At 71.4% G+C, this 54,982-nt stretch carries 58 protein-coding genes and 1 pseudogene (2 of these 59 running past the window's edge); 23 read left to right on the forward strand and 36 right to left on the reverse strand.

Going from position 1 to position 54,982, the window contains the following annotated elements; all coding sequences use genetic code 11:
* Nucleotides 1-347 carry the beginning of a GMC oxidoreductase gene (locus ACZ7PG_RS25730; protein ID WP_470241629.1) on the reverse strand. The gene continues 1,264 nt to the left of window position 1, outside the view, so the window shows 347 of its 1,611 coding nt (coding positions 1-347); its start codon is at nt 345-347; the stop codon falls past the left edge of the window.
* Nucleotides 348-484: 137 nt separating this feature from the next.
* Between ACZ7PG_RS25730 and ACZ7PG_RS25735 the strand changes: the two genes are divergently transcribed.
* Nucleotides 485-1,153, forward strand: a complete 669-nt coding sequence (locus ACZ7PG_RS25735) for a hypothetical protein (RefSeq protein ID WP_470241630.1) — start codon at nt 485-487, stop codon at nt 1,151-1,153.
* On the opposite strand, the gene ACZ7PG_RS25740 is transcribed toward ACZ7PG_RS25735, so the two are convergent.
* The gene (locus tag ACZ7PG_RS25740; protein ID WP_470241631.1) at nt 1,150-1,623 is read right to left on the reverse strand and encodes a hotdog fold domain-containing protein; all 474 of its coding nucleotides are present in this window, start codon (nt 1,621-1,623) and stop codon (nt 1,150-1,152) included. The genes ACZ7PG_RS25735 and ACZ7PG_RS25740 overlap by 4 nt on opposite strands.
* Before the next feature lie 82 nt (nt 1,624-1,705).
* On the opposite strand from ACZ7PG_RS25740, the gene ACZ7PG_RS25745 reads away from it, so the two are divergent.
* Together ACZ7PG_RS25745 and ACZ7PG_RS25750 are read left to right on the forward strand one after the other, a co-directional pair.
* Complete coding sequence (locus ACZ7PG_RS25745) at nt 1,706-2,296, forward strand: acid phosphatase (protein WP_470241632.1); 591 nt, start codon at nt 1,706-1,708, stop codon at nt 2,294-2,296.
* Nucleotide 2,297: 1 nt separating this feature from the next.
* Entirely contained in the window at nt 2,298-2,780 is a 483-nt protein-coding gene (locus ACZ7PG_RS25750; RefSeq protein ID WP_470241633.1) for a GNAT family N-acetyltransferase, read from the forward strand.
* A 1-nt stretch (nt 2,781) separates the two neighbouring features.
* Here the strand turns inward: ACZ7PG_RS25750 and ACZ7PG_RS25755 are convergent, their stop codons facing one another.
* Complete coding sequence (locus tag ACZ7PG_RS25755) at nt 2,782-3,252, reverse strand: hypothetical protein (RefSeq protein WP_470241634.1); 471 nt, start codon at nt 3,250-3,252, stop codon at nt 2,782-2,784.
* A 325-nt stretch (nt 3,253-3,577) separates the two neighbouring features.
* On the opposite strand from ACZ7PG_RS25755, the gene ACZ7PG_RS25760 reads away from it, so the two are divergent.
* Together ACZ7PG_RS25760 and ACZ7PG_RS25765 are read left to right on the forward strand one after the other, a co-directional pair.
* Nucleotides 3,578-4,504, forward strand: coding sequence for a diacylglycerol/lipid kinase family protein (locus ACZ7PG_RS25760; protein ID WP_470241635.1), 927 nt, complete (start codon nt 3,578-3,580; stop codon nt 4,502-4,504).
* 274 nt (nt 4,505-4,778) lie between these two features.
* A complete protein-coding gene (locus tag ACZ7PG_RS25765; RefSeq protein ID WP_043777259.1) occupies nt 4,779-5,033 on the forward strand; it encodes a WhiB family transcriptional regulator in 255 nt (84 codons plus the stop codon).
* A 308-nt stretch (nt 5,034-5,341) separates the two neighbouring features.
* Here the strand turns inward: ACZ7PG_RS25765 and ACZ7PG_RS25770 are convergent, their stop codons facing one another.
* On the reverse strand, nt 5,342-6,862 hold the full coding sequence (locus ACZ7PG_RS25770) for a sensor histidine kinase (RefSeq protein WP_470241636.1): 1,521 nt from the start codon (nt 6,860-6,862) through the stop codon (nt 5,342-5,344).
* Nucleotides 6,863-6,865: 3 nt separating this feature from the next.
* Nucleotides 6,866-7,078 (reverse strand): biotin/lipoyl-binding carrier protein, encoded by a 213-nt coding sequence (locus ACZ7PG_RS25775; RefSeq protein ID WP_323323221.1) that lies wholly within the window; start codon nt 7,076-7,078, stop codon nt 6,866-6,868.
* 101 nt (nt 7,079-7,179) lie between these two features.
* On the opposite strand from ACZ7PG_RS25775, the gene ACZ7PG_RS25780 reads away from it, so the two are divergent.
* Nucleotides 7,180-7,254 carry a 50S ribosomal protein bL37 gene (locus ACZ7PG_RS25780; RefSeq protein WP_098515123.1) on the forward strand — a complete coding sequence of 25 codons (75 nt, stop codon included), beginning with the start codon at nt 7,180-7,182 and terminating at the stop codon, nt 7,252-7,254.
* 65 nt (nt 7,255-7,319) lie between these two features.
* Here the strand turns inward: ACZ7PG_RS25780 and rsrA are convergent, their stop codons facing one another.
* Complete coding sequence (gene rsrA, locus ACZ7PG_RS25785) at nt 7,320-7,640, reverse strand: mycothiol system anti-sigma-R factor (RefSeq protein WP_470241637.1); 321 nt, start codon at nt 7,638-7,640, stop codon at nt 7,320-7,322.
* Nucleotides 7,637-8,260, reverse strand: coding sequence for a sigma-70 family RNA polymerase sigma factor (locus tag ACZ7PG_RS25790; RefSeq protein ID WP_155541117.1), 624 nt, complete (start codon nt 8,258-8,260; stop codon nt 7,637-7,639). Before ACZ7PG_RS25790 ends, rsrA begins: the two co-directional genes overlap by 4 nt.
* Nucleotides 8,261-8,453: 193 nt before the next feature.
* Between ACZ7PG_RS25790 and ybaK the strand changes: the two genes are divergently transcribed.
* On the forward strand, nt 8,454-8,930 hold the full coding sequence (ybaK, locus tag ACZ7PG_RS25795; RefSeq protein WP_470241638.1) for a Cys-tRNA(Pro) deacylase: 477 nt from the start codon (nt 8,454-8,456) through the stop codon (nt 8,928-8,930).
* A 72-nt stretch (nt 8,931-9,002) separates the two neighbouring features.
* On the opposite strand, the gene ACZ7PG_RS25800 is transcribed toward ybaK, so the two are convergent.
* From ACZ7PG_RS25800 to ACZ7PG_RS25810, 3 genes are read right to left on the reverse strand one after another with little or no spacing between them, the layout of a single operon-like run.
* Nucleotides 9,003-9,326: a Pycsar system effector family protein gene (locus ACZ7PG_RS25800; RefSeq protein ID WP_470242409.1), complete on the reverse strand. Its 324-nt coding sequence runs from the start codon at nt 9,324-9,326 to the stop codon at nt 9,003-9,005.
* A gap of 22 nt (nt 9,327-9,348) precedes the next feature.
* Nucleotides 9,349-9,957, reverse strand: coding sequence for an alpha/beta hydrolase family protein (locus ACZ7PG_RS25805; protein ID WP_470241639.1), 609 nt, complete (start codon nt 9,955-9,957; stop codon nt 9,349-9,351).
* On the reverse strand, nt 9,954-10,712 hold the full coding sequence (locus ACZ7PG_RS25810; RefSeq protein ID WP_470241640.1) for an SOS response-associated peptidase: 759 nt from the start codon (nt 10,710-10,712) through the stop codon (nt 9,954-9,956). Before ACZ7PG_RS25810 ends, ACZ7PG_RS25805 begins: the two co-directional genes overlap by 4 nt.
* Nucleotides 10,713-10,820: 108 nt before the next feature.
* On the opposite strand from ACZ7PG_RS25810, the gene rsgA reads away from it, so the two are divergent.
* From rsgA to ACZ7PG_RS25840, 6 genes and pseudogenes are all read left to right on the forward strand, one after another.
* A complete protein-coding gene (rsgA, locus tag ACZ7PG_RS25815) occupies nt 10,821-11,843 on the forward strand; it encodes a ribosome small subunit-dependent GTPase A (RefSeq protein WP_470241641.1) in 1,023 nt (340 codons plus the stop codon).
* Between the two features lie 101 nt (nt 11,844-11,944).
* Nucleotides 11,945-12,829, forward strand: a complete 885-nt coding sequence (locus ACZ7PG_RS25820; RefSeq protein ID WP_470241642.1) for an SCO4651 family lipoprotein — start codon at nt 11,945-11,947, stop codon at nt 12,827-12,829.
* A gap of 69 nt (nt 12,830-12,898) precedes the next feature.
* On the forward strand, nt 12,899-13,648 hold the full coding sequence (locus ACZ7PG_RS25825; protein ID WP_470241643.1) for an SCO4651 family lipoprotein: 750 nt from the start codon (nt 12,899-12,901) through the stop codon (nt 13,646-13,648).
* Between the two features lie 77 nt (nt 13,649-13,725).
* Entirely contained in the window at nt 13,726-13,896 is a 171-nt protein-coding gene (locus tag ACZ7PG_RS25830) for a transposase (RefSeq protein WP_470241644.1), read from the forward strand.
* 20 nt (nt 13,897-13,916) lie between these two features.
* Nucleotides 13,917-14,023: pseudogene (locus ACZ7PG_RS25835) on the forward strand (IS5/IS1182 family transposase); the annotation flags it as partial.
* The gene (locus ACZ7PG_RS25840) at nt 13,997-14,407 is read left to right on the forward strand and encodes a transposase (RefSeq protein ID WP_470242410.1); all 411 of its coding nucleotides are present in this window, start codon (nt 13,997-13,999) and stop codon (nt 14,405-14,407) included. The pseudogene ACZ7PG_RS25835 and the gene ACZ7PG_RS25840, both read left to right, overlap by 27 nt.
* Here the strand turns inward: ACZ7PG_RS25840 and ACZ7PG_RS25845 are convergent.
* Together ACZ7PG_RS25845 and ACZ7PG_RS25850 are read right to left on the reverse strand one after the other, a co-directional pair.
* On the reverse strand, nt 14,328-14,819 hold the full coding sequence (locus ACZ7PG_RS25845; RefSeq protein ID WP_470241645.1) for a DUF6912 family protein: 492 nt from the start codon (nt 14,817-14,819) through the stop codon (nt 14,328-14,330). The genes ACZ7PG_RS25840 and ACZ7PG_RS25845 overlap by 80 nt on opposite strands.
* On the reverse strand, nt 14,816-16,222 hold the full coding sequence (locus ACZ7PG_RS25850) for a WS/DGAT/MGAT family O-acyltransferase (RefSeq protein WP_470241646.1): 1,407 nt from the start codon (nt 16,220-16,222) through the stop codon (nt 14,816-14,818). The genes ACZ7PG_RS25845 and ACZ7PG_RS25850 overlap by 4 nt, the downstream gene beginning before the upstream one ends.
* Nucleotides 16,223-16,256: 34 nt before the next feature.
* Between ACZ7PG_RS25850 and ACZ7PG_RS25855 the strand changes: the two genes are divergently transcribed.
* Nucleotides 16,257-17,018: a TrmH family RNA methyltransferase gene (locus tag ACZ7PG_RS25855; protein ID WP_470241647.1), complete on the forward strand. Its 762-nt coding sequence runs from the start codon at nt 16,257-16,259 to the stop codon at nt 17,016-17,018.
* Nucleotides 17,019-17,021: 3 nt separating this feature from the next.
* Here ACZ7PG_RS25855 and ACZ7PG_RS25860 read toward each other — a convergent pair whose 3' ends face one another.
* Nucleotides 17,022-17,396 carry an HAD-IA family hydrolase gene (locus ACZ7PG_RS25860; RefSeq protein ID WP_470242411.1) on the reverse strand — a complete coding sequence of 125 codons (375 nt, stop codon included), beginning with the start codon at nt 17,394-17,396 and terminating at the stop codon, nt 17,022-17,024.
* 227 nt (nt 17,397-17,623) lie between these two features.
* Here ACZ7PG_RS25860 and ACZ7PG_RS25865 point away from each other — a divergent pair, with 227 nt between their 5' ends.
* Entirely contained in the window at nt 17,624-18,070 is a 447-nt protein-coding gene (locus tag ACZ7PG_RS25865; RefSeq protein ID WP_470241648.1) for an Rv3235 family protein, read from the forward strand.
* 277 nt (nt 18,071-18,347) lie between these two features.
* On the opposite strand, the gene secA is transcribed toward ACZ7PG_RS25865, so the two are convergent.
* The 7 genes from secA to ACZ7PG_RS25900 form a co-directional block, all read right to left on the reverse strand.
* Entirely contained in the window at nt 18,348-21,242 is a 2,895-nt protein-coding gene (gene secA, locus ACZ7PG_RS25870) for a preprotein translocase subunit SecA (RefSeq protein WP_470241649.1), read from the reverse strand.
* Nucleotides 21,243-21,447: 205 nt separating this feature from the next.
* On the reverse strand, nt 21,448-22,134 hold the full coding sequence (gene hpf / locus ACZ7PG_RS25875) for a ribosome hibernation-promoting factor, HPF/YfiA family (protein ID WP_470241650.1): 687 nt from the start codon (nt 22,132-22,134) through the stop codon (nt 21,448-21,450).
* Nucleotides 22,135-22,819: 685 nt separating this feature from the next.
* Nucleotides 22,820-23,512, reverse strand: a complete 693-nt coding sequence (locus ACZ7PG_RS25880; protein WP_470242412.1) for a ComF family protein — start codon at nt 23,510-23,512, stop codon at nt 22,820-22,822.
* Between the two features lie 55 nt (nt 23,513-23,567).
* The gene (locus tag ACZ7PG_RS25885; RefSeq protein ID WP_470241651.1) at nt 23,568-25,301 is read right to left on the reverse strand and encodes an LpqB family beta-propeller domain-containing protein; all 1,734 of its coding nucleotides are present in this window, start codon (nt 25,299-25,301) and stop codon (nt 23,568-23,570) included.
* Entirely contained in the window at nt 25,298-27,022 is a 1,725-nt protein-coding gene (gene mtrB / locus ACZ7PG_RS25890) for an MtrAB system histidine kinase MtrB (RefSeq protein WP_470241652.1), read from the reverse strand. Before mtrB ends, ACZ7PG_RS25885 begins: the two co-directional genes overlap by 4 nt.
* Nucleotides 27,023-27,029: 7 nt before the next feature.
* Nucleotides 27,030-27,707: an MtrAB system response regulator MtrA gene (mtrA, locus tag ACZ7PG_RS25895; RefSeq protein WP_005150760.1), complete on the reverse strand. Its 678-nt coding sequence runs from the start codon at nt 27,705-27,707 to the stop codon at nt 27,030-27,032.
* Between the two features lie 157 nt (nt 27,708-27,864).
* A complete protein-coding gene (locus ACZ7PG_RS25900; protein ID WP_470241653.1) occupies nt 27,865-28,179 on the reverse strand; it encodes a bifunctional 3-phenylpropionate/cinnamic acid dioxygenase ferredoxin subunit in 315 nt (104 codons plus the stop codon).
* Between the two features lie 164 nt (nt 28,180-28,343).
* Between ACZ7PG_RS25900 and ACZ7PG_RS25905 the strand changes: the two genes are divergently transcribed.
* Nucleotides 28,344-29,168, forward strand: a complete 825-nt coding sequence (locus tag ACZ7PG_RS25905; RefSeq protein ID WP_470241654.1) for an IclR family transcriptional regulator — start codon at nt 28,344-28,346, stop codon at nt 29,166-29,168.
* On the opposite strand, the gene ACZ7PG_RS25910 is transcribed toward ACZ7PG_RS25905, so the two are convergent.
* On the reverse strand, nt 29,165-30,133 hold the full coding sequence (locus tag ACZ7PG_RS25910; protein ID WP_470241655.1) for a helix-turn-helix transcriptional regulator: 969 nt from the start codon (nt 30,131-30,133) through the stop codon (nt 29,165-29,167). The genes ACZ7PG_RS25905 and ACZ7PG_RS25910 overlap by 4 nt on opposite strands.
* Before the next feature lie 64 nt (nt 30,134-30,197).
* Between ACZ7PG_RS25910 and ACZ7PG_RS25915 the strand changes: the two genes are divergently transcribed.
* The 3 genes from ACZ7PG_RS25915 (at nt 30,198) to solA (ending at nt 33,916) form a co-directional block, all read left to right on the forward strand.
* Entirely contained in the window at nt 30,198-30,647 is a 450-nt protein-coding gene (locus ACZ7PG_RS25915) for a hypothetical protein (protein WP_470241656.1), read from the forward strand.
* Nucleotides 30,648-30,734: 87 nt separating this feature from the next.
* The gene (locus tag ACZ7PG_RS25920) at nt 30,735-32,789 is read left to right on the forward strand and encodes an FAD-dependent oxidoreductase (protein ID WP_470241657.1); all 2,055 of its coding nucleotides are present in this window, start codon (nt 30,735-30,737) and stop codon (nt 32,787-32,789) included.
* Nucleotides 32,786-33,916: an N-methyl-L-tryptophan oxidase gene (solA, locus tag ACZ7PG_RS25925; RefSeq protein ID WP_470241658.1), complete on the forward strand. Its 1,131-nt coding sequence runs from the start codon at nt 32,786-32,788 to the stop codon at nt 33,914-33,916. Before ACZ7PG_RS25920 ends, solA begins: the two co-directional genes overlap by 4 nt.
* On the opposite strand, the gene ACZ7PG_RS25930 is transcribed toward solA, so the two are convergent.
* The 3 genes from ACZ7PG_RS25930 to ACZ7PG_RS25940 all read right to left on the reverse strand — a co-directional run bounded on the left by ACZ7PG_RS25930 (nt 33,905) and on the right by ACZ7PG_RS25940 (nt 35,950).
* The gene (locus ACZ7PG_RS25930; protein ID WP_470241659.1) at nt 33,905-34,558 is read right to left on the reverse strand and encodes a dTMP kinase; all 654 of its coding nucleotides are present in this window, start codon (nt 34,556-34,558) and stop codon (nt 33,905-33,907) included. The genes solA and ACZ7PG_RS25930 overlap by 12 nt on opposite strands.
* A 64-nt stretch (nt 34,559-34,622) precedes the next feature.
* Nucleotides 34,623-35,378 (reverse strand): hypothetical protein, encoded by a 756-nt coding sequence (locus tag ACZ7PG_RS25935; RefSeq protein WP_470241660.1) that lies wholly within the window; start codon nt 35,376-35,378, stop codon nt 34,623-34,625.
* Nucleotides 35,375-35,950 (reverse strand): papain-like cysteine protease family protein, encoded by a 576-nt coding sequence (locus ACZ7PG_RS25940; protein WP_470241661.1) that lies wholly within the window; start codon nt 35,948-35,950, stop codon nt 35,375-35,377. Before ACZ7PG_RS25940 ends, ACZ7PG_RS25935 begins: the two co-directional genes overlap by 4 nt.
* Before the next feature lie 247 nt (nt 35,951-36,197).
* On the opposite strand from ACZ7PG_RS25940, the gene ACZ7PG_RS25945 reads away from it, so the two are divergent.
* Nucleotides 36,198-37,196 carry a hypothetical protein gene (locus tag ACZ7PG_RS25945; RefSeq protein WP_103341215.1) on the forward strand — a complete coding sequence of 333 codons (999 nt, stop codon included), beginning with the start codon at nt 36,198-36,200 and terminating at the stop codon, nt 37,194-37,196.
* Here the strand turns inward: ACZ7PG_RS25945 and ACZ7PG_RS25950 are convergent, their stop codons facing one another.
* Nucleotides 37,197-37,802, reverse strand: coding sequence for a TetR/AcrR family transcriptional regulator (locus ACZ7PG_RS25950; protein WP_470241662.1), 606 nt, complete (start codon nt 37,800-37,802; stop codon nt 37,197-37,199).
* A gap of 49 nt (nt 37,803-37,851) precedes the next feature.
* Between ACZ7PG_RS25950 and ACZ7PG_RS25955 the strand changes: the two genes are divergently transcribed.
* Nucleotides 37,852-39,294, forward strand: a complete 1,443-nt coding sequence (locus ACZ7PG_RS25955) for an MFS transporter (protein WP_470241663.1) — start codon at nt 37,852-37,854, stop codon at nt 39,292-39,294.
* Between the two features lie 43 nt (nt 39,295-39,337).
* Here ACZ7PG_RS25955 and ACZ7PG_RS25960 read toward each other — a convergent pair whose 3' ends face one another.
* From ACZ7PG_RS25960 to ahcY, 3 genes are all read right to left on the reverse strand, one after another.
* The gene (locus tag ACZ7PG_RS25960) at nt 39,338-39,781 is read right to left on the reverse strand and encodes a type II toxin-antitoxin system VapC family toxin (protein WP_470241664.1); all 444 of its coding nucleotides are present in this window, start codon (nt 39,779-39,781) and stop codon (nt 39,338-39,340) included.
* Nucleotides 39,775-40,062, reverse strand: coding sequence for a FitA-like ribbon-helix-helix domain-containing protein (locus tag ACZ7PG_RS25965; protein ID WP_470241665.1), 288 nt, complete (start codon nt 40,060-40,062; stop codon nt 39,775-39,777). Before ACZ7PG_RS25965 ends, ACZ7PG_RS25960 begins: the two co-directional genes overlap by 7 nt.
* 111 nt (nt 40,063-40,173) lie before the next feature.
* A complete protein-coding gene (gene ahcY / locus ACZ7PG_RS25970) occupies nt 40,174-41,646 on the reverse strand; it encodes an adenosylhomocysteinase (protein WP_470241666.1) in 1,473 nt (490 codons plus the stop codon).
* 93 nt (nt 41,647-41,739) lie between these two features.
* Between ahcY and ACZ7PG_RS25975 the strand changes: the two genes are divergently transcribed.
* The gene (locus ACZ7PG_RS25975) at nt 41,740-43,998 is read left to right on the forward strand and encodes a hypothetical protein (protein ID WP_470242413.1); all 2,259 of its coding nucleotides are present in this window, start codon (nt 41,740-41,742) and stop codon (nt 43,996-43,998) included.
* A 48-nt stretch (nt 43,999-44,046) separates the two neighbouring features.
* Here ACZ7PG_RS25975 and ACZ7PG_RS25980 read toward each other — a convergent pair whose 3' ends face one another.
* From ACZ7PG_RS25980 to ACZ7PG_RS25990, 3 genes are all read right to left on the reverse strand, one after another.
* The gene (locus tag ACZ7PG_RS25980) at nt 44,047-44,709 is read right to left on the reverse strand and encodes an LPXTG cell wall anchor domain-containing protein (RefSeq protein WP_470241667.1); all 663 of its coding nucleotides are present in this window, start codon (nt 44,707-44,709) and stop codon (nt 44,047-44,049) included.
* A 262-nt stretch (nt 44,710-44,971) separates the two neighbouring features.
* On the reverse strand, nt 44,972-46,498 hold the full coding sequence (locus ACZ7PG_RS25985; RefSeq protein ID WP_470241668.1) for an amino acid permease: 1,527 nt from the start codon (nt 46,496-46,498) through the stop codon (nt 44,972-44,974).
* A 100-nt stretch (nt 46,499-46,598) separates the two neighbouring features.
* Nucleotides 46,599-47,516 (reverse strand): cation diffusion facilitator family transporter, encoded by a 918-nt coding sequence (locus ACZ7PG_RS25990; protein ID WP_470241669.1) that lies wholly within the window; start codon nt 47,514-47,516, stop codon nt 46,599-46,601.
* 178 nt (nt 47,517-47,694) lie between these two features.
* Here ACZ7PG_RS25990 and ACZ7PG_RS25995 point away from each other — a divergent pair, with 178 nt between their 5' ends.
* Nucleotides 47,695-50,601 (forward strand): AfsR/SARP family transcriptional regulator, encoded by a 2,907-nt coding sequence (locus ACZ7PG_RS25995; protein ID WP_470241670.1) that lies wholly within the window; start codon nt 47,695-47,697, stop codon nt 50,599-50,601.
* 644 nt (nt 50,602-51,245) lie between these two features.
* Here the strand turns inward: ACZ7PG_RS25995 and ACZ7PG_RS26000 are convergent.
* The 5 genes from ACZ7PG_RS26000 to ACZ7PG_RS26020 all read right to left on the reverse strand — a co-directional run.
* The gene (locus tag ACZ7PG_RS26000) at nt 51,246-51,800 is read right to left on the reverse strand and encodes a hypothetical protein (RefSeq protein WP_470241671.1); all 555 of its coding nucleotides are present in this window, start codon (nt 51,798-51,800) and stop codon (nt 51,246-51,248) included.
* Nucleotides 51,801-51,899: 99 nt separating this feature from the next.
* Nucleotides 51,900-53,129: a mannose-6-phosphate isomerase, class I gene (manA, locus tag ACZ7PG_RS26005; protein WP_470242414.1), complete on the reverse strand. Its 1,230-nt coding sequence runs from the start codon at nt 53,127-53,129 to the stop codon at nt 51,900-51,902.
* 54 nt (nt 53,130-53,183) lie between these two features.
* Nucleotides 53,184-54,278, reverse strand: a complete 1,095-nt coding sequence (locus tag ACZ7PG_RS26010) for a hypothetical protein (RefSeq protein WP_470241672.1) — start codon at nt 54,276-54,278, stop codon at nt 53,184-53,186.
* Nucleotides 54,262-54,483, reverse strand: a complete 222-nt coding sequence (locus ACZ7PG_RS26015) for a Trm112 family protein (RefSeq protein ID WP_470241673.1) — start codon at nt 54,481-54,483, stop codon at nt 54,262-54,264. Before ACZ7PG_RS26015 ends, ACZ7PG_RS26010 begins: the two co-directional genes overlap by 17 nt.
* 85 nt (nt 54,484-54,568) lie before the next feature.
* Nucleotides 54,569-54,982 carry the end of a phosphomannomutase/phosphoglucomutase gene (locus ACZ7PG_RS26020; RefSeq protein ID WP_470241674.1) on the reverse strand. It continues 942 nt past the right edge of the window, so 414 of the gene's 1,356 nt are visible here — the last part of the coding sequence; the start codon falls outside the window, past its right edge — the gene reads right to left on this strand; it ends in the stop codon at nt 54,569-54,571.

Here is a 54,982-nt window from a genome sequence, read left to right on the forward strand (position 1 = left end):
CGGTTGGCCAGGTCGAGCCAGAGGAACGACGCGAGCGGCGCTTCGGTGCGGTCCTTGAACCACATCGCCCGCTCGTCCGGCTCGAGCATCGAGCAGAAGACCTCGCCGTCGGCGCCGGGCGTGGTCCACAGCTTGCCCATCTCGAGCATCAGCGTGGGGATGCCGGCCTCGCCCAGCCGCAACGCCGTGACGGCGGCGCCGTAGCCGGTGCCGATGACGACCGCGGGCGAGTACTCCGGGAGCGTCGACGCGGCGGCGGGCCGCGTCGAGACCGTGGTCAGCCCGAGGGCGGCGGCGGAGTTCAGGGCGGCGAGGCCGAGGAACCGGCGGCGGGAGAAGGCAGACATGGTCCCGAGCATGCCCGAGTTCAGTAAACAGCGTTAACTAAAAGGAACACGTTTCACCCGGTCGAGGGAAATTTCCGGTCTTCCCCTGGGGGCGATCCCGGATGTCCGCGGTCCCCGGCACGAGCAAGCTCACCGGCATGAAACTTCTCGCACTGGGGGCGGCCGCGGTCGCCGTCGCCACACTGGGGGTCATGCCCGGGACGGCGTCCGCCGACGAGCTGCCGACGTTCGACTTCACGGACTGCCCGGCACCGCCCGCGAACGCCGACCCGGGCACGTGGCGCTGCGAAGCCTTTGTCTCGCAAGGGAAACTGACGATCGACGGCAAGGAGATCCCGCTCGGGGAGGTGCGGCTGACCTTCAGCGAGGGCCGGGTGAACGGCCAGTACGCGCAGGTGTTCGGCTCGCTGCGGCACGCTCCCGCGCGCATCCCCGGCCTGGCCGGCGCCACGATCCAGCTGCGCTACGGCGGCTACTCCGACTTCCACAGCGACGACGTGCGCCGCGGCGAGCTCGACGTCTACGCCGTGGTGCGACACCCGTTGCTGCGCAAGGACTGCAGCATCGGCACGGCTTCGACGCCCCTGCACACGGTCGTCCACGACGACCCCTCGGTGCCCCCGCGGATCATCTCGGAGAACCCGCGAACGGCGTTCTCCGGCGTCATCGACGCGGACCTGGCCCTCCCCGCGACCCAGGGCTGCGGCCCGCTCGGCAAGCTCGTCGACCGGCGACTGGGCCTGCCGTCGCCGTCCGGCGAGAACGCGTTCCAGCAGGCGTCCTACGTGCAGTACAAGCCGCTCTAACGCTTTTTCGGCGTCACCCAGATCGTGATCGTCCCGGTGACCACCGGTTTGCCGCGCGTGTCCGAAATGGTCACCGGGACGTCGAGCTCGAACCCCTCGTCGCCGAACTCCGGCAGCTCGGGCAGCGACGCCACCGCGCGCAGGCCCGTCTCGGCCTTCGCGACGTACTGGACGTTCATGCCCTTCGGCAGCCATCGGTGCGTCGCGGGGACCGTCGCCTCGGCGAGCATGCCCATCGCGATCTCGGCGAGGTTGCAGGCGGCGATCGCGTGGAACGTGTGGATGTGGTTGTAAACACCCCACCACTTCGGCGCGGTGACCTCGCAGTGGCCCGGCCGCAGCTCGCGCACCGAGGGCAGCACCGTGCGGAAGTACGGCACGCGCAGGCACATCGCGGCGCTGAACAGCTGTTTCCCGCCCGGCTTGGCGGCCAGCTTGTGCCACAGCGCGAACGTCGACGTGTCAGGCATGGGGTCTCCTCGAGCTAAGCTACTGCTCAGTAGCCAAGCAGACGACCGGCCGCCGCGCAAACCGCCGGATATATTCGCCCGTGTGGCGAACCGTCTCTTCCTCCTCCGGCACGGTCAGACCGAATGGTCGGTGAACGGGCGGCACACCGGCCGCACCGACATCCCGCTGACGCCGGCCGGGGAAGGCCAGGCGCTGGCCGCGGGCGGCACGCTCCGGAGCCTCCTCGGCGGGCCGTCGCTCGTGCTGTCGAGCCCGCGGGCCCGCGCGCTGCGGACCGCCGCGCTGGCCGGCCTGCGCGTCGACGAAGTCACCGAGGACCTGTCCGAATGGGACTACGGCGAGTACGAAGGCATCACCACGCCGGAGATCCGCGAAACCGTGCCGGGCTGGACCGTGTGGACCCACCCGATCCCCGGCGGCGAAAGCGCTTCGGAAGTCTCCGACCGCGCGGACCGCGTGCTGGCGCGCGCCCGCGCCGACATCGAGGCCGGCGACGTGATCCTGGTCGGGCACGGGCACTTCAGCCGCGTGCTGGTGGCCCGCTGGATCGGCCTGCCCGCGACGTCCGGTGTCCACTTCGGACTGGACGCGGCCGGCATCGCGGTGCTCGGCGACGAGCGCGGCGAACCCCAGATCGAACACCTCAACCTGCCCCCCGCCCTGGAGGACTGACGTGCCCGACGACCGCATCCGCCGGATCCGGCCCGACGACGTCGAGGCGGCCGTCGGCCTGGCGTACGCGCTGGCCGACTACGAGCGCGCCCCGGACGAGTGCCACCTGACGGCGCCGCAGCTGCACGAGGCGTTGTTCGGCGAGGCACCGAAGCTGTTCGGGCACGTGGCCGAAGTGGACGGCGAGATCGCCGGCTTCGCGGTCTGGTTCCTCAACTACTCGACGTGGCGCGGCGTGCACGGGATCTACCTGGAGGACCTGTTCGTCCTGCCGTCCCACCGCGGGTCCGGCCTGGGCAAGGCCCTCCTGGCGGCGCTGGCGGCGGAGTGCGTCGCGAACGGCTACGGCCGGCTCGAGTGGTCGGTGCTGGACTGGAACCCGGCGACGGAGTTCTACAAGGCCCTCGGCGCGGTTCCGATGGACGAGTGGACGGTCAACCGCCTCGCGGACGCACCCCTGCGAGCCCTGGCCGCCCAGGCGTAGCTCAGTCCTCTTCGTGGCCTTCGCGCTCGGCGCGGCGGCCGGCGAGGCCGCCCCGCTCGGCGGCTTCGGTTTCCGACTCGCCTTCGCGCAGGCCCAGCGCCCAGGCCCGCGACGGCGCGCGGAACAGCAGCACCAGCGTCGCGATGCCGAACAGCGCGATCGGCACGCCCCACGCCGGCTCGCCCGACGGGCCGAGCAGGTACCAGCCGAGGCCGATCACGATCAGCGCGATCACCACCCCCGGCGAGCGCGCCCACGTCTGCCCCAGCACCAGTCCGCCGGACGCGGCCAGGAACGCCAGCGCCACCACGATGAACGTGCCGGACTCGACGTAGACGTTGTTGCCCGGCTGCGCCGGCGAGCCCAGGCCGTTCACCAGCACGACCACCCCGAACACCAGCAGGGCGAGCGACGGCACCGCGGTGACCACGCCGGCCAGCCGGACCTCACGGGGAGCGGGCGAGAGCTTCACTGCGGCGGCCTTCCGGAAATCTTTTTCACGGGAGCACAGTGGACTCGACCAGGGCGAGTCACCGTGCGTGAGCTGATTCGATCGTATGCCACCCGGTCGGCCGTTTTCGCGGGACCGCCCGGGCGCTGAGAATTCAGGTGTCGTCGATGAGCGGGCGGTCGGCCCGGGTGCACTTGTCACGACGAGCGGACAACTCGTCACGCGAAGGAGGGCCGCCCGGCACAGGGTCACAGGTGCTGTTCGGAGCGTTGCCGGACCGGTGCTTCCGGTCACCTTGCGCCGTCGAGAGGTTCTCGGGGCGGTGAGCTTCACCTACCCTGCGGTAGTGCGCGCAATCCTCGTCGTGAACCCCCAGGCCACCTCGACCACCGCCGGTGGCCGGGACGTCCTGGCGCACGCACTCGCCAGCCAGGTCAAGCTCGACGTGGTCGAAACGGACTACCGCGGGCACGCCATGGCCATCGCGCGCTCGGCCGCGCGGGACGGGATCGACCTGGTCGTGGCCCACGGCGGCGACGGCACGGTCAACGAGGTCGTCAACGGCCTGCTGGCCGACGCGGACGGCGATCCGACGCAGATCGGGCCGGTTCCCGCACTGGGCGTCGTGCCCGGCGGCTCGGCCAACGTCTTCGCGCGCGCCCTCGGCATCTCGGCGGATCCCGTCGAAGCGACCCACCAGCTGCTCAACGCGCTGGAGAACGACCGCTCGCGCCGGGTCGGGCTCGGCCTGGCCGACGGGCACTGGTTCACCTTCAACTCCGGGCTCGGCTGGGACGCCGACGTCGTCGGCCGGGTCGCGAAGCGCCGCGGCAAGCAGACGACCGCGGGCCTCTACATGAGGGCCGCCGTCCGCTCCTACTTCCGGCCGCCGCTGGGCCGGCCGGCCCTGACCATCCGCGTCCCGGGTGAGGAACCCACCGAAGCGCTGACCGCTTTCGTGTCGAACACCGATCCGTGGAGCTACCTGGGCGAGCGTCCGGTCCACCTCAACCCGGGTTGCTCCTTCGAGACGGGATTGGGTTTGTTCGCGTTGAACGGTCTGGGGTTGCCCACGGTGTTCAAGCATGTACGGCGTGCTTTGGCTACGAAGAGCAACCAAAAAGGCCGACGTCTCGTGCGTCACGATGACCTGCCGATGATCCGCATCGACGCAGCTGAACCGGTAAACTTCCAGGTGGACGGCGACCTCGTCGGCCAGCGGACCAGGGTGGAATTCTTCAGCGTCCCGAATGCACTCACGGTAATCGTGTGACGACGGGACCGCTGATCGCCTGCGGCAAAGTGCAATCTGCCGTTCGTCGACGCAGAGGCTCCACTCACCGCATCAGCCTTCCCTTCGAGTGGCTGTTTCGGAGAGAAACCGCAGGTCAGAAGCGTCGCTCGGCCGGGTGAGCTGACTCACCGATCTTCAAGAAACACTTGTCGAACGCGGTGCTTCGTGAAAGCATTCACAAGCACCCAAGAACACGACCGCCATTGACGACTGTGGCGCGGCCCTCCCGCGCCATATGAAGGAGCTCACGAACATGGACTGGCGCCACGACGCGGCCTGCCGAGACGAGGACCCCGAGCTGTTCTTCCCGGTGGGAACCAGCGGTCCTGCTCTGTCGCAGGTAGCTCAGGCGAAGGCCGTGTGCCACCGCTGCCCCTCCGCTTCCGACTGCTTGGCCTGGGCTTTGGCCAGCGGCCAGGACGCCGGCGTGTGGGGCGGCATGAGCGAAGACGAGCGACGCGCGCTCAAGCGCCGCCGTACGCACATCGGCACGCGTACCAACGCCTGAAGTTCTTCTCGAAGCACCAGCTTTACCCGAACCGCAAAGGACTTTCACCCGGCGGGCATTGTCGTGCCCACGCCGTCTGGGGTGATACCTACCCGGTTCAAGTTTAACAACCGAGGCGAAACCACCCGGCAACGGGTGCGCTGAAACCTCACCAGGACTTCAAGTCCTCCCGCGAACGTTGAACGGCCCGGCACACGAGCACGACGTGCCGGGCCTTCAACGTGTAAACGATCCCTCCCGCGACCCGCACCCGATCACGTTCACCGGAACGCGGATGCCCGACGGTGATCGAGTCCAAACGCGACGGTCTACAAGCGCCTCGAAAGAGGGATGCGCAGCGCGGCTTCGGTTCCCGTCACCCGGCTGGACGACGCCTCGGCGTGCACCTTCCGCAGCGACAGCGAGCCCCGCAGCTCGGACTCCACCAGCGTCCGCACGATCTGCAGGCCCAGGCCGTCCGAACGCTCCAGCGAGAACCCCGCCGGCAGGCCGCGCCCGTTGTCGCGGATGACGACGTCCAGCCAGCGGGCCGAGCGCTCGACGATCAGCTCGACCTTGCCCGACCGGCCCGCCGGGAACGCGTGCTCGATGGCGTTCTGCACCAGTTCGGCCAGCACCATCACCAGCGGCGTCGCGATCTCCGCGACGACCACCCCGAACGAGCCCTTCCGCTTCAGCCCGACCTGCGACTCCGCCGTGGCGACCTCGCCGACCATCGGCAGCACGTTGTCGAGCAGCTTGTCGAGGTCGACGCGCTCGTCCACCGAGATGGACAGCGCCTCGTGCACCAGCGCGATCGACGTCACCCGGCGCACCGACTCCGCCAGGGCGAGCCGCGCCTCCTCCGACGATGTCCGCCGGGACTGCAGGCGCAACAGCGCCGCCACCGTCTGCAGGTTGTTCTTCACCCGGTGGTGGATCTCCCGGATGGTCGCGTCCTTCGACAGCAGCGCGCGGTCACGGCGTTTGACCTCGGTGACGTCGCGGACCAGCACGAGCGCGCCCGCCGCCTGCCCCGCCGGCCGCAGCGGCAGCGCGCGGAACAGCACCACCGCACCGCGCCGCGAATCGGCCTCCGTGCGGCTCGACGGCTTCCCGTCGAGGGCCTCGATGATGCGGTGCGACACCTCGGTCGCGTCGAACGGGTCGCGGATCAGCGACCGCGTCAGCGGCGCCAGCCGGGTGCCGACCAGGTCGGACTCGTGTCCCATCCGGTGGTAGGCCGACAGGCCGTTCGGGCTGGCGAACACGACGGTGCCGCTCGAGTCGAGCCGGATCAGCCCGTCCCCCACCCGCGGCGACGTGTGCGTGTCGGTCGCGTTGGTGCCGCTCGGCGGGAACGTGCCGTCGACGATCATCTGGCACAGGTCGCCGGCGCTGCCCAGGTACGCGATTTCGAGCGGCGAGGGCACGCGCGGCGCGGCCAGGTTCGTCTCGCGGCTCATCACGGCGACGACGTCGTCGTGGAAGCGCACCGGGATCGCCTCGCGCCGCATCGGCAGGTCGCGGTACCAGTGCGGGTCCTCCTCACGGCAGATCCGCGCCTCGCGCATGGCCTTCGCCAGCTGCGGGTGCTCCTCCACCGTGAACCGCGTGCCCACGACGTCCTCGGGGTGCGCGGTGGGAGCCGTCGTCGGCCGCGCGTGCGCGACGCACACGAAGTCGCCACCGTCCGGCTGCAGGTCCTCGGTCACCGGGACCCAGAGCAGGAAGTCGGCGAAGGACAGGTCGGCCAGCAGCTGCCACTCCGCGACGACGGTCTGCAGGTGGTCCGCGGCCTCCCCGGGGAGGCCGGTGTTGTCGGCGAGCAGTTCGGCGAGCGTCGACACGGGTTACTCGACCGTCCCGAGGACGTCACCCTGCTGGACCCGGTCGCCCTTCGCCACGGCGAGGCTGGTCAGCGTGCCCGCCTTCGCGCTCACGGCGGGCAGCTCCATCTTCATCGACTCCAGGATCAGCACGGTGTCCCCCGCGGCCAGCGCGGCGCCCGGCTCCGCGACGACCTGCAGCACGGTACCGACCATTTCGGCCCTGATCTCGGCCATCCGGCACCCCTCCTCGCGCTCGCCCGGCCACCCCATCCAACCAGAACGGGACGTCATGACACACTTGAGAGGTTGACCAGCTTTGACGACGAGGAGTGAACATGTCGAAGCGCGCCCGCAAGCGTCGCGACCGCAAGAAGAACGGCGCGAACCACGGCAAGAAGCCCAACGCCTGATTCCCGGCGTGCGGCATGACGAAGGCCCCCACACCGGGTGTGGGGGCCTTCGTCGTGCTCGGGCGCTATTCGGAACGCTGCTCGAGGGTGATCTCGGTGCGTTCGACGGTGACGCCGCCGCGCGTGGCGACGGTCTGGCGAATCGACGCCCGCAGCCGGCTCTTCAGCTCCGCCGGGGCGTGGTCGCCACCGCACTTGCGGGCCAGCAGCTGCTTGATGTGCTCGTCGATGCCGTACTCCTCGAGGCACGGCGGGCAGTCCTCGATGTGGGCGCGCAGCGCGGCGTCCCGCTCGGGACCGCACTCGCGGTCGAGCAGCAGGTAGATGTCGGCGAGCGCCTCTTCGCAGCGGACCTTGTCCGACGCGCCCTCGCACATGTCGTTCATCGCCCCGCCACCTCTTCCTTGGCACCCCGGATGAAACCGCGCTCGCGCGCAACGTCGGCGAGCAGGTCGCGCAGCTGGGCGCGGCCGCGGTGCAGGCGGGACATCACGGTGCCGATGGGCGTGTCCATGATCTCGGCGATCTCCTTGTACGCGAAGCCCTCGACGTCGGCCAGGTAGACCGCCAGCCGGAACTCCTCGGGCAGCTTCTGCAGGGCGGCCTTGACGTCGGTGTCGGGCAGGTTGTCCATCGCCTCGACCTCGGCCGAACGCAGCCCCACGGAGGTGTGGCTCTCCGCCTTGGCGATCTGCCAGTCGGTGATCTCTTCGGTGGGCTGCTGCACGGGCTGGCGCTGCCGCTTGCGGTACCCGTTGATGTAGGTGTTGGTGAGGATGCGGTACATCCACGCCTTGAGGTTCGTACCGGCCTTGAAGGACGCGAAGGCGGCGTACGCCTTCAGGTAGGTCTCCTGGACCAGGTCCTCGGCGTCAGCGGGGTTGCGAGTCATCCGCATCGCGGCCGAGTACAGCTGGTCGAGCAGCGGCATGGCGTCCCGCTCGAAGCGCTCGGCGCGCTCGGCCTCGGTCGCTTCTTCCGACGCTGGGTTCTGCGTGCTCGGCAAACCGTTCCCTTCCCGCTCGGCGTCGATGCGCGTGCGCGCATACGGCGACGTCGAGTTTACGCGGGGGCCGGGCACACCGCGGTTCGCCGGTGCCTCAGGGCGGCGGCGGCTGCGAGAGCGTGTGGTGGCGAGGGTTGGTGTCACGTCCGGTACAACCGATCGGGGGGTGCGGACATTCCCTAGACTCCGGCCCATGGCTGGCAAGGGCACCCCGGCGACGGCGTTGCTGGGGAAGCAGAAAGTGGCTCACACGCTGCACGCGTACGACCACGACCCGCGCGCGGAGTCGTACGGCCTGGAGGCGGTGGAGGCCCTGGGCCTGGAGCGCGCGAGGGTGTTCAAGACCCTGGTGGCCGAGGTGGACGGCAGGTTGGTGGTGGGCGTGGTCCCGGTCACGGGCCAGCTGGACCTGAAGGCCCTGGCGGCCGCGGCGGGCGGCAAGAAGGCCAAGATGGCCGACCCGGCGGCGGCCCAGCGGGCGACGGGGTACGTGCTGGGCGGGATCTCCCCGCTGGGCCACCGGAGCCGGTTGCCGGTGGTGATCGACGAGTCGGCGTCGACGTTCGAGACTGTTTTTTGTTCGGCCGGGAGGCGGGGGCTGGAGGTGGAGCTGGCCCCGGCGGAGCTGATCCGGCTGACCTCCGCGGTGGTGGCTCCGATCGCGGCTTGACCCGCCCGTCGGGTGCGGGGGCCGGCTACGGAAGCAGCAGGCCGGCGCGCGAGAAGACCCGGACGTGCCGGGTCAGGCTCGCAGCCGACTTCGGGCTCCGCGAGGATCGGCAGCGCCGCGGCGTGGTACTCGGCCGCCGATCCGAAGGCCGCGATCATGCCGTAGTGCGAAATGGCCTTCGTACCCCAGCCGTCGCGCTCTCGGGACGACCGTCCAGGCCGCAGGCAGGACGCTGGCAGCGGCGCGCGTGATCGCGACGGACACGCTCGGCGCAGGTGATCCGCGCAGCCGCGTCGCCGTCACCGCCAAGACCGCTCCGCCCGCGGCGAAGGTCGCTCCTGCCTCTGTATCGGCGGCCCGGATCCACTCGCTCACGATCTGCAGCGTGCGCCACAGGCGTCGTGCGCCTTGTTGCTGCTCAGGCCAGCGGGCGCAGCACCCGGGACAGCCACTCCGTCGCCGCCCGGGACACCGTCTCCAGGTCCTTCGACAAGCTGTGGTCGCCGTCCACCATCACGATCTCCTGGTGAGCCCCCACCTTCGGCCGGCCGAAGGGGTCGCGCTCGCCCTGGATCACCAGGGTCGGGACCTCCACCGCGTCGAACTCCGGCTGGCGGGTCTTCTCCGGGCGGCCCGGCGGGTGCTCCGGGAACGCCAGGCACAGCACCGCCACCGCCTGCCCGGCCGACGCCGTCCGGCAGGCCACCCGCGCGCCCGACGAGCGGCCGCCGAACACCAGGGGCAGCGCGTCGAAGCGCTCCGACAGCTCGTCCGCGATCGTCAGCCACGCCGTGTCCAGCTGGTTCGCCGGGGCCGGTGCGCGGCGGCCCGCCACCTTGTACGGCTGCTCGACCAGCGCCACGTGCACGCCGGCCGCCTGCGCCGCGCGCGTCACCGCGACCAGGTCCTTCGCGCCCAACCCTCCCCCCGCGCCGTGGCCGAGCATGAGGACCGCCACGCCCTCCTCGGCGCAGTGCAGGTAGACCCGGGCCGGGCCGTACGCGGTGTCGATCGGGAGGGCGGTCATGACTTCGGCGCGTCGAACAGCGCGCCCTCCTGCACCGGGTCGACGCGCTCCAGCAGCTCGGGCCCGTTGTTGCGGACGTTGTTGACCAGGGTCGAGATCGGCCGCAGCTCCAGCGACGAAACGATGTCGTCCGGCGTCGGCACCAGCAGGTCCTTGACGTCTTCGCGGTCCGGGTCCAGCCAGCCGTCCCAGTGCGAGCGAGGCACGATCAGCGGCATCCGGTGGTGGACGTCGGTGAGCTGGCCGGCGGCGTCGGTGGTGATGATCGAGAACGTGATCAGCGGCGACGCGTTGTCGTCGTCCTTGGGCCGCCAGCTCTCCCAGATCCCGCCGAACGCGATCGAGGAGCCGTCCGGCTCGGTCATGTAGAACGGCTCCTTCTCCTTGCCGGTGCGGCGCCACTCGAACCAGCCGTCGGCGGGCACCAGGCAGCGGCGGGACACCAGCGCGCGGCGGAAGGCGGGCTTCTCGGCGGCCGTCTCCGCACGCGTGTTGATCATCCGCGAGCCGACCGACGGGTCCTTGGCCCAGAACGGCACCAGGCCCCACTTCATCATCCGCAGCGACCGCTCGGCGGGCTCGTCCTCGAGCACCTGGCCGTCTTCGTCGCGCGGGTGCCGCTGGACGACGGTGACCACGCTCTTCGTCGGCGCGACGTTGTGATCGGCGCGCGCGTGACCCTCGGTGAGGTCGATCGCCTCGAACTCCTCGATCAGCTTCGCCGGGTCCTTCGTGGCGGCATAACGGCCGCACATGGCCAACCTCCTCTACCGGACAGGACGCCATCGTTACACGCAGGCCAGGGCCGTGGCGAGCGACGTGGGATCATTCGGGTGGGCACCGGTGCACGAGAGGACGAGGGTTTGGCGCGCAACGACTGGAGCAAGCTGGACGAGTCCGACGTCCGCGTGCGCCCGGGCAAGGGCACCAGGCCCCGCAGCAAGCGCCGTCCCGAGCACGCCGACGCCGTCAACGCCATGGTCATCGGCAAGGACCGCGGGCGCTGGACCTGCGCGGTCGACGCCGATCCCGACCGGGTGATCACCGCGATGCGGGCCCGCGAGATGGGGCGGACCCCGGTGGTCGTCGGCGACCGGGTCGGGATCGTCGGCGACGTCTCCGGCAAGCCGGACACCCTCGCGCGCATCATCCGCGTCGACGAGCGCACCAGCTCCCTCCTGCGCACGGCCGACGACACCGACCCGTTCGAGCGGCTGGTCGTCGCCAACGCCGAGCGCCTGCTGATCGTCACGGCGCTCGCCGACCCGCCGCCGCGCACCGGCTTCATCGACCGCTGCCTGGTCGCCTGCTACGCGGGCGGCGTCGAGCCGGTGCTGTGCCTGACGAAGGCCGACCTGGCCAGTCCGGACGAGCTCCTCGCGGGCTACGCGGGCCTCGACATCCCGGCGATCGTGACCCGCTTCGACGAGGAGCCCGAGGGCCTCGCCGAGATGCTCAAGGACCGGGTGACGGCGCTGGTCGGGCACTCCGGTGTCGGCAAGTCGACATTGGTCAACCGCCTGGTCCCGAACGCCGACCTGGCCGTCGGCGTGGTGAGCGGAGTCGGGAAGGGGCGGCACACGTCCGTCGCCGCGGTGGCGCTGCCGCTGCCGGACGGCGGCTGGGTGATCGACACGCCCGGCGTGCGGTCGTTCGGCCTCGCCCACGTCACCGCGGACGACATCGTCGACGCCTTCGAGGAGTTCGCCGCGGCCGCCGAGGAGTGCCCGTCGGGCTGCGGGCACCTGGGGCCGCCCGAGGACCCGGACTGCGCGCTCGATGACGTCGTCACCGACGGCACGGCACTCCCCGAACGGCTGGCGTCGCTCCGGCGGCTGCTGCAGTCCCGCGGCGGCCACGAAGTGACTCGCGTCACAGAATCCTGAGACAACCGGGAACCGAATGCGGATCGTCACCGTCACATCGGTAACCAATCGCCCGTTCGGGCGATATGCCGAGCGGAAGATCCGACTCTGAGGGGAATTCGATGCGCAAGACCACCCTGGTCGCCGCGGGTGCCGCACTGGTGCTGACGCTGACCGCGTGCAGCAACTCCGGCACCGCCGAGCCGGCCGCCGCGGGCAACCAGTCGCAGGCCAACGGCGGCGGCCTCCTCGCCTCGCCGTTCACCGACGCGATCCAGCTGGCTTCGGCGTCCAAGCAGGGCACCGAGAAGTCCAAGTCGGCGAAGTTCAGCATGGAGGGCTCCGCCGCCGGCCAGACCATCAGCGCGACCGGCGCGATGGCCTTCGACGGCGCGAACACCACGTTCTCGATGACCAGCACCGCGGCCGGTCAGACGACCGAGATGCGCATGGTCGACAAGGTCATGTACATCAAGCTGCCCGCCGAAGAGCAGAAGCAGATGGGCACGGACAAGTCGTGGGCCAAGATCTCGGCCGACGGCACCGACCCGGTCTCGCAGGCGCTGGGCGGCGCGCTGACGCAGTCGGCGGAGCAGAGCGACCCGAGCAAGATGCTCGACCAGATCTCGAAGACCGGCCGGATCATCTCGTCCGACCAGACCGACCTGAACGGTGAGCAGGTCAACCACTACAAGGTCGAGCTGGACGTCGCCAAGGCGATCGACCAGTTCACCGGCCAGGTCCCGGCCGCGGCGCGCGACAAGCTCACCGACATGCTCAAGGGCAAGGACATCAAGATCCCGGCCGAGCTGTGGCTGAACAAGGACAACCTGCCGGTGCAGGTGACCATGGACCAGGGCCCGCTGATGCAGGCGATGGGCGCGCCCGCGGGCGACGCGAAGTTCACGATGAAGTACAGCGACTGGGGCACCACGGTCGACGTGGCGGCCCCGCCGGCCGACCAGGTCGTCGACCTCGGCGAGCTGATGAAGAAGGCCGGTCGCTGACCGGAAACGCTGAGTAGCGACGGCTCCCCCGAACGAGTTCGGGGGAGCCGTTGTGTTTTTGTTGGCACCATGCGCAAAGCCGCCGTCGTGCTGCTGCTCGTCCTGCTCACCGGCTGCTCCGGCGCGCCGCCCCCACCCGCCTTCACCGACGCGCGGGCGCTGGCCGACGCCGCCACGGCGGCCACGACGAGCGGCGGCTCGGCGAAGTTCGGCACGGACGTCGCGGTGGGCCAGGTCCGCTCGAAGGGCCAGGGCCAGGCGCGCTTCGGCGCGGGCGGGACGTCCCAGGTGATGACGACCGACTTCATCGGCGAGCCGATGGAGCTGCGGCTGGTGGCCGGGAAGCTGTACGCGAAGGTCCCGGAGGGGTCCCGCGACGAGGTCGGCGCCGGCAAGCCGTGGGTGCTGGTGGCGGCGGACGGAACGGACCCGTTTTCCCAGGTCCTCGGCGGCAGCCTGGCCCAGCTGGCAGCCCAGAACGACCCGGCGCACACCCTGGGCGAAATCCGGACGGCGGGCTCGATCGTCTCCTCCGAGCGCACGAACCTGGGTGGCGTGGCGGCGGAGCACTACCGGGTGGAGCTGGACCTGTCGCGCCTGGGAGCGGACCTGCCGGCGGGGTTGTCAGCGGACTCGGCGGGGCGTCTCGGGGGCAAGTTCCCGGTGGAGGTCTGGCTCGACGACGCGCACCGGCCGTTGCAGGTGGTGCTGGACCTGTCGCCGATCCTGCAGGGCGGGGAGGCCCGGATCACCACGCGGTACAGCGACTGGGGCGTGCCGGTCGACGTCCAGCCGCCACCTCCGGCCGAGGTGGGCTAGGGCGTGGTCCTGTAAGTGATCTAGCTGCCGTCCGGTTGGATTGCGGACGTGGTTGGTCGCGGTGAGTTGACGGGGCGGTGATCGAGCCGTTGCTGCCGCAGCAGGGTGGTGGGCGGCGGTGCCGGGATCACCGTCAGGTGATCAACGCAATCTTGTGGAAGCTGCGCACCGGTGCTCCGTGGCGTGACCTGCCTGAACGGTACGGACCGCTGGCGCCGGGAAAAAAGGGGGATGCAGCGACGGAGTAGAAGTTCTCGCCGTCGACGGGGAAGGACTCGGGCGGTCCCGCGGCGGGCTGAGCACGAAGATCCACCTCGCGGTGGACGGGCGGGTCTGCCGATGCGGTTCCTGCTCACGCCTGGGCAGGCAGGCGACAATCCGCAGTTAGTGCCGTTGCTGGATGGCATCAGCGTCGCCCGCCTCGGGCCAGGTCGGCCACGCTGCCGACCGGAGACGGTGATCGCGGAGAAGGCGTACTCGCATCCCTCGACCCGCCGGGCGATGCGGGACCGGCGGATCAGGTTCGTCAGCCCTGAACGCGACGACCAGATCGCCCGCCGGGCAGCCGAGGGCTCCCGCGGCGGGCGACCACCGGCATTCGATCCCGAAGGCCTACCGACAGCGCAACGTGGTCGAGCGGTGCTTCAACTGTCCACAGGCGAGTCCACCTGTGGACAACTCAGAGCAGCTCCAGCAAGAACGGCAGTTCCTGCGGCGCGTACCAGGCCAGTTCGTGGTCTTCGGCGTCGCCGAGGGTGAACTCCGCGTCCAGGTCGCCCAGGTCGGCCGCGTCGATCACCGCCGCTGCCGCGGCCACCGCTTCGCCCGCCTCCGAGTTGTCCACGTGGATCGCCGCCACCGCCGAATACGGGATCGGTCCGCCGATGCGGACCACCGGGGCGTCCAGGTCGGGCCGGAGCGTCACCCCCGCGACGTCCGCCGAAATCACCACCCGGCGCGGCTCGCCCTTCTCCTCCGCCGCGATCAGGCGCAGCGACGCCCGGGCCGCGTCCAGCAACGCCGCGTACTCCAGCTCTTCGTCCGAACCGGTCGCGTACGCCTCGCGCAACGCCGGTGTCAACGCGAACGCCGTTCCGTTGCGGGCGCGGAACTCCCCCGAGGATTCGAGGTCGCGAAGCATCGCGATGGTCGCAGGCAGATAGACCCTCACCAGTGCGCACCCTTCAGCTCTTCCAAGGACTCTTCGATCATCCCGGCCACGAGATCGACGTCGAATGCGGCCTTGCGGTCGCCGTTCAGTCCGAAGTAGACGCCGCCGTGATACGACGTCACCCCGATCGCCAGCGCCTGGGTGCGCATCAGCGGCATCACCGGGAACATCTCGACCAGTCTGGCCTCTCCCGCGTACATCGGCACCTGCGGGCCCGGTGAGTTGGTCACCATGACGTTGAAGATGCGCCCGGACAGCGACCCCGCCGCCCGCGCCCCCAGCGAATGCAGGGTAGCCGGGGCGAAGCCGCCCACCTTGAGCAGCCCGCGCGCCGCCACCGGGCGGCCCGAGTCGAGGTGCTCGGCCATCGCGTGGCCGACGTGCTGCAGCCGCAGCACCGGGTTGGGCTCGCCGACCGGCAGGTCCACCAGGTACGCGGCCACCTGGTTGCCGACCAGCGCCGGCGGCGAATACTCCGCCGTCTCGGCGTCGTGGACCGCCAGGGGCACCAGCGCGCGGATCGTCGCGTTCGGGGTCAGCGTCTCCTCGCGCGACAGCAGCCACTCGCGCAGCGCGCCCGTGATGGCCGCGAGGACGACGTCGTTGACCGTCCCGCCGTGCGCCGCACGGATCTTGCGGAAGTCCTCGAGCCGCGTCCGCACCACCGAGAACACGCGCCCGCCGGACACCCGGACGTTCAGCGGCCCGGTCGGCGCCGGCTTCACCAGCGTGCGCAGCGTCGACGCCACCCCGCCGACGGTCTCGGCGAACTTGCCCGCCGTGGCGAACGCGTCGTTCGCCGCCGAGCGGACGTTCTCCACGACCTCGCCCGGCCGTTGGACGCCCTCGCTGACCGCGTCCAGCACCAGCTGCGCGCGGCTCGGCTCGCGGCGCGGCGTCCAGATGTCCTCGAACGGCTCCGGCTCGGCCGGCGTCGGGTCGAGGATGAGCTGGCCGAGCTCGATCGTGCCGACACCGTCCACAACGGACTGGTGCGTCTTGGTCACCAGCGCGACGCGGTCGCCGGCCAGCCCCTCGATGAAGTACGCCTCCCAGAGCGGGCGTTCCGGCGCCAGCCGCCGCGACATCAGCCGCGCGACCAGGTCGAACAGCTGCTCGTCGCTGCCCGGCTGGGGCAGTGCCGAGCGCCGGACGTGGTAGTTCAGGTCGAAGTCGACGTCGTCCACCCACACCGGCCGCGCGAGGTGACCGGGCACCTCCGCGACGCGCTGGCGGTAGCGCGGCAGGTACGCCAGCCGCGCCCCGACGAGGTCGAGCAGCTGCGCGTAGCTGAACCCGGACTTCGGCCGCTCGAAGATCGCCACCCCGCCGACGTGCATCGGCGTCGCGTGGTCCTCGACGTAGAGGAACGAGGCGTCCAGCGCGGAAAGGCGGTCGGGCATGAGCCGATCCTTACACAGTGCGAGACTGCCGGGTGTGGGTGATGAGTCGACTGTCTCGCCAAAAGATCGCTTCCTGACCGTCTACGGCCGCAAGCCGGTGCTCGAAGCGCTGGCCGACGACGGCCTGCGCGTCGACAAGGTGATCCTCGCCGACACCGCTCGCGGTCCCGGCGCGGCGGAGATCCAGCGCGCGGCGAAGGACGCGGGAGTGGCGGTACAGCGCGCCAGCGCCCACCGGGTCAAGGTGCTCGCCGGCAACGGCAAGCAGGACCAGGGCGTGCTCGCCGACGTCGTCGCGCCGCGGATGCGCGCGCTCGAAGCCGCGCTGTCCGGCCGTCGCCCGCCGGCGCGCGTGCTGCTGCTCGACGGCATCACCACGCCTGCGAACGTCGGGATGATCCTGCGCACGGCGACCGCCGCCGGGCTCGACGGCGTGATCGTGCCGCGCCGCGGCGTCGCGGCGCTCGACCCGCTGGTGGTCAAGGCTTCGGCCGGCGTCGCGTTCCGCGCGCCGGTGCTGCGGTGCGGTTCCGCGCGCGAAGCCGCCGAAATGCTCACCGAAGCCGGTTACGGCCTTTACGCGCTCGACGCGTCGGCGCGCACGACGGTTTTCGACGTAGACCTGCCGCAGCGCGCCGCGTTCGTGCTCGGCGGCGAGACGGCCGGAGTCGGCGGCGAAGTCGGCGAGCTCGTCACGGAATGGGTGTCGATTCCGATGCCGGGTGACGTCGAGTCACTGAATGTCTCAGCGGCCGCGGCGGTCCTGTCTTTCGAACTGGTGCGCCGCGCGCGGTGACGCTCACGCGTCCGGGAACAGCGCGCCGAGCTCGGTGAGCGTTTCCTCGACCGACCGGTGGTGCACGCCGACCATGCCGGCCTGGACGGCGCCGCGGATGTTCGCGGTGGAGTCGTCGACGAACGCACAGCGCACGGCGGGCAAGCCGAGCCGGTCGGCCGCGATCAAGTAGACCGCCGGATCCGGTTTGGCGACACCGACCTCGCCGGAAAACACGAGTGCGTCGAAATAGTCGAACATCGTGTTCTTGACCTCGGCCGACGCCCCAGGGGCGTTCGACAGCAGCGCGGTGCGAACCCCTCGCTCACGCGCGGCCACCAGATAATCGTAGAAGCGGCCGGCGTCGGGATCCGTGAGAACTCCGGCGAAATCGACCAATAACCCCTTCAGCACCCGGCACACCATAGCCGGGGCGGCGACGGGTGTCTCGGATAGCGCAACACCGGCCGGCGCTTACCGCACCGGCATCGGCGAATCCATCGCTTCGGCGGTTCTTTCCCGGATCGGGCGATTCCCGTCGCCTTTCCGGCCGGTTCCCACCTCTAACCGACGGCGCACGCGAAATGCCGTGGCCGGGAGGGGAGGAAATGTCCGAGGAACACCGCGTGAGAACGCTGGTCCACTACGAAGTACCGCGCCGGGCCGAACGGCCGTCGGCGATGACCCCGCACGAACACCGGCGGGGCGACGCCCGGTGGCCGGTGCCGAGACACCTCGAGGCGAGCGAGGTGCACCGCCTGCTGACGATGCTGCTGGAGGCGTACGACGGCAGGCGGCCGGTGCCGCAGATCCGCGGGCTGGTGGCACCGGAGGTCTACAACGGCCTCAGCGCCCCCCACCTGGCGGGGCCGCGGCACCGGATGCGACGGGTCCACGTGTGCACGCCGGTACCGGAGGTGATCGAGGCGTGCGCCCGCGTGGAGGCGGACGGCCGGTCGTTCGCACTGGCGGCCCGCTTCACCCGCACCCCGGCGGGCTGGCAGTGCGTACGTTTCGCGCTGCTTAAGCCGGGGCGGCCGGACCAGCAGTCCCGTCGGCAGGCGGCGGCGTGAGGGCCGCTCGCTCGGACCGCGCACCGCCTGCCGCCCGGGCACCGCCGGCTGGCCGGAGAAGGCCGGTCCGGGCCACGCGTCCCGATTCGCCGGCCGGGTGGTCCGGAAAGCCGGTCCGCCGGATCCGGGCACTCCGGTTCGGAGTGCCCGGGGCCATGCAGCACCCGCGTGGCCTCGGCGATGCGCCCGCGCCACCACCGGCAGTGCGAAGCGCTCCTCCACAAAAGAAAGCCGGGGTGCGTGCGGAATTCCGCACGCACCCCGGCCCCTTTCTACGTCAGCGGCGCGGGCCCTTCTTGCCCTTCTTCTGGGCATCGCGCTGTGCCGCACGGCGGTCCCGGCGGGACGATGCTCCGCCGCCGCCCGCGGACTGGCCCTCGCTGTCGGCGTGGGACTCGACCTCGCCGTCCTCGCCCGGGCCGGACAGGGTCACTCCCGACTGCTGGCCACCTCCGCCGAGGCCCTTGCCGCGCAGGGCGGCCGGGACCGACTCCGTGTCGGTCGTCGGGGGCTGGGGCGGTGCCGGGCGCGCGTGCCGGCCTTCCGAAGGCGCTACCGCCTGGCCGTTGCCCGAAACGACGCCCGTCGGCAGCGCCGCGGCGTCCTCCGCCGGCGGGGCCTCGGCGCGCTCGACCTGAAGGTTGAACAGGAAGCCGACGGCCTCCTCCTTCAGCGAGTCGAGCATCGCGCGGAACATGTCGAAGCCCTCGCGCTGGTACTCGATCAGCGGGTCGCGCTGCGCGAGCGCCCGCATGCCGATGCCCTGCTTGAGGTAGTCCATCTCGTAGAGGTGCTCGCGCCACTTGCGGTCGAGGACCGTCAGCATCACCTGGTGCTCCAGGGTCCGCATGCCGTCCGGGCCGACGAGCGCGTTGATCTCCGCCTCACGCTTGTCGTAGGCGTTGCGGGCGTCCTGCACCAGGGCATCGCGCAGGCCGTCCGCGTCGAGGTCGCCGTCCTCCACGAGGTCGTCCCACTCGATGCTGACCGGGTACAGCTGCTTGAGCGCCGTCCAGAGCTTCTCGTGGTCCCAGTCCTCGGCGTAACCGTTGGCGGTCGCACCGTCCACATAGGCGTTGACGACGTCGACGAGCATGCCCTCGATCTGGTCGCGCATGTTCTCGCCGGCCAGCACGCGGTGGCGCTCGGCGTAGATCACCTTGCGCTGCTCGTTCATGACCTCGTCGTACTTGAGGACGTCCTTGCGCTGCTCCATGTTGATCTGCTCGACCTGGGTCTGCGCGCTCTTGATGGCCTTGGAGACCATCTTGTGCTCGATCGGCACGTCGTCGGGCAGCCGCATGGTCGTCATGACGCGCTCGACCATCGTCGCGTTGAAGCGGCGCATGAGCTCGTCACCCAGCGACAGGTAGAAGCGGGACTCGCCCGGGTCGCCCTGACGGCCCGACCGGCCGCGGAGCTGGTTGTCGATGCGGCGCGACTCGTGCCGCTCGGTGCCCAGCACGTACAGGCCGCCGGCCTCGCGGACCTCTTCGGCCTCGGCCTTCGACTCCGCCTTGACCTGCTCCAGGACCTCGGGCCACGCGGCCTCGTACTCCTCGGAGTGCTCGACCGGGTCCAGGCCCCGCTCGCGCAGCACGTGGTCGGCGATGAGGTCGGGGTTGCCGCCCAGCACGATGTCGGTACCACGGCCCGCCATGTTCGTGGCGACCGTGACGGCGCCCTTCTGGCCGGCGCGCGCGACGATCAGCGCCTCGCGGTCGTGGTGCTTCGCGTTCAGCACCTCGTGCGGCACGCTCAGCTTCACCAGCAGCTTCGACAGCCGCTCGGACTTCTCGACGCTCGTGGTGCCGACCAGGACCGGCTGGCCCTTCTCGTGCCGCTCGGCGATGTCCTCGGCGACCGCCTCGTACTTCGCGTCTTCGGTCTTGTAGATCAGGTCCGGCTGGTCGGCGCGGACCATCGGGCGGTTCGTCGGGATCGGCACCACACCCAGCTTGTAGGTCTGGTGGAACTCGGCGGCCTCGGTCTCGGCCGTACCGGTCATGCCGGACAGCTTGTTGTAGAGGCGGAAGTAGTTCTGGAGCGTGATCGTCGCCAGGGTCTGGTTCTCGGCCTTGATCTCGACCTTTTCCTTGGCCTCGATCGCCTGGTGCATGCCCTCGTTGTAGCGGCGGCCGACCAGGATGCGCCCGGTGAACTCGTCGACGATCATGACTTCGCCGTTGCGGACGATGTAGTCCTTGTCCCGGTGGAAGAGCTCCTGGACCTTCAGCGCGTTGTTGAGGTACCCGACCAGCGGGGTGTTCGCGGCCTCGTAGAGGTTCTCGATGCCGAGCTGGTCCTCGATGAACCGGACGCCCTTCTCGGTGACCGCGACGGTGCGCTTCCGGACGTCGATCTCGTAGTGGTACTTCGAGTTGATCAGGTTCGTCTTCTCGAGACGCTCCCGCGAGCCCATCGTCGTGGTGTCGATGCCGTTCATCAGCGGCGCGAGCCGCGCGAACTCGACGTACCACCGCGACGACTGGTCCGCCGGGCCCGAGATGATCAGCGGGGTCCTGGCCTCGTCGATCAGGATCGAGTCCACCTCGTCGACGACGGCGAAGTTGTGCCCGCGCTGCACGCAGTCGTCGAGGCTCCACGCCATGTTGTCGCGCAGGTAGTCGAAGCCGAACTCGTTGTTCGTGCCGTAGGTGATGTCGGCGTTGTACTGGGCGCGCCGGACGTCCGGCTGCTGCTCCGAAAGGATGACGCCGACCTCGAGGCCGAGGAACCGGTGGATGCGGCCCATCCACTCCGAGTCGCGCTTGGCCAGGTAGTCGTTGGTCGTGACGACGTGCACGCCCTTGTCGGGGATGGCGTTGAGGTAGGCCGGGAGGACGCAGGTGAGCGTCTTGCCCTCGCCGGTCTTCATCTCGGCGACCTGGCCGAGGTGCAGCGCGGCCCCGCCCATCAGCTGGACGTCGAAGTGGCGCTGGCCGAGCACCCGCTTGGCCGCCTCCCGGACGACCGCGAAGGCCTCCGGCAGCAGATCGTCGAGGGATTCGCCGTCGCCGTGGCGCTTGCGGAACTCCTCGGTCTTGGCCCGCAGCTCGGCGTCGGTCAGGTCCTTGACGTCGTCTTCGAGGGTGTTGATGTGATCGGCGATGTTGCGCAGCCGCTTCACCATCTTGCCCTCACCCGCGCGGAGCAGGCGGTTCAGCACCATCCGGTCGACCTCACTAGCTGATCATGAGTGCGCCCAGGCCGGTCCCGGGCAGGTTTTCCCGCGGTGGCGGCCGTGGTCGGCGCCACCATCCCACCCCATCGTAGGGAACGGTGGGCGTCGTGTGCACACGCCGTAGGTCCGGACGTGCGGATGGCCCGCACGCGAGCCGCGTGCGGGCCATCCGGAAAGCCTCCTTAGAGCCGGCTCAGCCGAGCCGGATCACGCCGTAGTCGAAGCCTTTCCGCCGGTAGACCACGCTGGGCCGGCCCGCCTCCGAGTCGTTGAAGAGGTAGAAGTCGTGGCCGACCAGCTCCATCTCGTAGAGAGCCTGGTCCACCGTCATGGGCTCCGCGGTGTGCTGCTTCTCGCGAACGACGCGACCGGGCTGGTGACCGAGGTCGTCGTCGGCCCAGCTCTGCTGCTGGGGCAGATGGATCTCTCCGGCGACCGCGAAGCCGTTCGTCTGCGGCTCGGCTTCGGGTGCTTCCAACACCGCGGTAAGCGCGGCGGGACTGGCTGCGGCCGGGGATCCACCACCCGGCAGGGCCGAGGTCGCTTCGGCGACCGATTCCGGGCGGCTGCGTCCGTAGTGCACGCGCCTCCGGTCGTGTGTCCTCCGCAGCCGGTTTTCCAGCTTCGTGACTGCGGAATCGAGCGCTGCGTAGAAGTCGGCGGCACACGCTTCAGCGCGTACGGCCGGGCCACGTCCCTTTCCGGTGATTTCGACGCGCTGGCAGCTCTTGGCCTGGCGTCGGTTGGGTTCGTGGAACAGCTCCACGTCGTACCGGATGACTTTCCTGTCGTAGCGCTCGAGGCGGGCCAGCTTTTCACTGACGAGTGCCCGATAGTGCTCGGGCACCTCTACGTTGCGGCCCTTAACGACGATGTCCATACACGACCTCCCTCGCTGAGATGACTGCGAGCTGTTGAGTTCACACACGGCGCCGGTGTAGCGGGGACGGAAGCCCGGATCGCGGGCTGAGAAGGAACTCGGTATCGGTTCACGACGTCTCGTGCCGAAAGCCCGAGCGCGGACTCAGCGCACCTCCGGCGCCAGGGACATGGGCTCGTCACCTCCCTGCCTGCGGGGATTGCTGATAGCGGAGCACGTTAGCTTCCTCACGCCCGGAGCAACAGCCCCCGAGCCGGGGGATGTCGAGGAATGAGACTCCGTCACCCCGCGCAGTGAGCGGAGGGTGAACACCGGACAACTCCCGCTGGTCGGACGCTCGCGATCACTCGCGGCATCACACGGACGGCGCACCGCCGCCCGCTGGTGGAAGCCGAGGGTGACGGCCACGTCCGCCGCAGCCGCCACCCCGGTGGAGTGGCGCGGCGACCGAGTGCTGATGATCGACACCCTCATGCCCGGACAACGGCCGCGGGGCCGGTCGCGTTCCCGACGGATGTCACTCGTGTAGGTGACATCCGGGTCACCCAGGTGCGGGGTGTGCGGGGTTGGTGGGGTTTGTGGTGGTAGGCGCGGTGGGGTTGATGGGCGGTGGTGGATTTCGCGGGGTCGGGCGGTGGGGGTGGTGTGCGGTTTTCGTTAGCTGACACGGCCGTCGCCCGCCGCATCACCCGGCTACCAGCAACGTCAAAACCGCCGCGACCTCGATCCCCTCCCCCTCCAGGGCCCGCACGCAAGCGGCCGCCGTGGCTCCCGTTGTGATCACGTCGTCCAGCAGCACCACCGGAAATCCCGGTGGTGGGCGCCCCGCTTCGCGGAACCGCAACCGGCCCGCCAGGTTGGCCGCCCGTTCCGCGCGGTCCAAACCGACCGCGTCACGCGCCCCGCCCGTCAGCTCCAGGGCCGGGGCCACCGCGACTTCGAAGCCCCGGTCCGCCAGGACGCTCGCCGCCGCGTTCGCCAGGCGCAGAACGTGTGGCCCGCCGCGGACCCGTGATGCCGATCGGCGGCTCGGGGCCGGAACCAGGCAGATCGTCCTGGCCTCGGGAGCGGTTCCGGTACCGGTTTCCGCCGGGCGGGCGGACGCGGCCTTCCGGAGCGGCAGCACCACCAGCGCCTCCGCCAAGGCCCGCCCCAGCGAAGCGGCCAGATCCCGCCGCCCGCGCTCCTTGTACGCGATCACCAACCGCCGGCCGACTCCCCGGTACCGGGCCAGCGCGAACACCCGCGCCACCCCCGCCACCGGCACCCGGACCACCTCGGACACCGAACCCCACACCCCCGCGCACCGGGCGCAGCAGGGCGCTCCGCGGGCCCCGCAGCCGGCGCACCGGGCGGGGATCAGCAAGTCGAGCAGCAGCACACGGACAGTGTCCCCGGCACCACCGACAGTTTTCGACGGCTCAGCGGGCCGCTCAGCCCGGGTAGAAGGGGTCCGCGTCCTTCGTCGTGTGGGGATGCGGCCGCCAGACCTCGCCCAGCACCGATGCCGTCCACAGGCCGCTCGCGTCCGCCACCACGATCGGGCGGCCCAGCACCGCCGTCACGCCGTGGACCGGGGTCGTGAGGTTCGAGCTGTTGAACGCGTCCAGCCGCTGGCCGTCCACCGTCACGCGGACCACCGGCTGCGACGGCGACGTCGTCACCGCCACCAGCGTGTCCTGGGTCAGCCAGTCCACGTCCACCACGTCTTTGAGGTCGTGCTGCTGCAGCAGCCGCGGCTCGCGCAGGGCCACCGAGTCGCCGGCGCTGACCACCGAGGCCACCCACAGCTGCTCGTTCACCACCGCCGCCACGCGGGCGCCGTCGCGGGAGAACCGCAGCTCCGTGACTTCACCCTGCTGGGTGAGGTCCGTCGCGTTGACCTGCAGCGGGGTCCACTGGTTGGCCGGGTTCAGCACGACCCTGGCCACCGACGCCCGGTCGACCACCGTCCACACCTCGCCGGTGCCCGGCCGCCACGTCGGGCGGCTCAGCGTGGTCCCGCCGAGGCCGGCCGGCGGCAGGTCGTGGCCCAGGTCGCCGATCCGCAGCCGTACCTTGGTGCCGTCGCGCTCCACCACCGCCAGACTCTTGCCGTCGATCGACTGGGCCGCGTTCACGACGTCGTAGCCGCCGTTGCCCGCCGGGCCCCCCACCGGCGCGCCGTCGCCCATGGACCGCACCCGGCCGTCGGCCGTCATCAGGCCCTTGAGGTCCTGGTTCGGCGACAGCGTCGCGCCGTACGCCGGCAGCTCGTTCGACCGCCAGTCCGGGTGGTTCGCGACCAGCGGGACGCCGTCGGCGAGGATCCGGATCCGCGCCGACGTCACGTACTGCAGCGTGAGGACGATCTGCGCGGCGATCAGGTTCCGGATGTCTTCGGCGACCCCGGACAGCCCGGTCAGCGGGACCAGCAGCGTCCCGTCGTCGAGGCTCTTGACGTTCGTGTCGATCTCGACCGGCTCCCCGAGCAGGTTCTTCACCGACCCGGCCAGGCTCGTGGACGGCCCGTTGACCAGCAGGTACATCACCCGGCTCGGCAGCCCGGACTGCGGCTTCGCGACGACGTAGCGCCGGTCGGGGACGAAGGTCGCCGACTGCTCCGAGTAGAAGTTCACCGGCACCGCGGTGTAGTTCTCGCTGAAGTCGGACTCGGTCGCGTACAGGTCCGGCGGCGGGTCGACGATCCGCCACTGGCCGTTCGCCTGCTTGCGCACCTTCACCTTGAGCGCCGCGGAGCTGTAGTCCGGCACGAACGCGCTGTTCTGGTCGAGCGTGCCGACGTCGAACCCGCGCACGTTGACGACGAGGGTGTTCGGGTCGGGCTGCGGCGCCGTGTCGTAGACCGTGCCGAAGGTGTCCTGGATGATCGTCAGGCTGCGGCTCGGGCGCCAGTTCGCGCGGCCCTGCTCGTCCAGGTAGGCGCGGGCGGCCGCGTTGTTCTGGCCGGGCTTGAGCGTCGCGCCGACGAAGTCGCGCACGAGGGTCAGCGGGTCGCTGTTCGGCTTCGGCTCCGGCACGACGTCGCCGGAACCCTGGCCCTGGCGTTCGCCGGAGACGACCTGGGGCTGGGACTCCAGCGGGACGTTCGCGCAGCCGGCGACCAGCACGACGCTCAACAGCGCGAACAGCACCTTCGCCGTGGCCCCGCGGGCATGTGGCTTCACTGACCGATTTCCTCACGTTCGGCGAAGATCGCCTCGGGCGCCGGCGTGATCTCGATCAGCCCGAGGGGCACCTCGGCGGCGATGCGGTCGGGCGGCGGCAGCACCAGCGGCGGGTCGCCGGCGGGCACCTCCTGGCGGCGCGGCAGCACGAGCCGGAAGCACGCGCCGTCGCCGGGAGCGCCCCACGCGTCGAGCTCGCCGCCGTGCAGACGCGCGTCCTCCAGGCTGATCGCCAGGCCGAGCCCGGTGCCGCCGGTGCGCCGGTTGCGCGACGGGTCGGCGCGCCAGAACCGGTTGAACACCAGGTCGGCCTCGCCGGGCCGCAGGCCGACGCCGTGGTCCCGGACGGTCACCGCGACCGCGGTCTCGTTGGCCCCGACGGTGAGCACCACCGGCCGGCCTTCGCTGTGGTCGACGGCGTTGCCGAGCAGGTTGCGCAGGATCCGTTCGACGCGCCGGGCGTCGACCTCGGCGATGACCTCGTCGTCGGGCAGCACCAGCTCCACCGAGCTGCCCGCGTTGCCGGCGATCACCCGCACCTGCTCGACCGCGCGGGTGGCGATCGGGCGGACGTCGATGAACTCCGCGGACAGGTCTTCGACGCCGGCGTCGAGCCTGCTGATCTCCAGCAGGTCGCCGAGCAGCGACTCGAACCGGTCGAGCTCGTCGACCAGCAGCTCGGTCGAGCGCGCGAGCCCGGCCGGGAACTGCTCGCGCGACGCGTGCAGCACGTCGGCGGCCATCCGGACGGTGGTCAGCGGCGTGCGCAGCTCGTGCGAGACGTCGGAGGTGAACCGGCGCTGCAGCCCGCCGAAGTCCTCGAGCTGGCGGATCTGGCGCTGGATGCTCGCGGCCATCCCGTTGTAGGACACCGCGAGCTTCGCCAGGTCGTCCTCGCCGAGCACGGTGAGGCGCTGGTCGAGGTCGCCCCCGGCGAACTGCTCGGCCGCCGCGGCGGCCTGCCGGACCGGGCGGACCACCTGCCGCGTCACCAGGTTCGTGATGCCCGCGAGCAGGAGCAGCAGCACGAGCCCGCCGACCAGCAGCGTGTTCTGCACGGTCGCGACGGTGTTCTGCTCGGTCGTCAGCGGGAACAGCAAGTACAGCTGCAGCGGGCTCGCGACGGTGTTGAGCGGCGTGCCGACGATCAGGTACGTCGTGCGCCCGCCGTCGGTGTCGGTGACCGTGTGCTCGAGCCAGCTCATCTCGTTGGCTTCGACGAACTGGCGCAGCCGCGGCGGCACGTTCTGGAACGGGCCCGCCGACGCCGGCTCGTCGCCGGACTGGTCGTGGCCTCCGCTGGCGAGCACCGGGACGAACGTGCCCGCCGCCGAGCCGGCCGCGTCCTGGCTGGTCGGCGTGATCGCGATCTTCTTCAGCGCGTTCTGGAGGCGGTTGCTCATCGCCTCGTCCGTCTCGCCGCCGAGGCCGACCAGCTCACCGGCGGCGGTGTCCGCGGCCGCGCGGGTCTGCGCGATGGCGGCTTCGCGCTTGGTGTCCAGCAGGCGCTCGGTGATCTGGTTCTGCAGCACCATGCCGAGCACGAAGACCACGGCCGAGGACAGCGCGAGCGTCGACACGGTGACGCGGAACTGCAGCGAGTGCTTCCACAGCTCGTTGAACGCGACCGCCCGACGGCGCGCGAAAACGACGACACGCCGCACCAGGCGTGCCGTCGAACGCGCGAACGCGGGGAGCCGGCCAGGGCTCGCGAGAGTCATCGAGCCATCACGGCGGGCCGGCCTTGTACCCGACTCCGCGAACGGTCAACACCACCTCGGGGTGCTCCGGGTCCTTCTCCACCTTCGAACGCAGCCGCTGGACGTGCACGTTCACCAGACGGGTGTCCGCCGCGTGCCGGTAGCCCCACACCTGCTCGAGCAGCACCTCGCGGGTGAACACCTGACGCGGCTTGCGCGCCAGCGCCACCAGCAGGTCGAACTCCAGCGGGGTCAGCGGGATGGCCTTGCCCTCCCGCGTGACTTCGTGACCGGGCACGTCGATCGCCAGGTCGCCGATGGTGAGCGACTCCGCGGGCTCGGCCTCGGTGCGGCGCATCCGGGCCCGCACCCGCGCGACCAGCTCCTTCGGCTTGAACGGCTTCACGACGTAGTCGTCCGCGCCGGACTCCAGGCCCAGCACGATGTCGACCGTGTCGCTCTTGGCGGTGAGCATGACGATCGGCACGCCGGACTCGGCGCGGATCGCCTTGCAGACGTCGATCCCGTTCATCCCGGGCAGCATCAGGTCGAGCAGGACGAGGTCGGGCTTCAGTTCGCGCAGCGCGGGCAGCGCGCGCGAACCGTCGGCGACCACCGCCGTGTCGAACCCCTCCCCACGAAGCACGATGGTGAGCATCTCCGCGAGGGCGGGGTCGTCGTCGACCACGAGAACACGTGCCTTCATGTCCACATATTCGCACTAGTTCCGGCGGCCGGACGCGCGACCCGCGTGTTTGACCACCAGAAAGATCAAGATCCGCGGCACCGCCTGCTCCATCCGGGTGCCCCTGGACGGTCCGTGAAGGCCGGCACACGGCCTTCACGGACCTGCGAGGGAGCGCTCAGGGGACGGCCGGGACCGGCGCGTCGACGTGGATCTCGCCGTCGGCGACGACCACGCGGTAGGTGCGCACCGGCGCCTTGGCCGGCAGGCAGGTCGGCAAGCCGCTGCGCAGGTCGAACCGCGCGGCGTGCAGCGGGCACTCGACGAAGCAGCCTTCGAGCCAGCCGTCGGCGAGCGAGGCGTCCTGGTGGGTGCAGGTGTCGTCGACGGCGAAGAAGCCGTCCTCGGTGTGGAACACCGCGATCGGCACCGGGCCGTCGAGGCGGAGGGCTTCGCCCTCGGGCAGGTCGGTGACGGCGCAGGCGCGGATCATCAGGGCCTCCGGAAACGACTGGCGGGATGCCGGGACGGTTTGTGAATGTTGCGCATCGCGCGACTCTGCGCTTCCTGCGCAACAATCCGGCTTCGACGACGTCCGCGTCAAGAGATTCGCCCACTCAGCCGATAGGCGCGGTACAAAACGGATAGTGTTGCGCTATGCGGAACCAGGACTCTGCTGACGCAACCTCGGCGGGAAAGCGTGCCTCGGCTGGTGGCAACGCAACTCAAAGCCAGGTGCAGTCGGTCGACCGGGCGATCAGCGTGCTGGAGCTGCTCGCCCGCAACGGCGAAACCGGCATCACCGAGATCGCGGGCGAGCTGGGCGTCCACAAGTCGACGGCGTCGCGGCTGCTCAGCGTCCTGGAGTCCAGAGGTCTCGTCGAGCAGCTCGGCGAACGCGGGAAGTACGCGATCGGGTTCGGCATCGTGCGGCTGGCCGGCGCCGCGACGGGCCGGATGGACCTGGCCAAGCTCGGCCGCACCAGCTGCCTTTCGCTCGCCGAAGAGCTGGGCGAGACCGTGAACATCGCCATCGCCGACGACGGCGTCGCGATCAACATCAGCCAGGCCCGCGGCTCGGCCGCGATCACCACGCAGAACTGGACCGGCCAGCGCACGCCGCTGCACGCGACCTCCAGCGGCAAGATCCTCCTGGCGTACATGGCCGAAACCGAACGCAAGCGGGTGCTGAAGCGGAAGCTGGAGCAGTACACGCCGCGCACGACGGTCGAGCCCGACGAGCTGATGACCGAGCTGGAGCGAGTGCTCGAAGACGGCTTCGCGGCCTGTTACGAGGAGCTCGAACTCGGCATGCACGCGGTCGCCGTGCCGATCCACGGCCCGGGCGGCGACGTCGTCGCGGCGATGAGCGCGTCGGGTCCGTCGTACCGGCTTTCGAAGCAACGGGTGAAGCAGATCGTGCGGCCGATGACCGAAGCGGCGGACGACCTTTCCGCGCAGCTGGGCTACTTCAGGGACTAGGGGTACAGCCGCGCCATCGCGCGGATCGTGGTTCCCAGGTGTGCCACCAGTTCCGCGGGCGCCAGCACCTGCGCGTCCGCGCCGAGCCGCAGCAACCCCGCGGCCGCGTGGGGCACGCTTTCCAGCGGTACGCGGGCGCGGCGCCACCCGTCGGCGTCCTCGGGTTCGAGCGTGCGGGAGACGAGCCGGGCGGCTCGCGGGCCCAGGATGTCCGGCAGGGCCTCGATTCCCGCCGGCGAGAGCCGCACAGTGGCCGTCTCGCCCGCTTCGCTTTCTTCGTAACTCTCGACGTTCGCGCGCCAGAACCTCGCCAGGTCGAAGCCGTCGGGCCGGGTGAAGTGCTCGTCGAGCGCCCGCAGCTCCTCGATGTTGGCGACGCGGTAGGTGCGCGCCTTCGGCCCGGCGACGAGGTACCAGACGCCGGCCTTGAGGACGAGGCCGAGCGGGTGCAGCCGCCGCGTCACCACGCCGGGCGTCGGCGACCAGCGGCGGTAGGAGACCTCGACGACCTGGTCCTGCCACAGGGCTTCCGCGGCCGCGAGCAGCTGCGGCACCTGGTCCGCTTCGCGGTACCAGCCCGGCGCGTCGAGGTGGAAGCGCTGCCGGATCCGGATCGACGCGTCCCGGTACGGCGTCGGCAGCGCGGCCATCAGCTTCAGCTCGGCCGCGGCCACCTGGGCACCCAGGCCCAGCTCCGCGGCCGGCTGCGGCAGGCCGGTGAGGAACAGCGACCCGGCCTCGCCTGCGGTCAGCCCGGTCAGCCGCGTCCGGTAGCCCTCCATCAGCCGGTAGCCGCCGTCGGGGCCGGTCTCGGCGTAGATCGGGACGCCCGCGGCCGCCAGCGCTTCGACGTCGCGGTACACGGTCCGCGGCGTCACGCCCAGCTCCGCGGCCAGCTTCGACGCGCTCATCAGGCCACGGTTCTGCAGCACCAGCACCAGGGACACCAGCCGGCTCGCACGCACCCGGCGAAGTCTGCCAGCCACCACTGACAGAAGGTGTCAGTGGTGGCGGCCCAAGATCAGCGCCATGACCGATTTCGCCTTCTTCCACGGCTCCTGGACCGTCGTCAGCCGTCGGCTCACGACCCTCTTCGCCGGCAGCGACGACTGGGACGTCTTCCCCGGCACCACCACCTGCACGCCGCTGTTCGACGGCGGCGGCAACACCGAGGAGATCCGCTTCCCCGCCCGCGGGTTCCGCGGCTTCACGCTGCGACTGTTCGACGTCGAGCGGAAGGAGTGGTCGATCTACTGGGCCAACGACCGCACCGGGCTGCTCCAGCCGCCGGTCGCCGGCACGTTCACCGGCGGCCGCGGCGACTTCTACGGCGACGACGTCCACGACGGGAAACCGATCCGGGCGCACTACATCTGGTCGGACATCACGGGCACCTCAGCCCGCTGGGAGCAGGAGTTCTCCGCCGACGGCGGGCGGACCTGGGAATCCAACTGGGTCATGGAGTTCACCCGGGCCTGAGCGGACCCCCTTTTCGGGCGCTTGACACGACGTCTCGCATGACGCACTTTGTTGCCGAAGACGCAACTTCGTCGCCCGGAGGAACAGATGGCAGCACGGCCCCGGGTGGTCGTCGCCGGCGGCGGCCTGCTCGGCTGCGCGCTCGCGGACGAGCTGACCGAGCGCGGCTGGACCGACGTCACCGTCCTGGGCGGCGGCGACGCGGCCGAAGAGCCGGGGCTGGTGTTCCGGACCGACCCGGACCGCACGCTGACCGAGTTCGCGAAGTACACCGCCGCGAAGTACGGCGGCCTCGACGGCCAGTGGTGCTTCAACCCGGTCGGCAGCCTGGACGTCGCGACCACTCCCGGGCGGCTCGCGGACCTGAAGCGGCGGCACGGCTGGGCGACGTCGTGGGGCGTGCGAGGGTACCTGCGCACGCCCCGCGAATGCGCCGACCTGCACCCGCTCCTCGACGAAACCCGGCTGCTGGGCGGGTTCCACGTCCCCGGCGACGGCCTGCTCCACGCGCGGCGCGCCGCCGAAGCCCAAGCCAGGCGAGCGAAGGCACGCGGCGCGCGGTTCAGCGCCGAGGAGGTCGTCGAGGTCGAGCGGGCCGGCGGGCGCGTCACGGGCGTCGTCACGGCGGCCGGGCGGGTACGGGCCGACGTCGTCGTCTTCTGCGACGGCTCGGACGGGCTCACCCTGCCCGAAGTGCCGCTGCCGCTGCGGTACGCGCGGACGTCGCCACTGCCGGAACTGGCCGGGCACAACGACGAACACGCCCAGGCGGGCAAACCCGTGCTGCGCGACCTCGACACCGGGCTGACCGTCCGCGAGCACGTCGACCGGCTCGGCATCGGCGGCCCGTGGGACGCGGCGGTCGCGCTCCTGCCCGCGCTCCGGGACGCCGAAGCCGAGGCCACGACGACGATCCCGCTGTCCGGCACCCCGGACGGGATGCCGCTGCTGGGCGAACACCCGGAGCTCGACGGCTTCTGGGTGGCGAAGGCCGTCCGCGCCGAGCACTCCGCCGGGGTCGCGCGCGAGCTGGCGCGCTGGCTCGTCGACGGGCAGCCGGTGCTCGCCCTGCACGGCTGCGACCTCGCGCGGTTCGCGCCGTCGGTCCGGTTCACCGCGTCGCCGGTGCGCACGAGCCCGTTCCACGAACGGCAGGTCGCGCTCGGGGCACACTTCGGTTCGGCGGACGGCTGGGCGCGGCCGGAGCGGTATTCGGAGGCCGGCGCGGAAGCGCTCGTCACCCGCGAGCGCGTCGCGATGTTCGACCTGACGCCGGTGCCGCGGCTGGCCGTCACCGGGCCTGGCGCGCTGCTGTTCCTGCAGACCATGACGACCGGCGACCTGGCGAAACCGCCGGGGACGGTCACGGAAACACTGCTGCTCGGCGAAGACGGCGGCGTGCGCGGCCGCCTGACCGTGGCCCGCCTCGGCGGCGAACGGTTCCACATCGGCGCCGGCGGGCGCCTCGACTTCGACTGGCTTCGGCGGCACCTGCCGGGCGACGGCACCGTCCAGGTCCACGAAACGACCCCGGGCACGTGCTGCCTCGGTGTCTGGGGGCCGGCGAGCGGCGCGGCATTGCCAGAACTGTCCACAACGGACTTCTCGGCTGAGGAGACGTACGTCGGGGACGTTCCGGTCGTCGCGTTGAGACTGTCCACTGTGGGCGAACCGGGCTGGGAGCTGCACACCACGGCGGACCTGGGCCGGCGCCTGTGGGACACCCTGCGCGAACGGGACATCGCCGTCGCGGGTCATCAAGCGTTGACGAGCCTGCGACTGGAGGCCGGCGCACCGGTCGCGGGAGTCGACTTCACCACCGAACACGACCCTTACGAAGCCGGGCTCGGGGACGCGGTCCGCCGGGACAAGGGCTACTTCCTCGGCCGGGACGCGCTGGCGGGCCGTTCCGCCGAAACCGTGAGCCGCCGGCTGACGCGCTTGACGACCGGGAAAGTCTTGCAAGGCAAGGAACCTGTGTACGTCGAGGGCCGCGCGGCCGGGTACGTGACCAGCGCCGGGTACGGCCACACCCTGGGCCACGCCATCGCGTACGCCTGGCTCCCGGTGGAGCACAGCGGATCCGGGACAGCGGTGGAGATCGAGCACCTCGGCGAGCGCGTGCCGGGAAGGGTCGCATGACGCACTACGACGTGATCGTGCTCGGCCTCGGCGGGATGGGCAGCGCCGCGGCGTACCGGCTGGCGAAGCGCGGGCAGCGGGTGCTGGGCATCGACCAGTTCGCGCCGGTGCACAACCGCGGGTCGAGCCACGGCGGTTCGCGGATCACGCGCCAGGCCTACCTCGAAGGACCCGAGTACGTACCGCTCCTGCTGCGCGCCCACGAGCTGTGGGATGGCCTCGAACGCGACAGCGGACGGCGGCTGTTCACCCGCTGCGGCGGGATCATGGTCGGCACGGCCGGCTCGCGCACGATCACTGGCAGCGTGGCTTCGGCACGCGCCTTCGACATCCCGCACGAACTGCTCGACGCCCCGGCGATCCGCCGGCGGTTCCCGACCCTGGCGCCCGCCGCGGACGAGGTCGCGCTCTACGAGCCGGGCGCCGGGCTGGTGTCGCCCGAGGGCAGCGTCGCCGCGCACCTGCAGCTCGCCGCGCGGTGCGGCGCCGAGCTGCACCACGAGGAGAAGGTGTTCACCTGGAGCACGATGGCCGGCGGCGTGCGCGTCGGGACGTCGCACAGCTACTACACGGCCGACCGGCTCGTCCTGTGCCCCGGCGCGTGGGCCGGGGAGCTGCTGCGCGACTTCGGCGTCGAATTCACCGTACGGCGCAAGATGCAGTACTGGTTCGCGCCTTCGGGCGGAGCCGAACCTTTCCGGCGGCATCCCGTGTACCTCTGGGAGAGCGACGGCTACACGTTCTACGGCTTCCCCGCGCACAACGCGCCGGCGGACGGCGTGAAGGTCGCGTTCCACACCGGCGGCCGGACCTGCACCCCGGACGGCATCGACCGGACGGTGTCGGCGGAGGAGGTCCACGAGATGGCTTCCGTCGTCAAGCGCCACCTCCCGACGCTGCCGGGAGCGTTCCTCCGCGCGGCGACGTGCATGTACACCGACACGGCCGACGAGAGCTTCGTCGTGTCGCCGCACCCGGACGAGGAACGCGTGGTGCTGGCGTGCGGGTTCTCCGGCCACGGCTTCAAGTTCGCCCCGGTGATCGGCGAGATCGTCGCGGACCTGGTCGTCGACGGCGCGACGACCTACCCGATCGCGCAGTTCGACCCAGCCCGGTTACGACGCTAGAAGCGTCTTCACGAGCGCTTCGAGGTCGACGCCCGCGACGCCGTCCAGGACGTGCCACGGCGCGAGCCAGCCGGACGCGGCCAGCTCGTCGTACACCGCCGCGCACCGGCGCTGGAGTCCGTCGTCGGTCTCGAACGCGTCGCGCTCCCGGTCGGTCTCCGCCTCCGCGCGCCGCTCGGCCCGCTCGGCCGCGACCGCGGGCGCGACCCGCAGCAGCAGGTGCGCGTCGGGGCGGGGCAAACCGAACCGCCCGACCTCCAGCTCCCACACCCACTTCACGACCTCGCCGGCCGCGTCCTGCCGCAGCCGCGCGGCCGCGTACGCCGCGTTGGAGGCCACATAGCGGTCGAGCAGGACGACGTCGTGCGCGTCCCGCAGCGCGCGGATGTCGTCCGCCGCGCCGCTGCGGTCGAGCGCGTAGAGCACGGCCATGCCGTACACCGAGTCGGCGAGGTCGCCGTGCCCGCGGTGCAGCGCCTCCTTGACGAGGTCGGCGTGCACGCTCACGCCGTAGCGCGGGAACGCCAGCGACGCGACGCTCGCGCCCTTCGCGCGCAACGCGTCCGTCAGCCCGTCGGCGAGCGTGCGCTTGCCCGCGCCGTCGAGCCCTTCGATGACCACCAGTCGTCCCACGGGCGTCACAGTAACGGTGGTGAACCGGCGGGCTCGGTGGAAGGGGATCGACGCCGAGCCCGCCGGTTGGTCTTCAGGCGGAGATCCGCCTCAGGTGGAGCACGTACCCGGCGCCGCTGACGGCCAGCACGCCGACGAGGATCAGCAGCGGAACCCAGCCGGTGTCGTGGCCGGACGGTGCCGGGCCGCCGTCGCCGCGGGGCATCACCTGGGACGTCGCGTCGTAGCCGCCCGCCTCGCCTTCGCGGGCGTACGCCGAGCCGGGGAGCTTGTCCGCGTACCGCGCCGAGACCGTCCGCTGGTAATCGGCGACGTTGACGGTCGTTCGCTCCGGCAGAGACGTGAGAAGACCGTCCCTCACGGCGTACCAAGCATCGATCTGCGGTTCGTGCAGCAGCTGCGCGCCCGCCGGCAGCGTGCGGGCGAACGCCGTCTCGACGTCACCCGAGGCGATGTTGCCGATCTGCCAGGTGCCGTCGTCGCCGCGGACCGACCAGAGCGTCGCGGTCCGGCCGTCGGACGCCACAGCGGGCACCGCGAAGTAGGCGAAGTCACCCGGCGTCGCGCCCGGCTTGCCCACGACGAAGTCCGGCGAGAGCTCGTAGACCGGGTAGGCGCCCGGCGCCACCTGGACCGTCACCGGCCCCTTCGCGTCCGGTGCCTGCGCGAAGAACCGCACCAGCGTGTCCTGGAGGCCCGCCGCCGCGGCGTGCGCGGCCACGGCGTCGGCGCTGCTGATGCCGGTGGCCTGGGCCGCGCCTGACACCGGGGCCGTCATCAGCAGCGCCGCGCCGGTCAGCACGGCGAGCACGAGCGCTCGCCCGCTCATCGGGAGATCCCGGTGAGCGTGTGCGTCCAGGTGAACGACGAGTTGTGCGTGTAGTAGCCGTAGGTCGACCAGTTGTAGCGCTTGGCCGGTCCGGGGTCGCCCCAGTACACCCAGTCGTGGCCGGCGTCGTAGCCGTAGAGGACGTGGGTGTGGCCGCCGCCGGAGCGGTACCCGACGCGGGTCTCCACCGGCCGGTTCGCCGCCGTCTGCGTCCGGACGTCGGCGTAGGAGATGCTGCGGTCGAGGTAGCGGCCCGGCGAGGCGAACCCGAGCTTCGCGAAGGCGCGCTGCGGGTCGGCGAGGGTGCCCGGCAGGTTCGCGCAGTCCTGGCCGGTCTCGCCGTGGGCGAGCTGGCAGAACCGCGTCTGGCTGACCGCGGCGCCGTGGAAGGCCGCGATGGTGGCGCCCGAACCCGCCCAGCACCACTGGCTCCGCTGCTGGGACTGCATCGTGATCAGGGCCTGGAAGGTCGACGGCACTCCGGGCGCGGCTCCGGCGGTGACCGGCGCGACCAGGCACAACATCAGGCTCACGGCCAGTACGGCGTGGACCCGGCTCGACTTCACCAGCACGGACGGCCTCCTGCTCGAACGTGGGCGAACCAGCGGTGGTCACAACGGTGAACAACGCGGTCACAAGGAGCAAGAACGCCATCTGGATGAACGGACCGTTCCGGGGGGCGACCGGAACGCGGAACAGTCACCATCACGTGGCCAACCTCCCTGAACGGGGGTCGGCTGTGCCACTCTACGCTGCTAACGTGAACGTTCCGCGGTGTTCACGCCCAGCGCACACACTGGTCGGGTGAAGGGACGAGCGGTGGCACAAGACGGGAACCTCCCACTGATCATCGATGGCGCCCGTACGACCCGGGCATCGGTCGCCGAGCTGCCGAAAGAGCTGACCGAGGCGCTCCGCACCGGCGAGTTCCACCACGCCCTGAGACTGGCGATCGCCTACCGCGGCCTCTCGCTCGCGCGGCTGCGCGCGCACCTCGCGCTGCGCGGGGTCCAAATCGGACAGTCGACGCTGAGCTACTGGCAACGCGGGCTGCGCCAGCCCGAGGTGCCCAAGGCGCTCCCGGCGGTCCGTGCCCTGGAATCGGTCCTCCAGCTGCCCGCGGACGCCCTGGTGGTGCTGATCGGGCCGCGACTGGTCCGCCGCGGCCACCAGCCCGCGGCGTCGTTCCACGACCTGCGTTCCGGTGACATGGGGTCGATCGTCGAGGACCTGCTGGCCGAGCTCGGCGCGTACCCGTCGTCGAACCACTACAACGCCGACCTCGAGCTGCTGTCGGTCCACGACACGATCACGTTCGACGCCGAGCACCGCCAGGTCAGCCTGCGCACGCGGCTGGTGACGCGGGCGCGCCGGCACGGCCCGGACCGCTACCTGACGGTGTACAACGGCGATCCGGGCTGCCGCATCGACGACGTCGAGCTGATCACCGACGAGGGCTGCCGCGTCGGGCGGATGCGACGCAACCCGGACGCGGACACGATGGCGACGGAGCTGCTGTTCGACCGCAAGCTCGCCGAGGGCGACATCCACGTGTTCTGCTTCGAGGTCCGCGACGACTCGGGCTCGGCGTCGCCGGGGTACTACCGGATGCTGCGCGACCGGTGCGCGAGCTACCTGGTGCAGCTGCGCTTCGACCGCAACGCGCTGCCCGCCCGTTGCACGCGTCAGGTCCGGGCGCGCGACGACGCCCTGCCGGTCGTGGCGGAGGAGCTGGCGTGCGACATGGGCGGGGTGAGCAGCGCGTTCTTCAACGACGCCGGGCCGGGGCTGGCCGGCGTCGCCGTCGAGTGGAACTGATCACGCGACTCCTGCTCGCAGCGCGGTGAACAACCGCTCGAGACGGGCGCGGTGGTCGTCCGCCACGACGTCCGGGTCGCCCCCGTCGATGAGCCGGCTCGCGGTCTCCACCAGCACCGTGGCGTAGCCGGCGATGAAGAAGGCGGCGAACAGCGTCCCGTCGCCGTCGAAGGCCGGGTCGCTCGCGAGTTCGTCGGCGAGGAGCCGTTGGAGGTCCGAGCCGATCTCGCGCACGCGCGCGATCAGGGCGGGTGACGCCGCGACCGTGCGAAAGAACGGGACCGACCCGTCCGCCACGCCGGACAGCCCGTGGCGCTCGTCGAGGAGCCGGAGGGTCGCGTCGCGCAGGGACGCGAGCACGTCGACGCCCGGAGCGCGGTCGCGCACCGCGGCGCGCAGGAGGTCGGCCGCGTCGACCTGGCGGTCCAGCAGGAGGTCCTCCTTGCGCGGGAAGTGCTTGAAGACCGTCACGCTCGAGACGCCGGCCTCCCGCGCGACCTCGGCGACGGTGACCGCGTCGAACCCGCGCTCGAGGAACAACCGGGTGGCGACCAGCGAGATCTTCGCCCGCGTCTGCGGCCCGCCACGCTCGCCGGTCCTGGGCATCGGATCACACTCCCTTGTCTCACTAAACTTAGTCAGTTAACTTAGTGGCATGTCCTCCGAACAGACCACCGGCATTCTCGCCGCACCCGCGCCGCGCTCCTTGCGCGAGGCCTGGGTCGCCCTGGCGGGGCTCTCCGCCGTGTTCCTCTTCGAGATGCTCGACAACTCGATCCTCAACGTCGCACTGCCCACGATCGGCCGCGAGCTGCACGCGTCGACGACGGTCCTGCAGTGGGTGACCGGCGCCTACGCGGTCGTCTTCGGCGGGCTGATGCTGGCGTTCGGCGCGGTGGCCGACCGGTTCGGCCGTCGGCGGATCATGCTCATCGGCCTGGTCCTGCTCGGCGTCGCGAGCCTGGCGACCGCGTTCGTCTCCACCGCGGAGCAGCTGATCGCCGTGCGGGTGGCGATGGGCGTCGCGGCCGCGATGACGACCCCGGGCTCGATGGCGCTGGCGTTCCGCCTGTTCGGCGACGACGGCCTGCGCGTCCGCGCGACCACCCTCATCTCGACCGTGGGTCTCGTCGGCCTCGCGATCGGCCCGACCGCGGGCGGGTTCGTGCTCGCGATCGCGCCGTGGCAGGTCCTGCTGCTGGTGAACGTGCCGGTCGCGGCCCTCGCCTTCGCCGGCGTGCGGTTCGGCATCGCCGCGGACGACCCGGCCGGCCTCCACCGCGACCCGGTGGACGTCCTCGGAGCGGCACTCGGCACGGCGACGGTCGTCCTCGCGCTCGTCGCCCCCACCCTGTTCGTGCACGAGGGCGCTCGAGCGTGGACGCCTTGGGCTGCCACCGCGGCGGCCGTCGTCGCCGGGTTCCTGTTCGTCGTCCGCGAGCGGTCGGCCCGCCACCCGCTGCTGGACCTCAAGCTGGTGGCGCACCCGCTGGTGTCCAGCGGCCTGGCGTTCAAGGCCGCGGCCGGGCTGGCGACGGCCGGCCTCGGCTACCTGGTGACGCTGCAGCTGCAGCTCGACTGGGGCTGGCCACCCGCCCTCGCCGCGGCCGGCATGCTGCCGCAGGTGGTGGTGCTGGTCGCGGGCGGCGCGTTCGTCAGTCCGTTCGTCCGCCGGGCCGGCCTCTCGCGCGCGGCCTGGATCAGCGCGGCGGCGGTGGTGGCCGGGCTCGCCGTGTACGCCCTGCTGAGCCGGTTCGGCTACGTGTGGGTGGCGATCGCGCTGGTGCTCGTGGCCGCGGGGATGCGGGTGGTCGGCGTCGTGGCGGGGGTCAACGTGCTGCGCGGCCTCCCGGAGAACCGGACCACGATCGGAGCGGCCCTCACCGACACGGCCACCGAGGTGACGTCGGGCGCCGGCATCGCCGCGACCGGCACGATCCTCGCTGCGCTGTTCACCGGCGACATCGCTACGGCGCACTGGAGCGTGCAGCAGACGGCGGAGTTCCGGGAGGCCGTGACGGTGGCCGGCCTGACGCTCACGATCGTCGCGGCGGCGCTCGTCGGATGGGGGTTCGTCCGCTCACGGCATGCTCAGTGAGGTCGATGCTTACGCGGGTCGATCCCGGCGAAGAGTTCGACGCTCACCGCACCTCGAATCCGTTGGCCTTCGCGGCGTCGGCCTGACGCTCGTCGCGGGTGACGAAGGTGACGGGCTCGCCGCCGGTCAGCTCGGCCGTGTCGTGCATCGCGACGGCGATGTGGATCGCGTCGAGGGTGCGCACGGGGTAGTTGTCGGTGACCAGCCGTCGAGCGGCGGCGAAGATCCGCGACGGCTCCAACGGGATGACCCCGAGGACCGACCTTGCGTCCTCGTCGAACTGGGCCAGGAACGCGCGGGCATCCGGAATCCGGCCGGTTCGCTTGGCCGCCGTGACCGCACTCGCGAACTCGAGCCGGGTCAGCTCGCTGGTGAACACCACGTGATCACCGTCGATCAGCAGCTTCCGCAGCTCGGCGTGGTCGGGCTCGTCGACGAGGTAGGCACCGACCACCGCGCTCGTATCGGCGTAGAGGACAGTCACCATTCACCCCTGGTCCAGTCGAGTGCCTCGCTGACGGCCGTACCCCAGCCGCGCGAGAGCCTTTCCAGCCCGTCGTGCCCCGGCGCCTCGCCTTCGGCCTCGAACGTCATCAGCTTGCCTTCGGCGATCAGTCGCCGCTTCCATTCCGCGCGGGTTTCGGTCTTCGCCACTACGCCCCTCAACGCTTCCGTGACCAGGTCGTTCATGCTGCGCCCCTCGGCTTCGGCTCTCGCCTTCAGCCGGGCGTGCAGCTCGTCGTCGATCCTCGTGATCAACTGTTTCACGCCCCCATGATAGCGCATCACCCGTTCGAGCTATCACTGTCGCGAACGCAGAACAAAGGGCCGCCCCGAACACTCTCGGGGCGGCCCTGACCAGCGAAAACTCAGCGAAACTCAGTAGCGGTAGTGGTCCGCCTTGAACGGGCCTTCGACGTCCACGTCGATGTACTCCGCCTGCTCCTTGGTGAGCTTCGTCAGCTCGCCACCCAGTGCGGCCAGGTGGATCTTCGCCACCTTCTCGTCCAGCTTCTTCGGGAGGCGGAAGACCTCCTTGTCGTACTCCTCGTGCTTGGTGAACAGCTCGACCTGCGCGATCACCTGGTTGGAGAAGCTGTTCGACATCACGAACGACGGGTGCCCGGTCGCGTTGCCCAGGTTGAGGAGCCGGCCCTCGGACAGCACGATGATCGTGTTGCCGTTCGGGAAGATCCACTCGTCGACCTGGGGCTTGATGTTGATGCGGCGGATGCCCGGGTAGCGCTGGAGCCCCGCCATGTCGAGCTCGTTGTCGAAGTGGCCGATGTTGCCCAGGATCGCCTGGTGCTTCATCTTCGCCATGTGCTCGACCAGCACGACGTCCTTGTTGCCGGTCGTCGTGATGATGATGTCGGCCTCGGGCAGCGCGTTCTCCAGCGTGCGGACCTGGTAGCCGTCCATCGCCGCCTGCAGGGCGCAGATCGGGTCGATCTCCGTGACGACCACGCGCGCGCCCTGGCCGCGCAGGGACTCCGCCGCGCCCTTGCCGACGTCGCCGTAGCCGCACACGACCGCGACCTTGCCGCCGATCAGGACGTCGGTGCCGCGGTTGATGCCGTCGATCAGCGAGTGGCGGATGCCGTAGCGGTTGTCGAACTTCGACTTCGTCACCGCGTCGTTGACGTTGATCGCCGGGAACAGCAGCTCACCGGCCGCGGCGAGCTGGTAGAGCCGCAGGACGCCGGTGGTGGTCTCCTCGGTGACGCCGCGGATGCCCTCGCCGATCTTCGTCCACTTGCCGGTGTCCGCGGCGACCGACGTGCGCAGCAGCTCGAGGAACACGCGGAACTCGTCCGAGGTGTTCTCGTCCGGGTTCGGCACGACGCCGGACTTCTCGTACTCGGTGCCCTTGTGGACCAGCATGGTGGCGTCGCCGCCGTCGTCGAGGATCATGTTCGGGCCCTCGCCGTCCCAGGTGAGCATCCGCTCGGTGCACCACCAGTACTCCTCGAGCGACTCGCCCTTCCACGCGAAGACCGGGACGCCCTTGGGCTCCTCGGTCGTCCCGTGCGGGCCGACGACGATCGCGGCGGCCGCGTGGTCCTGCGTCGAGAAGATGTTGCAGGACGCCCAGCGCACCTCGGCACCCAGCGAAACCAGCGTCTCGATCAGGACCGCCGTCTGCACGGTCATGTGCAGCGAGCCGGAGACGCGCGCACCGCGCAGGGGGTAGACCTCCGCGTATTCGCGCCGCAGCGCCATCAGTCCGGGCATCTCGTGCTCGGCGAGGCGGATCTCCTTGCGGCCGAACTCGGCGGCCTCGAGGTCGGCGACGGCGAACTCGATGCCGTTGCGGGTCTCGTGCCGCTTGGCAACGCTTTCGGGGGTCATAGTGGCGATTCCTCCAAGACTCGATGACGTCCGAACACTACCGTTGTCCGCTCGACCTTCCCTAGGATCGCGTAGGAGGCCTGCACCGTGCCCATGCCCGGCCCGGACACCCGCGTCGTCGAAATCCGTGTCGCCGGCCTGGTGGGCACCAGTGGCGAGACCCTGCTCGACGCGGTCTCCACCGTCGACGTCGCCGGCGACGGGCTGGGTCGCGTGGTCCGCCCGGCGGACCGGCTGCGACGCCCGGCGCCCGGGCCCGTGCTGCCGGCGCTGGGCCGGTCGATCCCGCGGACCCTCGAAGGCTACCTGTGGCACGGGATGACCTCCGGCGGCGCCGCGAAGGCGACCTGGGCGCTGCTGTTCCCGTTCTCCCTGGCCAACGTCGCGTTCTGGATGCTGCCGCCGGCCCCGCCCGGACGCCGGCTGCCGCGCGTGCTCGGCGCGGTGTGCCGTGGCCTGCTGCGCGTCGGCGCCCTGCTGCTGACCATGCTGCTGATGGGCCAGCTCGCGGCGATCGCGCTCGACCTGTTCGCCACGCAGTGCCTCGCGCCCGGGTCCGGCTGCCTGCCCGCGGTCCCCGACGCCGTCCGCTCGGTGCCGGCGCGGATCGCGGTCGGCGTCGTGCCCCTGCTGGTCGTGATCTTCGTGCTGCACCGGATCTCGTCGGCGACGTGGGCGGTGCACGCCGACGGCGACCTGACCGAGGGGCCGCTGCGGATGCGCGCCGACCCGGAGACGCCGGCGCTGCGCTGCCTGCACACCGTCGCGGCGCTGGCCTCGGTCGCGCTGCTGCTGCTCGGCGGGCCGTTCCGGGTGCCGGGCGACGGCTTCGACCTGGTGGTCTGGATCGTCACGCTGGCGCTGGTCCTCGCGACGGTCGTCGCGGCCGCGATCGGCGTCGACACCGGCCGGGTCGCCCGGCCGGGGGTGATCGCGCTGGCCGCGCTGCTCGTCGTCGTGGCCGCGGTGCGGCTGCGGCCCGGCGCGGGCCCGCTGCCGGGGACCAACGGCGTCGTCGAAGGGCTTGGCGCGGCGCTGGTCGCCGTCACGGTGCTGTTCGCGCTGTTCCTGGCCCCGGCCGCGCTGCTGGCGCGGTCCGCCTGGGTGCACAAACCGCGCCGGCTGCGGCCGTGGCTGGGCGGCTGGGCGGCCGCGCCGGTGCTCGCGCTGGCCGGTCTGCTCGGCGGCGGGTTCGGCGCCGGCCTCGCCGAAGCGCTCCGACGGCTTTCCGGCGCGGAGCCCCTGCGCGTGCCCGACACGTATCTGCTGGTCACGGTTCTGTGGGGAGCCGGGCTGGCGCTGGCCGCGGTGCTCGCCGTGCTGGGTTTCGCGGTCGCCGTCCCGGTGCGCCGGCTGCGCCGCGGCGTCCCGGCGATCGTCGAGCTGATGGAGCACGACGAGCACCAGGAGGCCCAGGCCGCGGCGGCGTGGGCGCGCTCGGCGTGGGAGCGGCGGCACCTGCACCACCTGGCCCTCACGGTGGCGTCGGCGATGTCCGCGGGCGGCGCGGCGCTGCTGGTGCTGCGGTTCGGGTTCGGGCTGGTCCCCGGCTGGTTCGGGCCGCTGTCCGCGATCGGCGTGGTCGCGCTCGGCGCGCTGGCCGCGGGCCTGCTGCGCGTCGTCTACACGGCCGCGCGGACCCCGCAGCGCAGCCGGCACCTCGGGGCGCTCGCGGACCTCGTCTGCTTCTGGCCGCGGGCGGCGCACCCGACCGTGCCGCCGTGCTACGCGCTGAAGGTCGTCCCCGAACTGGCCGCGCGGGCGCGCGAGCACCTCGCCGAACCGGGGACGCGGGTCGTGCTCTCCGGCTACAACCTCGGCAGCCTGCTCACGGTGATGGCCGCCGCCCGGCTGGCGGCCGAGCTGCCGGCCGCCGACCTCGAACGCGTCGGCGTGCTGACCGCCGGCTCCCCGCTGCAATGGGGCTACCAGCGTGCTTTCCCGGCGTTGCTCCCGCAGGAATCGCTCGAAACGCTCTTCGCGGACCTCGACGGCCGTTGGCGCGCGCTGTGCCGCGGCACCGACATCTTCGGCGGCGGCGTGACGACCTGGCGGCACGAGGTGTCCGACCGGCAGCTCTTCGGCGTCGGCTACCAGCCCGAAGGCGGCACCGGCCCGTTGAAGGCGAAGGCCGACGCCAACGGCGTCCTCATCCTCGGCGGCGACCACTGGCTGCCGGACCCCCTGCGCGGCCCGACCGGACGGCACCGCTGGGCGCCGGGGGTGCTCAAGCACCAGGACTACGTGGTCGACGCGGAGTGGGACCACGCCGTCGCGATGGCCGCCGGTCTCGGCAAACCCACCGGCGGCGAGCAGGGCCTGCTCTTCGGGGACTTCCCCCTGAAACAGTGAAGGCCCCTCGCCGGAGCGAGGGGCCTTCGACCGTGAGCTAGCTCAGCTTCACTCGGAAGCCTTGCGACGGAACTTCAGCAGCGCGAGCAGGCCGCCACCGCCGAGGATCAGCAGGCCGGCGATCCAGACCAGCCACATGTTGTCGAAACCGGTGTTGGCCAGGCCACCGCCGGTGCCGGACTCGTTGCCAGCCGGGACGACGGCCGGAGTCGTGGTGCTGGTCGGCTTCACGGTCTCCGAGGACGCCGGGGCGCTGGGCTTCGTGGTCTCGGTCGGCTTGGTGGTCGGCGGCGTCTTGGTCTCGGTCGGCTTCGTGGTCTTCGTGCCGCAGAGGTACCAGTGGTCGATGTCGGCCTGGTGACCATTGCGGCTGAACGGCGCGCGCAGGTCGTTCCACGGCGCGGTCTTGCCGAGGCCCTTGGCGCCCGGGGTGTAGTCGTTGAAGCCGTCGTCGCCACCGACGACGACGATGCGCGTCACCGTGACGCCCTCGTGCACCTCGGAGATGTTGAGGCGGTTCTTGACGATCTTGCCCTCGACATCGGTCTGCTTCAGGTCGGTGCCCTTGGCACACGGCGTCGCGTTGCCCGGCGTCGGGTGCGGGCGGGTGTCGTCACTGTGGCAGGCCAGCGCGGAGCCGGCGGTGCCGATGAGGGCGGCGGTGGTCAGCGCCATGATCGCGACGGCGCCGCGGAAGGTACGTCTGCGCATTCAGAACTCCTGATACCGGCGGGGAGGTAGCACTTGCGAAATCTGGGGTCGCGAAGCCACCGAGCGTGCGAATCACGCTGCTGTAATTCACCCGTCAGTGGCACGCGAAGGATCGAAAGGTATCGCACGTCACTCGGTCGGCTACACCGGGTCCCCTTTTAGGCACGAAACGCAAGATCGTCCGATGTGAAGTTCCGCGAAAAAAGCCCCGCCGACCTGCGCGAACGCGGATCGGCGGGGCTTCACGAACGGGTGGGTGACGCTAGGCCTCCGGGGCCTTGAGGGGCTCGTCGAGACCGTCGGCCTGCCGCTTGCCGAGCAGCGAGTGCCGGCGGCTGTAGGCGAAGTAGATCACCACGCCCACGATCATCCAGGCGACGAACCGCAGCCACGTCAGCACCGTCAGGTTCAGCATCAGCCACAGGCACGCGAGGATCGCCAGGATCGGGATCAGCGGCACCAGCGGCACCTTGAACGCGCGGGGCAGGTCGGGCCGCGTCCGGCGCAGGATCAGCACCCCCGCCGAGACGAGCACGAACGCGAAGAGCGTGCCGACGTTGACCATCTCTTCGAGCTTGTCCGCCGGGAAGAAGCCGGCCGCGAGCGCGACCAGGCCGCCGACGATCAGCGTCGCGCGCTTCGGCGTGCCGTGCTCGCCCGTCTTGGCCAGGCCGCGCGGCATCAGGCCGTCGCGCGACATCGCGTAGATGATCCGGACCTGGCCGAGCATCAGCACCATGACGACGGTGGTCAGGCCGGCCAGCGCGCCGAAGGAGATGATGTTGGCCGCCCAGTCGACGCCGTTCGCGGAGAACGCCGTCGCGAGAGTCTTGTGGCTGCCGTCGCCCGCCGAGGTGGACAGGTCCTTGTACGACGTCATGCCGACGACCACCAGCGAGACCGCGACGTACAGCACGGTGACGATCGCCAGGGAGCCCATGATCCCGCGCGGGACCGCCTTCTGCGGGTTCTTCGTCTCCTCGGCGGTCGTCGCGACGATGTCGAAGCCGATGAACGCGAAGAACACCAGCGAAGCGCCGGCCAGCAGGCCGAAGACGCCGTACGAGCTGCTCGCACCGCCCGCGATCAGCGAGAAGAGGGACTGGTCGACGCCGGTCTCGCCGGCACCGCCGGTCGAACCCGGCGGGATGTACGGCGAGTAGTTCGCGCCCTTGATGTAGAAGATGCCGAGGATGATCACGAACAGCACGACGGCGACCTTGATGCCGGTGATCACCATTGAGACCCGCGAAGACAGCTTCGTGCCGACGGCCAGCAGGATCGTCAGGATCGCGACGACGACCAGCGCGCCCCAGTCGACGGTCACGCTGCCGATGTCGAACGTCGTCTTGGCGCCCTTGCCGAAGAGGTAGCCGAGCACTGTCTCGAGGTAGACCGACCAGCCCTTGGACACCGCGGCCGCGCCGACGGCGAGCTCGAGGATCAGGTCCCAGCCGATGATCCACGCCATGAACTCGCCGAACGTGGCGTAGGAGAACGTGTACGCGCTGCCCGCGACCGGCACGGTCGAGGCGAACTCGGCGTAGCACAGCGCCGCCAGCGCGCAGGCGATCGCGGCGAAGACGAACGCCAGCGAGACCGACGGGCCGGCGTAGTCGCCGGCCGTCCGCGCGGTGAGCGTGAAGATGCCGGCACCGATGACGACCGCGACCCCGAACACCGTGAGGTCCCACGCGCTCAGGTTCCGCCGGAGCTTGGTATCCGGCTCGTCGGTGTCCGAAATGGACTGTTCGATGGATTTAGTGCGCCACAATCCCGTTCCGGGCACCGTTGACCTCCTGCGGCTGGCCTGCGTGTATCGCGGTAGGTCACCCTATCGGGTCAGACGCGTGACGGCTCACCGAGCGGCGAGAAGTGGATCTTGAACCCTACTTCGCGAGGCTGCGGTCGAGGTCCGGCTCGAGGTAGATCAGCTTGGCGACGGGCACCTTGGCGCGCACGCGGGCCTCGGCGTCGTCGATGGCCATGGCCAGCTCGGCGGTGTCGAGACCCGGCACCATCGCCAGCTTCGCCGCGACGAGCAGCTCGTCCGGGCCCATGTACTGGGTCCGGATGTGGATGACGCGCTCGACCTTGCCCGCGGCGAGCTCGTCGACGATCGTCGCGAGCACCGGCTCGTTGGCGCCTTCACCGATGAGCAGGCTCTTCATCTCGACGATCAGGATGATCGCGATGACGCCGAGCAGCGCGCCGATCGCGAGGGTGCCGACGCCGTCCCAGACGGGGTCGCCGGTGACGACCGAAAGCCCGACACCCAGCAGCGCGAGGACCAGGCCGATCAGCGCGCCGGCGTCCTCCAGGAGGACGACGGGGAGCTCGGGCTCCTTGGCCTGGCGGATGAAGCCCCACCAGCTCGCGTCGCCCTTGATCTTCCGGGACTCGCCGATGGCGGTGTAGAAGCTGTAGCCCTCCAGGCCGACCGCGACGACGAGGATGATCACGGCGACGATCGGCGACTCGAGCGGCTCCGGGTGGCCGATCTTGTGGATGCCTTCGTAGATTGCGAAGGCGGAACCGAGGGTGAAGAGCATCAGCGCGACGATGAAGGAGTAGAAGTACCGGTCGCGGCCGTAGCCGAAGGGGTGTTCCTTGTCGGCCGCGCGCTTCGACGTCTTCTGGCCGAGCAGCAGCAGGCCCTGGTTCGTGGTGTCGGCCAGCGAGTGCACGGACTCGGCCAGCATCGACGACGACCCGGTGACGAGGAAGCCGACGAACTTCGCGGCCGCGATCCCGGCGTTCGCCCCGAGCGCGGCGATGATCGCCTTGGTTCCGCCTCCAGCTGACACGACCGCTCCCCTGGTTGGTCCTGAATGTCCGGGTGGAGCCTAATAGGGCCGCGCGCCCGCGGCCGTCCCCGCCCGGGCTAACCGGGGTGCACCGCCGCCGCCTTCGGGGAACCGCCGGTTTCTGTCGTACCCCTCCGCTAACGTGACTCTCCCTGCTCACCAGCCTGGGGAAGGTGACATGGCGTCCTTCGCCGTCCTCGGTCCGCTCGCGATCGAAAGCCCGCCGAGGCACTGGGTCTCGTTGCGTGGCGACCGGCAGCGCACCCTGCTGGCCGTGCTGCTGCTCAACGCCAACCAGCACGTCCACGTCGACGTGCTGGTCGAAGCGCTGTGGCCGGAGCGGCCGCCGAAGTCCTACGCCTCGAACCTGCACACCTACCTCTCGCGGCTGCGCGAGCGGATCGACGGCCTGCGCGTCGAACACGGGCCGCTCGGCTACCGGCTGTGCGCCGAGCCCGGCGAGCTCGACCTGCTCGTCTTCCGGTCGGCCGTCGCCGACGGGCAGCGGGCCGCGGACGCCCTCACCGCGGCGGGGCACTACCGGCGGGCGCTCGCGCAGTGGCGCGGGCCGGTGCTGGCCGGGCTGCACGTCCCGCGGCTCGACGCCGACGTCGCGCGGCTGGAGTCCGAACGGCTCGCCGTGTTCGAGGACTGCGTCGACGCCGAGCTCACCGCCGGCCGCCACGGGGAGCTGACCGGTGAGCTGCAGGCCATGATCACCGAGCACCCGCTGCGGGAACGGCTGGCCGCGCAGCTGATGATCGCGCTGCACCGGGCCGGGCGGCAGGGCGACTCCCTGGAGATCTACCGGCGGCTGCGGACCACGCTGATCGAGGAGCTCGGCGTCGAACCGGGCGCCGAGGTGCGCCGGGTGCACGCCGCCGTCCTGCGCGGCGAGGACCCGGTGCCGCGGATGCCGCCGCCGGTCTGGCCGGTGTGCCAGCTGCCGCCGGACATCGCGGACTTCACCGGCCGCGACGCCGAGCTCGCCGAGCTGACGGCCGCGCTGGGCAGCGGCACCGGCGTCCCGCTCGCCGTGCTCAGCGGCGAACCGGGCGCGGGCAAGAGCACCCTGGCCGTGCGCGCCGCGCACCGGCTGCGGGCGCGGTTCCCGGACGGCCAGCTCTACGTGCCGCTGGGGCGTGACGTCGGCGAGGTGCTGGCCGACCTGCTGCGCGCGCTCGGCGTGCCCGGACCGGCGGTGCCGGACGACGTCCGCGCCCGCGCGGCGGTGTTCCGCGGCCGGCTGACCGACCGGCGGGTGCTGGTGGTGCTCGATGACGCCGTCGACCCCGAGCACGTCCGCGCCCTGCTGCCGGGCACGCCGGGCTGCGCGGTGCTCGTGACGAGCCGGCAGCGCCTGAGCGGGCTGGCCGGCGCGCACCGGCTGTCGCTCGGTCCGCTGTCCGACGACGACGCCACCGAGCTGCTGAACCGGCTCGCCGGCGCGCGGGTGGCCCGCGAGCGCGTCGACGCCGGCCGGATCATCGCGGCGTGCGCGCGGCTGCCGCTGGCCCTGCGGATCGCGGGCAGCAGGCTCGCCATCCGCCCGCACCTGCGGCTCGGCGAGCTGGCCGACCGGCTCGAGGACGAGGTCCGCCGCCTCGACGAGCTGACCGTGAGCGACCTCGCCGTCCGGAGCAGCATCGCGCTGAGCCACGAAGGGCTGAGACCCCCGGCGCGGCGCGCGTTCCGGTTGCTCGGGCGGTGCCGGCTGGTCGACCTGCCGGCGTGGGCGGTCACGACGCTCATCGGCGAGGACGCCGACGAGGCCGTCGAAGAGCTCGTCGAAGCGAGCCTGCTGGAGGCGCGCGGCCCGGACGCGACCGGCGAGGGCCGGTACCGGATGCACGACCTCGTCCGGCTGTACGCGGCGGAAGGTCCGCCTCCGGAGGGCGGCGGAGCGTCGACGGTGCTGGCGGCGACCCTCGCGCTGGCCGACGCGGCCGCGGCCCGTCTGCCGCGCACGGTGCCGATGCCGGCGATGGCCCACGAGCCGTTCCCGCAGCCATTGCCGGGTTCGTTGGTCGAGCGGCTGCTGGAGCGTCCGGAGGAGTGGTTCGCGGCCGAGCGCGCGAACCTCGTGCGGCTGATCGGGACGCTGGGGACGCGGGAAGCGTTGCTGCTGCTGGACAAGCTGAGTGTGTACCTGTATCTGCACGGGCATTACGCCGACATGCGCGCGGCGTACGAGACGGTGCTGGCGGCGACGGACGACCGCCCTTCGGCGGCGATCGCGGAGGCGAACCTGGCGCTGCTGCGGCACGCACGCGGCCAGTACGAGGAGGCGGCGTCGGCGTACCGCGAATGCGCGAAGGAGCTCGAGGCGCACGGCGACCACCGCACGCACGCGTGGGTGTCGGCCAACCTGGCGCACTGCCTGATCGGTCTGGGCCGCGCCGAAGAGGCACTGCACACCGCCCGCTCACTGTCCACATTAGACGATCAGCTGGTCCGGGAGGCGGAGTCGGCGGCCCTGCTCAGGCTGGGCCGGGTGGCGGACGCCCGCGAGGTCGACCGGCTGGCCCTGGCATCGGCCCGGGCCACGGGCGACCTGCGCCGGATCGGCACGGCGCTGCACGGGTTCGCGTGGTCGTCCCTGCTGACGGGAGAAGGCGAGGAGGCGACGTCGGCGATCGCGGAGTCGGTGGAGCTGCTGCGGGGGACGATGGCCCGTTCGGCATTGGCGAAGTCGTTGCGCACCCTGGGCGCGATCTCGGCGGCAACGGGAGCGCGGGAGCGCGCGACGGCGGCGTTCGAGGAGGCCCGCGACCTGGCCCGGGATCTGGACGAGCGGCCACGCGAGTTGTCGTGCACACGTGCGCTGGCGGCGGGGTGGATCGGCGAGGGTCGTGCGTCGCAGGCGATCCCGGTGCTGCGGGCGTGCCTCGACGAGTTCCGCGAGATGGGCGGGAAACCGGCGACGGGGTTGACGTGGCTGGTGCTGAGCCGGGCGTGCGAAGAGGCGGGAGATGAGGAGGCAGCCGCCCAGGCGGCTGTCGAGGCGGAGAGGTTGGCCGACCCCCGCGACGCGAGCGCGGCCGCCTTGCGGGGAGCGTTGCTGGCGCTCACGGAGCCGGCCTGACGACTCGGGCGGTCGGCCTCCGGCGAGCGGCTGCTTGCGCCGGCTGCGACCGGCGGGGCCGTATCTCTCGCGAGCACTTTGCTTGCCCGACCGGCTCGGCCCGGCTGCCCTCGTCGGTGAGCGCCCCTCGCCCTCACCGAACCCGCCTCGCAACCGCCGGGGCGTACTTCCCCCGGCAGCCATGCCCCCGACCCGCCCGACTACCGGCACCGGCCAGCAGCTTCTCCGGTGAGCGCCCCTCGCCCCCTCACCGAACCCGGCTCGCAGCCGCCCGGAGCCGTACTTCCCGCGGAAGCCATGCCCTCGACCCCGCCCGACCACCCCCACCGACCAGGCCGCCGCCAACAGTGAGCGCCCGCCCCACCAACCGCCCGATTACCGGCCAGACCGCCCGCCAACAGTGAGCGCCCGCCTGCACCAACCGCCCGACCACCGGCCAAGCCCCTCCGGCGAGCACCTCCCGCGCCCGCCGAACCGGCCCACCAGCAACGCGACCGGTGACCGGCAACCGTCCGGCACAGGCCCACCCCCGCGATCCGCACTTCCGGAAAACGGGGTGGTGCCGCCCCCTCGCGGCACCACCCCAGCCCACGGACGCCGGGCGCAAGCAAAGCGCGACCGGCGCCACCCCCAGAGAGCTGCTGCTACCGGAGACCCTTGCGAGCCTGCGCATACCGATTGATCGCCGGCAGCCACGCCAGCGCCACCGCGACCAACCCCGTCACCAACGTCAGCCACGCGACTCCACGAACCGCCGCCGTCCCGCCCTCGATGTCGGTCGCCAGTCGCAGGGCCACGCTCGCGTTGGCCAGTGCCGCCAGTGTCAGCAGCACGCGCACCCAGACCGCCCCGCGCAGCGCCAGCAACCCCCACAGCAGCAGCACCGCGCCGAAGAAGATGGCCACACCGCCGCGGACCTGGAGCGTGCTCTGCACCTCGTCCAGGGCCGCCTGCAGCAGCGGGCCGCCGTCGGCCTTCACCGAGTCCGCCGATGCTCCGGTGATCGCCGCGATCGTCTCCGCCGCGACGTCCAGGGCCATGTCGCGGCCGCCGACGAAGTACAGGACACCGTCGACGATCGCGGCCAGCGCCGACACCACGGCCACCCCCACCAGCGCCAGGAGCGCTCCGGGCCGGGACGGCGCCGCGACCGGGACGGGCTGGGGCAGCCCGGTGGCGGCATCGGGATAGGAAGTCACAAGCTCGTTCTCCTCGAAAATCGACACGACGGGGCGGAAGAACCACCCCTACGGGCGATACTGGAGAACAGCACCACACGGAACGCACACAGAAGTGCGTCAGTCCTCGCAGGTTCCCGCGGTCGCGCGGAACAGCTGGGCCCGCGCACCGTCCAGCGGACGCACGCGCACCGGCGGGTCCGCCGCCGGCAGCCACACCGACTGACCCCGGCGCAGCTCGACCTTCTCGCCGTCGTCGGCCGTCACGAGCAGGTCGCCCGCCGTGCACAGCAGGATCTGCGGGCCGACGCTGTCGACGGAGATCTCGTCGTCCTGGCCCGGCGCCCACTCGACGCGCGAGAGCTCGAATTCCGGCGCGTCGGTCCGGTAGACGGCCATGCGGTCGCCGCCGTCACCGCACTGGACCGGCATCTCGCCGCACGCGAAGTCGACCACGCGCAGCAGCTCCGGGACGTCCACGTGCTTCGGCGTCAGGCCGCAGCGCAGGATGTTGTCCGAGTTCGCCAGGATCTCCACGGCCGTGCCGTGCAGGTACAGGTGCAGGTTGCCGGCGGGCAGGTAGATCGCCTCGCCCGCGCGCAGCGTCAGCCGGTTCAGCAGCAACGCCGCCAGCACGCCCGCGTCCCGCTGGTGCGCCTCGCCCAGCTCGAGGATCGTCCGGCACTCCACCGCGAACTCGCCGTGCTCCTGGACGTGCCGGACGCAGGCGTCCAGCACCTCGGGCAGCAGCGCGTCGAGCGACGGCTGCGGCAGCGTGATCCACGTCGTGAACAGCGCCCGCAGCCCGGACGGGTCCGGCTCCGCCTCGAGCAGCCCGGTGTACTTCGCCAGCCCCGGCGTCTCGATCGCCTTCAGCAGCTTCACCGTGCGGTCCGGCGCGCGGAACCCGGCCAGCGCGTGGAACTCCGTCAGCGCGCAGACGAGCTCAGGTTTCGCCGTCGGGTCCGGGTAGTTGCGGTTCGCCGCCTCCCGCGGGATGCCCAGCCGCTCCTCGCGGGCGTGCCCCTCCGCGGCCTGCGCCGCCGACGGGTGCGCCTGCATCGACAGCGGCTCCTCCGCGGCGAGGATCTTCAGCAGGAACGGCAGCCGCCCGCCCCACCGCTTCGCGCACCGCTCGCCGAGCTGCCGCACCGGATCGGCGTCGACCAGCTCGAGCAGGCTCCGCTCGGTCCCGTCGGGGCCGATGACGTGGGACGGGTCACCCGGGTGGGCACCCATCCACAGTTCGGCCTCGGGGTGCGGCGCGGGTACCGGACGGCCCAGCAGCTCGGGGATCGCCGTCCGCGATCCCCAGGCGTAAGGCCGCACCGCGTTGCGCAGCAGCTCCACTGTCACCTCAACTCCACTCCTTCGGCGCCGGCCGGGGCCGGTGCTCGGCGGGTCTCACGCCCTCGCGGGCGCGAAGCGACCCGCGCCGCCGATGCTGCCCGCCGCCAGCCCGAGATAGACCGCCGCCAGTTCGAACCGCAGTGCCAGCACCGCGGCCCGCACGATTTCGTCGGCCTCGATCTCCTCGGCCGGTGCGATGACCTCCGACCCGGGCAGCAGATCCTCGGCCTCGTAGCGCGCCGCGTCCGTGGCCGGACCGGTTCGCACCGAGAGGAGCAGCACCCGAGTCGGGATGTCACCTGATGGATCGTCCGGATCGGCGAAGATGTCACGCGCCGCGCCACTCGAAAGTGCGGCCCGCCGCAATGCGGGACGCGCCAAAGCCTGACGATAGTCTTCGACGTCACAGACGGTAGCAGCGTGGGCCGCAAACGCGTGCGCAGCGTGTTCGCCGACGGCCACCGCGACCGGGTCGAGACCCCACAGCAGGGGCACGCGGTCGGCGACGCGCAGCGCCAGCGCCTTGGCCGGGTTCGCGAACGACTCGCGAGCCAGGTAGTCCTTCTCGGCTTCCAGGTCGAGCTGGTCGGCCAGCGCCTGGACGTCGGAGACCAGCAGGCCCAGCGCGTTCGCGGTGAGCAGCCCCGCGGCCAGGCCGCGGGGGAACGCCAGCTCCGGCGGCACCGGGATGCGCGGCGCCAGCAGTACGCCCTTGCCCGCCACGGCGGCCGCGACCGGACCTTCGGCCGGCGCGGAGAGCACGACCGAGGCGCCGAAGCGAGCGGCACGTTCCAGCGACGCGGCGAGCTCGCGGTCGCCGGGGTCGTCGGTGTGCGCGAAGACGACGTCGAGCGCGCCGATCCAGCTCGGCACCACCTCGGCGACGACGACCGGCACCGGGCACGACGGCGTCAGCAGCGCGGCGAGCAGCCGGGTAAGCGTCCGGCTGACGCCCGGCCGGTCGATCAGCACGAGGGCGCGCGGGCGCCCCACGTCGAGCCGGTCGGCCAGCCCCATCTCGGCGGCCATCTCGGCGGTCGCGCGCACCTGCGCGCCGGCCATCGCGGCCGCCCGGAGCAGCCCCGCGCTGTCGGCCTCGGCCAGGCGCGCGGGGTCGTCGAGCAGCGAGTCGTCAAGCACTGTCGGCATCGGAATTTCCGCTGTCGCCGGGGATCCGGGCTTCGTCGAGGAGCAGCACCGGGATCCCGTCACGGACCGGGTACACCCGGCCGCATTCGGTGCACGTCAGTGCATCGGCCTCGGGGTCGTCCGGTGCCCCGGGACGCAGTGGGGCGTGATCGGGCGACGGGCACGCCAGGATCTCGAGGAGCTGGGCGTCGAGCGTGAGGGCCATGGTTCCTCCATACCACGCGATGAGGTGTGGTGAAGGGCACCTTCCGGACACAGTTGGGCCCGGAAGCCGCCCGCCACGGGACGGGTCAGCTGCGGATGATCGCGAGTACTTCGTCCACCAGCCCCTGCACGGCCTCGGCGTTCGCGGCCTCGACGTTCAGCCGGAGCAGCGGTTCGGTGTTCGAGGGGCGCAGGTTGAACCAGGCGCCGCCCGGCAGCTGGACGGTCAGCCCGTCGAGCTCGTCGAGCTCGACACCGGGGCGGACGCCGAAGTCGTCCTTGACGGCCATCATCTTCGCGACCTGGTCGTCCACCGTCGAGTTGATCTCGCCGGAGGCCGCGTAGCGCGAGTACGCGCTGGTCAGCTCGGACAGCGGGCCGTTCTGCTCGCCGAGGGCGGCCAGGACGTGCAGCGCCGCCAGCATGCCGGTGTCGGCGCGCCAGAAGTCGCGGAAGTAGTAGTGCGCGGAGTGCTCGCCGCCGAAGATGGCGCCGGTGCG

The sequence above is a fragment of the Amycolatopsis sp. NPDC114504 genome (assembly GCF_055633595.1).

Excerpts from the sequence above, each read along its gene's own strand:
- ACZ7PG_RS25955 (WP_470241663.1), top strand. The coding sequence starts at position 37,852 with ATGTCCTCCGAACAGACCACCGGCATTCTCGCCGCACCCGCGCCGCGC.
- ACZ7PG_RS25820 (WP_470241642.1), top strand. The coding sequence starts at position 11,945 with ATGCGCAAGACCACCCTGGTCGCCGCGGGTGCCGCACTGGTGCTGACG.
- ACZ7PG_RS25980 (WP_470241667.1), bottom strand. The coding sequence starts at position 44,709 with ATGCGCAGACGTACCTTCCGCGGCGCCGTCGCGATCATGGCGCTGACC.
- ACZ7PG_RS25900 (WP_470241653.1), bottom strand. The coding sequence starts at position 28,179 with ATGATCCGCGCCTGCGCCGTCACCGACCTGCCCGAGGGCGAAGCCCTC.
- secA (WP_470241649.1), bottom strand. The coding sequence starts at position 21,242 with ATGGTGCTGAACCGCCTGCTCCGCGCGGGTGAGGGCAAGATGGTGAAG.
- ybaK (WP_470241638.1), top strand. The coding sequence starts at position 8,454 with ATGGCTGGCAAGGGCACCCCGGCGACGGCGTTGCTGGGGAAGCAGAAA.
- ACZ7PG_RS26015 (WP_470241673.1), bottom strand. The coding sequence starts at position 54,483 with ATGGCCCTCACGCTCGACGCCCAGCTCCTCGAGATCCTGGCGTGCCCG.
- mtrB (WP_470241652.1), bottom strand. The coding sequence starts at position 27,022 with ATGACTCTCGCGAGCCCTGGCCGGCTCCCCGCGTTCGCGCGTTCGACG.
- ACZ7PG_RS25735 (WP_470241630.1), top strand. The coding sequence starts at position 485 with ATGAAACTTCTCGCACTGGGGGCGGCCGCGGTCGCCGTCGCCACACTG.
- ACZ7PG_RS25995 (WP_470241670.1), top strand. The coding sequence starts at position 47,695 with ATGGCGTCCTTCGCCGTCCTCGGTCCGCTCGCGATCGAAAGCCCGCCG.
- ACZ7PG_RS25775 (WP_323323221.1), bottom strand. The coding sequence starts at position 7,078 with ATGGCCGAGATCAGGGCCGAAATGGTCGGTACCGTGCTGCAGGTCGTC.
- ahcY (WP_470241666.1), bottom strand. The coding sequence starts at position 41,646 with ATGACCCCCGAAAGCGTTGCCAAGCGGCACGAGACCCGCAACGGCATC.
- ACZ7PG_RS25975 (WP_470242413.1), top strand. The coding sequence starts at position 41,740 with ATGCCCGGCCCGGACACCCGCGTCGTCGAAATCCGTGTCGCCGGCCTG.
- ACZ7PG_RS25950 (WP_470241662.1), bottom strand. The coding sequence starts at position 37,802 with ATGCCCAGGACCGGCGAGCGTGGCGGGCCGCAGACGCGGGCGAAGATC.
- ACZ7PG_RS25915 (WP_470241656.1), top strand. The coding sequence starts at position 30,198 with ATGACCGATTTCGCCTTCTTCCACGGCTCCTGGACCGTCGTCAGCCGT.
- ACZ7PG_RS26010 (WP_470241672.1), bottom strand. The coding sequence starts at position 54,278 with ATGCCGACAGTGCTTGACGACTCGCTGCTCGACGACCCCGCGCGCCTG.
- ACZ7PG_RS25905 (WP_470241654.1), top strand. The coding sequence starts at position 28,344 with ATGCGGAACCAGGACTCTGCTGACGCAACCTCGGCGGGAAAGCGTGCC.
- ACZ7PG_RS25960 (WP_470241664.1), bottom strand. The coding sequence starts at position 39,781 with ATGGTGACTGTCCTCTACGCCGATACGAGCGCGGTGGTCGGTGCCTAC.
- solA (WP_470241658.1), top strand. The coding sequence starts at position 32,786 with ATGACGCACTACGACGTGATCGTGCTCGGCCTCGGCGGGATGGGCAGC.
- ACZ7PG_RS25810 (WP_470241640.1), bottom strand. The coding sequence starts at position 10,712 with ATGTGCGGCCGTTATGCCGCCACGAAGGACCCGGCGAAGCTGATCGAG.
- ACZ7PG_RS25765 (WP_043777259.1), top strand. The coding sequence starts at position 4,779 with ATGGACTGGCGCCACGACGCGGCCTGCCGAGACGAGGACCCCGAGCTG.
- ACZ7PG_RS25850 (WP_470241646.1), bottom strand. The coding sequence starts at position 16,222 with ATGCCCGACCGCCTTTCCGCGCTGGACGCCTCGTTCCTCTACGTCGAG.
- hpf (WP_470241650.1), bottom strand. The coding sequence starts at position 22,134 with ATGGACATCGTCGTTAAGGGCCGCAACGTAGAGGTGCCCGAGCACTAT.
- ACZ7PG_RS25805 (WP_470241639.1), bottom strand. The coding sequence starts at position 9,957 with ATGACCGCCCTCCCGATCGACACCGCGTACGGCCCGGCCCGGGTCTAC.
- ACZ7PG_RS25935 (WP_470241660.1), bottom strand. The coding sequence starts at position 35,378 with ATGAGCGGGCGAGCGCTCGTGCTCGCCGTGCTGACCGGCGCGGCGCTG.
- mtrA (WP_005150760.1), bottom strand. The coding sequence starts at position 27,707 with ATGAAGGCACGTGTTCTCGTGGTCGACGACGACCCCGCCCTCGCGGAG.
- ACZ7PG_RS25740 (WP_470241631.1), bottom strand. The coding sequence starts at position 1,623 with ATGCCTGACACGTCGACGTTCGCGCTGTGGCACAAGCTGGCCGCCAAG.
- rsrA (WP_470241637.1), bottom strand. The coding sequence starts at position 7,640 with ATGAACGACATGTGCGAGGGCGCGTCGGACAAGGTCCGCTGCGAAGAG.
- ACZ7PG_RS25825 (WP_470241643.1), top strand. The coding sequence starts at position 12,899 with ATGCGCAAAGCCGCCGTCGTGCTGCTGCTCGTCCTGCTCACCGGCTGC.
- ACZ7PG_RS25920 (WP_470241657.1), top strand. The coding sequence starts at position 30,735 with ATGGCAGCACGGCCCCGGGTGGTCGTCGCCGGCGGCGGCCTGCTCGGC.